Consider the following 57,671-nt stretch of genomic DNA (forward strand, 5'->3'; position numbering starts at 1 on the left):
TATTCCAGACCTGCCTCACTAATTAATTCCTTTATTCTATCCAGACAATATGCCCTTTGTATATGATTTTCCTCATATTTATCATATTTTCCATTTTCATCTTTAATAAATAATGTTAAATCATATTCGTTAATATTTTCATCTTCATAAAATGTATTCTCCCAGATAAAGCTGCCTTCATCTCTATTCTCGGCAATTACCTGTTCACCTATTGTCTCATATTTATGAATAGTATTCAAATCAAATATAAATATACCGCCAATATCTAAATAGTTATTTACTAACTTAAATACATCTCTCAAGTCTTCTTCCGTAGTCATATAATTCATCGAATCGCAAATACTTACAATTGCTCTGACTGTTCCGTATAATTCAAATTCTCTCATATCCTGATTAAGATAGAGAATATTATTTCCGGATTTCTCTTTCTTATCTAAAGCAACATTTAACATCTCTTCAGAATAATCTATGCCAATCATATCATATCCTTTATCTGCAAGTATTTCAGTAATACTTCCTGTTCCACATCCCAAATCGAGAACCAGACCATCTTTAATACCATATTCTTCTAAAAGATTTATAAGATATTTTCCCCATTCTTCATACGGAACATTATCCATAAACATATCATACACTTTTGCAAAACTTGAATATGCTTCCATACTATCTCCATTTCTATTATACAATTAGAATATTATATTCCATAAGAATATACCCTATTTTTTTAATAAAAGCAACCTTGATTATTACACTATATTAACGTATAATCTTATGTAAATATCGTAACATAATTTAAAGAAAGCGAGGGATATTTTTGAAAAAGAATTTCATATATTCACATATTAGAAAAATATGTTTATATAGTTCTGCAATTTCATTATTTGCATTGATAATTATATATATCATATTTGTACGTATTCCATTTTCAGAAGTATTTTCTCCGACTTCCATGTCCTATGCAACCTCTGCATCAACTGTATATAATTCCGGGGTTGAATACGTGGAGGTAACTCTTAACAATGCAAAATATACAGGCTATGACTGTATCAGACTAGGAAAAGTATATGGTTCTTATTACTATTGTCTTGTAAATAACAATTGTACATTTATACTTGTTAAAAACTCATCAAAGAACCCATTGCCCGATATAATCAATGACTACACTATCAAGGCAAGACTTGTACCATCGAATTCTCTATCAAAAAAAATGTTTAAAGATTTCGCTAAAGATCTTAACTGGACAAAGGATGGACTAAAGAAAGTCTCTTCTGAAATTATAATTGACGAATTATCTTATCATATTGATGTTTATTTCTATCTTGCTGTTTATTTAGGAATTATGGCTCTTATCCTTGTAAGTTTTATTATTGTGAATATAATTTATATCGTAATGCCGGCTTTTCATCCTGCCTGCTTGAGTTTTAACCGTATTTCCCACGGAAAGCACTCTATTCATCACGTAAACTATGAATTGTCCTCAAGAGTGATTATGAAATCAGGAAATATAACTTTAACAGAAAGCTATATTGTTGCAACAGGACTGTTTAACATTGAAATCGTACCGATAAGTAAAATCGTATGGGCATACGAACATAGTACATGGCATCATTTTTTGTGGTTTAAAATGAAGCTTACTTACACTCTGCACCTTTTATGCGAGCATCATATTTATATCTACTCACCAAGAAATACTAAAGAGGATATCGATGCTGTTATCCAGTATTTGCAGGATAATTATCCAAATATTATATTTAATTATTCAAAGGAGAATAAGAAACTGGCTCTATCAAGAATCAAACGCAGAGCCAGACGTAAATCACGAAATGTGTAAATCCTGAAAAACTCAAATCAAAACAAATGTAGTATCTATTACCAGCTTATCATCTTCAATATGAGCTTCTATATTTCCATTTAGCTGCTCTGTAAATTCTTTGGCAATAGCAAGTCCTAATCCTGTGCTTCCCTTAGTTCTTGAAATGTCAGTTGTATAAAAATCATCAAAGATTCTGCCGGTATCCAAATCTTTATCAATTATTCTGTTTGTAAAGCTTATCCTTATTACATCTGCATTTTCAGAAATAACCTCAATTGTAAGATTACCTGAACCATATTTTAATGCATTGCTGATAAGGTTTTCAAATATACGGCTTAACATCGTTCTATTAGTGGATATAGATATCTTATTATTAGAAGTTATGAAATCTACCTCTCTGTTTTCCTTTTTATAATCCTCATAGAAATTTCCTATACATTCTTCTAAAATTCCTATCAGATTAACTGTTTCTAACTCGATTTCCTTATTCGTAGTCAGAATTTTAGAAAACTCGAAAAACGAATCTACAAGTTCAGTCAGTCTCTTTAACCTGGCTTCAACTATCTTCATTTCACTAATTTTCTCATCTTCTGTTAAATCTGAATTCAATATCAGATCAGTATATCCCGCTGCTGAAGTCAAAGGAGTTCGTAAATCGTGTGAAATATTTCGCATCATTACCATAAGATTATTGTTCTTATGCTCTATTTCCGTTTTACGCTTCTGAATCTCCGACAGATACATATTGACAGCACTTACGAATTCCTTTAACTCTTTTGAATTAAATTCTGTATGCAATATCCTGTTTGTATCATTAGACATTATAAAATCAAGTTCTTTTTTAAGCCTCTTAATCTCGGCTTTCTCAAGAAAAACATAGCATAAAATAAATGCTATTAAAATCACCAATACCACTATAATTGTTTTCATATGTTCCTATCCTGTTATCCAAATACTAAATTCTCAAACTTCACACAGACATATTGCAGTTTATATTCATCTATTAAAGTAAATTTGACAGATATAAATATCGAAACACCTTGCAAAAATTGTGTAAATTTGTAAGATGTCTTTTTCGGCTCAGATTTTGTGTACATTCAACAGACATACTCCTAAGCCGAGCTGTCCGTCTATGGCATACACTTTCATATTTCCTTAATCTAGTGCGAGTAGATGCCATCCTCAGCAGAGGTTATTACGGTGCAGTAAATCAAACGCACTTCGCTTGAACGGTGATTTACTGCACCGACCTTTTGCTTCAGATGGCATTAACTCGCACACGATACGTCATAAATCAAGTGTATGTCATAGGCGGACACATCGGTTTAGGCGTATGGCATTGAATGAACTCAAATAATCAAAAGAGCCGAAAAAGATATCTACAAATTAGCAATTCTTGCAAAAGTTTCAATATTTATATATGCAAATTTACTTAATACAGATGATTTAATTCTATTATGTCTGTGCAAAGTTTGAGTCCATTATTTTATTTCTGATTTTCTAAATACATTATAGCCTAATATATTGAATACAACAATATATATTATCGCTAATGTAATTGATTTCATAATATACGAAAACGATGTGTCTGTTATCAGATTGGACAACATAAACTGGTACTCGTATTCCATTATATGGTTAGACTTAATGCTAAATAATGATGAAACTCCCATTATGACTATCTGGGCTGCCATAACAAATGGTATGGATACTGCATTGAATGCCGCTGTCTTTCTTAATAAAAATGCCATACATACTAACAGACTTATTATTCCACACATTATAGGCAGCTGTACTAAAGTATATTTTGTAATCTTCTCAATTCCTGACGAAAATTTTGCACCATTTATTAATCTGTTAAATATATACGTCCCATAGTTATTCAACAATACCAGACCTATGCACAGCAGACAACAGGTAAATAATTTGGATAGATAATATTTCTTCTTAGATATTGCAGAGGATAATGTGTTCTTGGCTGTTGAATGTGATAAATCTGTAACAAGCACCCCTACAACTATTATAATAAACATATAATATAGATTAACATTTGTACCGATTATGGCACTGTCAAGCGGATAACCATCAGTTTTCTTAAGTATTTTTCTGGTTTTGCTGATGCTATTAGTGACACTTAGTTCTAATCCTGTCTCATCATCAACCATTGAATCACCGGAAATCGTATCCGATGAGGTAAGCCCGATATATCCCGGCTGCATAACATATATACTTGAGCTTGCCATTATTACCGCTAACAATATAGCAAGATATATTCCTTTACCTCTGAACACTCTGTATAAATCAGCTTTTATCATATTTATCATTATTTAACACCGTCCTTTACAAGATTTTCGAAGTATTCTTCAAGTGAAATTCCAGCCTCATAGATACTTTTAACATCAACATTATTCTCAGCTAATACTTTGTTAACTTTAGCTGAATTATCTAGATAATCGTATATTCTTATTTCTTCATCATCAATTACCTTGTAATTATCAACCTTTAAATCTTTCTCAAGCACAGTGGTAGCTTTCTTAACATCTAATACCTTAATTGCAATACATTTGCTACATTCTGCATCTAATTCCTCTTTTGAAATTTCTTTAATTATTCTGCCTTTATCTATAAAGCAGAAATGATTTGCCACAATATAGAGTTCTGATAAAATATGGCTTGAAATCATTATTGTTATTCCGTTTTCTTCATTTAATCTTGTAAATGTATCTCTTATACTTTTTATTCCCATTGGGTCTAATCCATTTATCGGCTCATCTAATATAATAAAGTCCGGATTATCTAATATTGCAAATGCAATACCTAACCTCTGTTTCATTCCCAATGAAAAGCTCTTGAATTTTTTATTTCTCTGCTCCTCTAAATTAACGGTTTTAAGCGCTTTGTCTATCTGGCTTAAATCTACAATTCCTTTTTGAATTGCATAATATTTTAGATTCTGATAAGCTGTAAGATTCCCAAAAAAAGCAGGATTCTCAATAAGGCATCCAACTCTTCTCTTAGATTCCGTTAATTCAACATCGCTTTTTCCAAACAATTCAAATTTGCCGCTACTTTTCTCAGTAAGCGTGGTTACCGTTTTCATAAGCGTTGTCTTACCTGCACCATTTCTTCCTATAAGTCCATATATGTCACCCTTATAGACCGTAATATTGGCATTGTCCAAGGCTACAAAATTTTTATACTTTTTCGTTAAGTTCTCTGTTTTTAATACTATATCTTTCATAAGTATTTCTTCACCTCCAAGCCATATTATATAAAAGAAGTGTTAATTTACTCTTAAATCAAATCTTAATTAATTCTTAATTCTTCATCTTGTACCCGATTTTCCACACTGTTTCAATATATTCCTCATCAGGATTAGCTTTATTAAGCCGGTTTCTTATTTTACTGATATGGACATTAAGGGTATTATCATCTGCTGAATCTTCGTTATCCCATACACTTTCAATAAGATTATTCTTGGTATGCACATGATTCGGTCTTTCCATAAGTGTCCTAAGAATTTCAAATTCTATCTTAGGTAAAACGATATCTTTACCATTACATTTTATGGTATAATCATCTAAATTAAGTTCTATATCTTTAAATGTCAGGTTTCTGCTCTGCCCTACATTATTCTTCTTTCTTAAATGTACTTTAATTCTGGCAAGTAACTCATTATTATTAAACGGCTTTGTTACATAATCGTCCGCACCTAACTCAAATAAATCTAACTTTTTATCCATATCGTGAATGGCCGTCGTAACAATAATAGGCACTTCACTTTTCGCCTGTAGTTCACCTATTATCTCTTCGCCATTTTTACCAGGAAGCATTAAATCTAAGATAATAAGAGAAATATCCTTATTATGCAATATCACTCCTTCTGTTCCAGAATAAGCACTCATTACTTCATAACCATTTACTTTTAATAATTTCTGAAGCATCTCATTAATGTCTTTATCATCTTCGATAATCAATATTTTCTCCATCATTTCCACCTGCCTTAAACTTTCATGAATATAAATTATATATATACGTAAAATTCTTTGTATGTAATCATATTAATTATATTTTAACATTTTAATCTTATTATAGAATAAAGAATGTCGCTTGCGACATTCTCCGCTCCGCCGCAGTGCAATCCTCGCGGAGCGTTTTTTACTTACCAGTACAATTTCAAAGAAATTTCCTGGTAAGTAAAAAGATGTCAACATAACATTGACATCTTTAATATGTTCTTATTAATATTATAAATTAATAGTATTATCTTCCACAACAGAATTTATATTTCTTTCCGCTTCCGCAAGGACAAGGATCATTTCTTCCGATTTTCTTCTCTTTAACTACTGTATGCGAAGATTTCTGCTCTTTATATAATTCTTTTCTTCTGTCTTCCGGAATAAGGTCATTCCATGCTTCAAGTGTATATAGCCACTCAGCTTTAGCTTCAACCATATTCTTATATAATAATTCTTTATCATATCCAAGATTAACAACTGTATCTTCTGTCATTGTATCAATTGGATTCTCTTCTTTCAAGCTATCATTGATTCCATCAAGGAAACCAACCATAATTAATAATTCTACATCGTATTTCTCAGCTAATTCTTTAACTGTTCCCTTTACTACCTCATCAGGATTGGCAAGAATTTTCTCATAAATTCCTTTCTCTAATACAAAGTAGTTTGCCCAGAATCTATCACTTTCCTGTTTAGTTGTCTGTGATGAATAAGCAATTCCTCTCCAAGTCTCTAATAAAGTAAGCTGTTTTTGATCTTCCATTTTAATCCTCCATGTCGGAGCAGTTTTTTTCAAGAACAACTGTCATATATTCTGACAGTGATAAAAGAATCCGTGGCTCCGTCACGAATTCTTATAATGTAACATTATATCGCATATGCATATATTTTTCAAGTATAGGATAGTTTCTTCACAAAATTTTGACATAATTTCTGATATATAAATATCGGAATATTAATCAACGACATATTCTTTTTAGAATATTTTCAGAGTATCTGTTAATACTATAAATGTATTACTAAAGTATAATATAAAATACTTATCCTCCCCTTTTTTAACAGACAGTCTATACGGCTGTCTGTTTTTTATTCTATAGTAACTGTTGTGTTACATTATAATATGAAAGATGTATTTCCTATAAATTAAAAACCCTATCAGGCAGAATACACATCTCGCTGAGAGGTGTTTATAGCTTCGCTATCTGCTCGCACTCAAAGCAAAAGCTATGCTATTGCCAGACGTCAAGTGCAAAGGTACGTGAAACACACTTTCGTTATTGAAAATATAGGTGTTTTATCTTATAATACCTTATATGATTTAAATCAAGAATAGGAGATAGTGCTAAAATGTGCTGATGCACTTATTTTTCACATAGCTATTTGTTTCTGAGCGAAAGCAAATAGCTTTTATGGCAGATGAGAAATCGCCTGGGCGAATTTCTTATCGCCTCTTCTAGACAAGTTGCTCAGAAATGAGGATTAGTATGGACAAAGTTCTAAAAAAAATAAAACAAATTGCTGCAATTATTGCAATTATAATAATCTTATCGTTATATATTGTTACTCTGGTTTTAGCAATTATGAATAACTCATATACTCACAAATTCTTTTATGCATCGCTATATGCAACATTTTTTGTACCACTAATATTATATGTTTTCATATGGCTTGCAAATGTATTTAGAAGTTATAATCCAAACTTAAACAAAAATGTTTCTGATACCAACAAGCATAATAATATTGATTCTTCAAAAACATCTTCAAATAACAGTAAAAATACTACTAATAAAAACAGTAATTTTACAAACTTTGACAATTCAAAGATTTTAAAGAACATTAATTCGAAATCAGATTCAAAATCAGATAAGTAATTTGCTGGTTCCTAGTCTATCAGCTCCTGCATCTATCATAGCCTCAACGGTCTCTATATCACGTATGCCGCCTGAGGCTTTTACTTTTAATCTGTCTTTAACAACACCCTTCATTAATCTGACATCACTGACTGTTGCACCACCTGTACTAAAACCTGTGGAGGTCTTAACAAAATCCGCATTCGCATTTTCTGCGAGTTCACATGCCTTAACTTTCTCTTCATCGGTTAAGAGACAGGTTTCTATGATTACTTTGAGTGTTTTATCAACGCATTCATTTCTGACAGCTTTAATGTCATTAAGAACGTATTCGTAATCTTTATCCTTTAAAGCTCCCACATTTATTACCATATCGATTTCATCTGCACCATCTTCTATAGCTTTCTTAGTTTCAAATGCTTTAACCTCGCTGCTTACAGCACCAAGTGGAAATCCCACAACTGTACATACTTTTACATCTGTTCCTTTAAGTCTTTCTGCCACCATTTTAGTACGATACTGATTAACACAAACAGAGGCTAATCCTTTTTGGACCGCCTCTGTAATCACTCTGTCAACTTGTGTTATATCAGCATCGGGTTTCAATATGGTGTGGTCAAAATATTTTGCTATATTTTCCATATCTGCCTCCATGCCTAAATATTATCTGTAAATAATCTCGTGTCTTCCAGGACCATTTGATACCATCTTAACAGGTACTTCAAGTTCTTTTTCGATAAATTCAACATATTTTCTACAATTTTCAGGTAAATCTTCGTATTTCTTAATTCCACGAATCTCTGATTTCCAACCTGGTAATGTCTCATATACTGGTTTTGCCTTAGCAAGTTCAACTGTTGTAGGGAAATCTTTTGTTACCTTTCCATCAATTTCATAGCCTACGCATACTTTAATCTCATCTAAGTAACCTAATACGTCAATTACTGTAAGTGCTACCTGAGTCGCACCCTGAATCTTACAACCATATCTTGAAGCAACGCAGTCAAGCCAGCCCATACGTCTAGGTCTTCCTGTTGTAGCACCGAACTCGCCGCCATCTCCACCACGACGTCTTAATTCATCTGCTTCATCGCCAAATATTTCACTGACAAATTCACCTGCTCCAACGGCACTTGAATATGCTTTAACTACTGTTACAATATCTTTAATCTCATATGGTGGTATACCTGCTCCAATTGCACCATATGCTGCTAATGTAGATGATGATGTAACCATTGGGTAAATACCGAAATCAGGATCTTTTAATGAACCTAACTGTCCTTCTAATAAGATATTCTTGCCCTCTTTAATTGCATTATGAAGAAATGTTACTGTATCACATACAAATGGTTCAACCATATCTCTGTATTCTCTTAATGTAGCAAGTAATTCCTTTGGATCAATTGTTGGTTTGTGATACATATGCTCTAAAATAACATTTTTCTGTTCACATACTCTATTTACTTTTTCCTCAAGAACTTCATCATCAAATAATTCTGATACCTGAAAACCAATTTTGGCATATTTATCTGAATAGAATGGTGCAATACCTGATTTTGTTGAACCAAAGGATTTCTTTCCTAATCTTTCTTCTTCATATTCATCAAATAAAATATGATAAGGCATAAGTATCTGTGCTCTATTTGAAACTAAAATCTTAGGTCTTGGCACCCCTTTACTTACAAGTTCATTCACTTCTTTTACAAGATAAGGAATATTAAGTGCTACTCCGTTACCGATAATAGATGTTGTATGATTATAAAAAACACCTGATGGTAAAAGATGTAATGCAAATTTACCATAATCATTTATTATTGTATGGCCTGCGTTGCTTCCACCCTGAAATCTAACAATGATGTCGGAATTCTCAGCAAGCATATCTGTAATCTTACCTTTTCCTTCATCGCCCCAACAAGCTCCAACTATTGCTCTTACCATAGTTTCGTCCTCCTTGATATACGCACATGTTTTTAGTCAATTCAAATGTCTTGAATTATAAAAGTGCTATATTAACATTTTTCGTATATGTTTTGACACATATAACACATACTATGTTAATATAGCACATTTTTTGTCATAAGTAAATTCAATATTATCTATAAGTTTGTTTTATGCCTGTATATATTTATCACTAAATTCTTTAGGTGTCATAATTAATGGTTTGTCAATAATAATATCTTCAAAATCTCTATCTCCTGTAATTAAAATATCAATATCTTCTATTATAGCTGTATATAGTACGGGATAATCCTTTACATCACGAATAGAAAATAAATTTTCTTTCATATCATCGGGTGTATATACATATTCATAACTCATCATTAGTAATAATTTTTCTATAACCGGCTCTTTTTTAGGAAACTTTCTTCTTACTACACTCTTTAATTCTTCCACAACATATGAAGAAAGCACTAATTGATGTCTCAAAAAAATATAATTCATCATATTGTTTATTTTATCTCCCGGAAATAAAATTGCCGATATTAATACATTTGTATCCAACATAATCCTCATTTATCTTATCCCTCTTCTCTTAATTCCTTTATCATTCTCACTACATCATCATCATTCTTTAGTCCTAGTCGCTCTGCTTCTCCTTTAAATGCACTTTGTGCCTCATTTAATGCATCCATTGAAGAATTAAGAATATAAATTTTTCCCGCTTCTTCTACAAAAAGTACTTTATCTCCATTTTTTATTCCCAGTTTCTTCCTTATCTCTATTGGTATTGTTATCTGACCTTTTGATGTTACTTTTGCTAATTCCATATATACACCTCCTTTCACTTTGCGGTATATTCCTTACTTTCCTTACATTTATATTATATAATACTTTCACTTTGCTATCAATAACTTTATTATATTATGCCTGATTCGAATTACTATTAGTTACTTTGTTATTACTATTATTCTGTGTATTTCCCGTATTTCCCACATTTCCTGTATTGTTGGTATTGTCATTAGTTTCTGAATTCTTTCCCGGTCTGCCACCCTGCATACCACCTGGTTTTCCACCACCCATTCCTGATGATACATTTCCAACAGTTGTTGTTATATCAGAAACAGTGAATGTTCCCTCCTGTGTATCTCCTGCATATATGTTGTATGTTTCGCCCGATTTAAGTTTATCTGTTGAAAATACAAATGATTGGAAATTCTTAGCAGGTGTGTAAGTAAGCACTTCATTACCTGATGAATCCTTCACCGTAACTTTTGTTTCTCCATTATATGTCTTAGAAAATGCTGCATTTACAGAATACTGTGTTGAACCTGACGTTGGTGCTGTAGCCATTCCAATACTTCCTGTTGCAACTAATATACCTCCATTAATCTCACAGGTATCAGCATAATCTAAAGCTCCATCTCCGCCTGAAGTAGGACCGTCTACATAGATTTCGCCTCCATTTATAGTAATTGTACCATTAGAATCTATACCATCACCGCCTGCATTTACATGAACTATTCCACCATTTATAACAAGTTCGCTTCCATCACTTTCATTAAAGCCTCCCTGACCGCCACCTGGCATCATTCGACTATTGTTACCTAAGGTATTTTCACTGTTCTCATTTGCTGGCATTTCTGATCTGTTTCCTGCATTGGTATCCACTTCACCATTCTCATTCGCTGGCATTTCCGGTCTGTTTCCTGCATTGGTATCCACTTCACCATTCTCATTCGCTGGCATTTCCGGTCTGTTTCCTGCATTGGTACCCACTTCACCATTCTCATTCGCTGGCATTTCCGGTCTGTTTCCTACTTCCGGTGCATTTCCACTATCTAATGTAGTACTTGAACCACTTGATGCATTAATTCCGTCATCACTAGTTGTTATGTCAATATTTCCGTCATTTATGGTAATATATTTTGCTTCTAATCCCTCATCTGACTCACTTACCTTAATATCTCCATTATTAATAGTAAGTTCCGTATCTGCATGTACTCCGTCATCTTTGGAAGCTATATTCACTGTACCTGCATTTACTGTTATGCTATTATTTGAATGTATACCATCATCTTCACTGTCTATGGTATATTCGCCGTTTTCTATAGTAATATCTACGCCCGCTTTCATACCTTTTCTGCTATAGTCAGTAGAAGTGTCCGAATTACTTTGGCTATTCTCATTAGTTTCACCTGTTTCAATATTATACTTACCATCTTTTACATACAAACAGGTAACTGCCTGAATGCCATCCTTCTTAGCTTTTATAGTTATTTCGGGATTATAAAGATAAATATACCCTTTATTTTCTTCAACTTTAGTGGCTTTTATTCCATCTTCCTGCGATTCAATATTTATAACAGCTTCTTTCACAATAACTCCGTCTTTACCAATTATTGAATCACCGTTGGAAATGATATCAATATTTCCACTTATAATTTTAAGTAAATTTTTACTCTGTATTCCATGGTTATAATTAGCATTTATTGTAAGGCTTCCCAAGCCATTTATAACCAAATCATCTTTACTGAATATTGTTCCGTTTGGCTCATTATTGTTCTCATCATCTAATATGTAATTTTCACCATCAGATAAAGTATTTTCTGTTCCATCTACAAGAGTAACAATCGTTTTTTCAGCATTTTTAATATACAATGGTGTTGTAGTGCTATTGCTTATTTCCACACCATTAAATATAAGTCTTACATTTTCTTTATCATCACTATCAACAATGATGTTTCCAGCTGTTAGTGTTCCGGATAATAAATATGTACCAGCTTTCTGAATTGTAATCGTACTTCCATCAATATTAACATCCGATGATTTACAGCTTATATTATCTCCATTAAGAGTAATTGCAACCACTTCTGCCTCGTCATAATCATAGTCTAATTCATCAGCTGTGTAATCAGGGTCTATCTCAAATTTCGAAATATTACTTGTGTCTGTCTCATCTTCATCTAATGTTGATGTCTGGTTTGATACCTCCGAATTATTCTTTGATGAACTTTTGCTCTGACAACCACTTAATACAACGCTCAAGCTTAAAACACTTATACATATTATAGAAATTAATTTTTTTCTCATAACTATCTTCCTTTCATTTTGATTATGGATTAATAATAATCAATCCGTCTAATGAAATTTTGACAGTAATGTTAAAAGTATGTGAAAATTCTTAATATGTACAATTCAAATATATTATTTATTTTGCTCTTTTTTAGCCTTCAGGATTACCTCATCTGTTATTTTCATAATTGCATAAATAATTTCTACTGAAAAATATATTACCAGAACTGGCTTGTATGTCTTTCCATAATCTGATTTCAGGAAATATTCATCCTCATCTTTAACAGAAACATATATTTCTCTATTCTTATCATCTACACTTTCAACATACTCTCCTGCATTTATCCTGCTTAATCTGCTAAGGTCACTGCTTACCGTAAATACTGCAATCCAAGCCATAACACAAGTCCATTTTATAGTAAATCTGATAAATCTCTTTAAGTTTGAAACATTATTTTTTAAAAATTTACTTTCTTTATTATTCTTTACATTAAAACATTCTTTTGCTTCTCTATATGAACCTTTATCTCCTAATATTTTCAAATATTCACAAAAATTTTCATCTTTCTCAAATACTCGTTTTATATAAATATTTTTACGCTCTGTGCCTTTCTTACTTTGCACTTTCGCTGTTAATCTTACAGATTTCTTATTAATGACAACGTTGCTTATCTCTGAAAGTTTCTCCATTTTACCCATCGCAATAAAATCTTCGTATGTGACATCTTCAGCAACAGCCATTAAAACCACCTTAATGTTATTTACAATATAGAATAATCTCATTAATCTTCCACCTGTACTTCCTGTCGGATTAATAAGATACATTTTATCCTTTATCTTATACCAGAAGGTTGAGGCCCTGAGTCTGTATAATTCGCCCTTTTCGTCAATTATATATACCCGCATCATATTAAATATCCATAGCATCATGTTCACAGCCATAATGATTATTGACACGATTGCTGCCGAAAGCAGAAGAATTCTATATAAATCATATGAAATTTTTTGTATAAAACACGAAAAAAGAGACAAAAACAATGGTATAAACGGAAAAATACCTAAAAAGGTTATAAGGTATCTTCCAGCTCCCATAATGTTGTTTTTGCTCTGCTCAATAGCTGAATAAGTTAAAATTGTACTTGTTTCTTTTTTATTTTCCATTAATTAATTCTAACTAAACCTTTCGTTTTAATCTCCATTACACAGTTTTTTTTTATAAAAATAATATTTTCTTGTTCTATTTTTTCTTGTGCTATTTTTACTCTATTTCTTCAAAAGTGATTTTATTGATGGATAATATCTGAATATTGCTTTTGCAATAATTTCTTTCTTCTTAACTGTTCCCCAGACTCTTGAATCGCTTGATTCATCTCTGTTATCTCCCATCATAAAATATTCACCCTTTGGCACTTCGTATTCGGTTCTGCCTTCACTCTTCTCCCAACCATTTCTTACATAATCTTCTTCAAGTTTCTCACCATTTATGTAAACTGTATTATCTTCGATAACTATTTTATCACCTGGTAAACCGATAATTCTCTTGATATAAATAGTATTTTCCTTATCAGGTGCATTAAACATTACGATATCTCCACGTTTAGGATCACTAAACATATATGATAATCTGAAGCCAAGAACTTTATCATTAATATTTATCGTACTAATCATTGAACCTGATGGCACTTTTGCATTTACTATAACAAAATTACTTAAAATGTATGCTACAATAAATGCACCTGCAAAAATCATTATCCAACTGCAAAGTTCTCTAAACCATGATGTTTCTTCTTCATCATCTTTATTCTTTTTCTTAGATTTCTTCTGTTTATCGTCAATTTCTCTGGATTTTACGACTGTTTTAGTATTCTCTGCTGCTTCATTATTAATATTTTTTTCTGCATTTTCACTATCCGATGCGTTATCCCCATTAGTTTTCATTTCATCTAATATTTCATCATGATTATAATTCATTCTGCTACCCGCGTATTCTACGCTTACCCTTTCCTTGTATTAAGTAAATACTTGTCTGTAACCTTTCTACTTGCTTGCATTTATAATTTTATCAACTGCCATATCTACAAATGTATTGTCAGCCTCATCAAATCTACCCTCGTCTGCCAGTTTAGCAATTGCCGGAACAATTGGAAGCTTTCCTAATAATTCAACACCTATCTCTGATGCTATCTCATCTATTTTACTTTCTCCGAATACTGCTATCTTCTTACCACAATCAGGACATTCTATATAACTGTAATTCTCTACTATTCCCATAACCGGAATATCCATTTTCACAACCATATTATAAGCTTTCTTAACAATAAGTCTTACAAGGTCTTGTGGAGAAGTTACTATAATTGCACCATCTACCGGAATTGACTGAAATACTGTCAATGGTACATCTCCTGTTCCCGGTGGCATATCTATTAACAAATAATCTAATTCTCCCCAGTACACGTCACTCCAGAATTGTTTTACAACACTTGATATGACAGGTCCTCTCCAGATAACTGGCTCTTCCTCATCCTCTAATAGAAGATTAACTGACATCACCTTAATTCCAGAGCTTGTCTCTACAGGATATAAACCATTTCCATCTCCATTAGCTGTTTCATTTAACCCAAACATTTTAGGAATAGATGGTCCCGTAATATCTGCATCAAGAATTCCAACTTTATAGCCTTTCTTCTTAAGTTTAGCAGCTAATGAAGAAGTTACTAATGACTTACCTACGCCACCCTTTCCACTCATAACTGCTATAACTTTATTAATCTGGCTTCTACTGTTCATTGGTTCGTATTTCATTCTATTATTTGATGAACAGCCTGCACAACTTTCACTTGTACATTCTGAATTATTACATTGTCTGTCTGACATAGCTTACTTCCTCACTTTATAAACAAATCTTTCTACATAATACCATATTTTAATACAAATCACAATCTTCTTCAATAATATGAATCTCCAGAAAATCAAAATCTATGCTTTCAACAAAATTATCTGAATTAAATCTTGTCTTTGCTACTTTTTTAAATTCTGAAATATTCGACTCTAACCAGATTGGTTTACTCAAATCAAATTCCAAGCAAACTTCATCTAGTGCTGCAAATATCTTCTTTGTCCTTGTCATATTTATATCAGGATTTTCAACTACCATATCCTTAAGCATACGATTATCTTTATATATTTTAGCCCATAATCTAAACATTGTAATCCTCATTTCTAATCAGTTCTTTTGCGTCATTATAACATAAAACAATATTTATATACAAATTATTTAATTTTTATATTATTTCATCTTGTAGTTTCAAAAACCACATGATATAATATCCACATCTGTTAGGGTTAGTTGATAATTTTTCAGCCATACTTAATTTACATATGAGATTTGTGTCTGTGCGCACTCGACACATTTCATTATAATATACAGAAGTGTGCGCGGAAATGAGGAATATAATGAATTTTCAGATAATCAGCGACGGAGCATGTGATTTACTCCATGAATATACAACAGAACACAATATAACAATCGTTCCATTCTATGTAACCTTTGATGGCGAACATTATACCAAAGAAGGTGAAGGAATTGACCACGATGCTTTCTATCTCAAGATGATTAATGAACATGCCGTCCCTAAGTCATCGCTTCCTTCAGTACAGGATTATTTAGATAAATTCCAGCCATTTGTTGATGAAGGTATGCCAATAATCTGTATAACCATCACAACTAAATTCAGTGGTTCATATAACAGTGCGTGTACAGCTAAAAATTTAATTCTTGAATCTAATCCCGATGCTAAAATTGCAGTTATCGATTCGACACTCAATACAGCAAGTGAAGGGTTATTCGTAAATGAAGCCGTAAAATTAAGAGATAAAGGCATTTCTTTTGAGGATGCAGTTAACGAATTAGAAAATATAAAATCAACAGGAAGAATCTATTTTACGGTCGGTTCTTTAGAATATTTAGTCAAAAACGGACGTATCGGTAAACTTGCAGTTTTAGCCGGAGATAAACTCGGCATACGCCCTATAATTATTATGAAAGATGGCGATATCTCTCTTGGAGGAATATCCAGAAGCCGCAAGAAATCACTTCAAAGTGTATTAAATTCGATTTCATCATATTTCAAAGATCCTGCAATCAATATAGCAGATTATAACTTCTCCGTTGCATGTGGTTATGGAATTGAGGAAGCTAAAGAGTTTCAGGCTGAATTCGAAGAATTATTAGGTGTAAAATGTGACCCTGCAGTCAAGATACGAATTGGTACTACTATTGGTTGTCATACTGGCCCATATGCTCTTGGTGTTGGCCTTATTAAAAAATCATCTTTATAAATAATTCCTCTATAAAAATAGTTACCTTCTAAATAAAATATTTAACTTCCAATAAATAAAATAATTAAAGCTGATGTATTACAATTCATAAAATTGTTATACATCAGCTCTTTATTTTATATATTTTTATATATCAGATATTTTCGCATATTCTACTGCTTATATACCAGTTTGATTATAAATTACTTTTACATATATGCTGTAAGAAATCTATATGCACTCATATCAAATATCACTTCGCCCTGTTCTCTGACATAAGCTATTATCTTCTTGTTGTTGGTTAAATTTGATGAATACTCGATTGCAAGTCTGGTTATCGTCTTAAAATCATTAATGGATAATCTATACTTATCAATTACTAAGCAATACAAATCTTTATTCTTAAGATAATACAACTCGCTTCTGATGGATTTATTAATATTTACTGCTTTACAATAATCTACCAATCCCTGAATCGTTGGCATCGCAACCATAAGCTTAGGATAATCCAGCATATTTTGGTAGTCTCTTCCTACAGTAAAATTCTCTTCAACTAAGTCCTCTTTCTCATCATTAGCTTCTATCTCATCATTAGCTTCTATCTCATCTTCAAAATCTTCTATCATATCATCACCTTGCAGTTCACTATCTACCTCATTCTCGCTGATTATGTCTGCAACTGTTTCCTTGATGTTATTAATCATATCATCGTATCCACCATCTTCTTTCTCCGTGAAAGTAATGGCTATTGAGTTCTGGCTTATCGGCATTATCTGCATTGAAAGAAGTCCCTCTTTAGGTTCATATCCTACTTCCTGCTCTGCCCTTTCCACAACTTCATGTAAAAAATCATGTATTTTACTTTTATTCTTAAAGAAATCTTCTAAAACAATTCCAAATTCCTGCATATCTTCCTTAGATACTATGCATCTTACCGTATCTTCATCAATTCTTCGAAATTTCATAATACCACCTACTTTCTGTGAAATTTCTGATTCATACTCGTCTTTCCTCAATTTTCTACCTTTTGTTTAGAATATAATATCATATATTACTCAATTATGACAGATATTTTTTATCAAAAAAATATAAAATTTTTATTTCATTTTTCGACATAATTATTTCAAAAAGCCATTTACAATTTCTGCTTCTGCCTCTTCTTCAGTAAGACCAAGTGTCATAAGTTTTATAATCTGCTCGCCTGCAATCTTACCAATGGCAGCTTCATGAATCAGTTGTGCCTCTAAATTATTTGCAGTAATTTCAGGTATAGCACTTATCTTAGCATTATCCATTATTATCGCATCACACTCTGAATGTCCGGCACACATATTATTTCCATTAATTTTAGAAACAAATAACTGTTTTGAATCTTCTTTTGCAACAGCTCTTGAGATTACATTTGTACTTGAATTCTTACCATTAAGATTTACTTCAAACTCTGATTTCGCATACTGTTTACCATGAGTCATAAGTTTCTCTTTAATGATAAGTGTTGCATTGTCACCTAATTCAGCTTTAGTTATTCTGTCTGTAGAATCAATTCCCTTTATCTGGACAGTTTCCATCTCCATATATCCACCATTAGCTATATGAACTATAGTTGTTGGATTCATTACATTTTCACCTGAACCGTCACCTGCTCCATAATGTTTCTCAACATATTTAAGTTTAGAATTCTCACCAACATAGAATGTATGAATTCCATCATGCTGTGACTTTTTCTCTCCACCATTATGTATTCCACAACCTGCAATTATCGTTACGTCGCAATTTTCTCCAATATAGAAATCATTGTATACTAAATCAGTAAGTCCTGTCTGGCTTAAAACAACCGGAATATGCACACTTTCATTCTTCGTATTAGGTTTAATTATAATGTCTATTCCTGGTTTATCTGTTTTAGTAACTATATCAATGTTAGCTGTTGTATTCCTTCCTGCAAGCTGTCCGTTTGCTCTTATATTATATGCTCCCTCCGGTACTCCATGAAGATCAGCAATTTCTTCAAGTAATCCCATTTGTATTCTATCTATTTTATTCTTGTTATCCACAATATTCTCCATTTCTGAGCATCTTATCGCGAAGAGGCGATGAGAAATTCGCGCAGGCGATTTCTCATCTGCCATAAATGCTATTTGTTTTCGCTCTTAAACAAATAGCTGTGTAAAAAATAAGTGTATCAGCATTATTTTTCACACTATTCTCCATTTCTGATTGATATATATTTTATTTATAAAATTTACAACTACCTGTTCCGTCTAATAATTCAGGTAAAATATCTTCTTTCTTACCCTGTGCCTGTATCTCACCATTTGCAAGGACTAATATCTCATCAGCAATATTAAGTATTCTTTCCTGATGTGAAATAATTATTATGGAAGCATCTTTCTCGTTGTGCATTTTCTCAAATACATCTATCAGATTTTTAAAACTCCATAAGTCAATTCCTGCTTCCGGCTCATCAAACACACTTAATTTAGTACCTCTGGCAATAATTGTAGCTATCTCAATTCTCTTTAACTCTCCGCCAGAAAGACTTCCATCAACATCTCTGTTAATATAATCTCTGGCACACAGTCCGACTTCTGACAAATAATCACATGCGCTTGACACTGATAATGTATTACCTGATGCTAATTTAATCAAATCCTTAACTTTAATTCCTTTGAATTTAACAGGCTGCTGAAATGCAAAACTTATTCCTGCTTTTGCTCTGTCAGTAATACTCATATCTGTTATATCCTGACCATCGAAAATTATCTGTCCTTCTGTCGGCTTGTAAATACCTGCAATTATTTTTGCCAATGTAGATTTACCACCACCATTAGGTCCTGTAATTGCAACAAATTTCTTATCATCTATCTTAACACTAACATTTTTAAGTATACCTTTTTCTCCATCTCCCTGTGGCACGTCAAATGATATATTCTTTAGTTCTAACATATATAAATTCCTTTCCTGATTATACACTTAACAATTACATGCCATATTGTAACACAATTTAATCAAATTGCACAGTATACACATCATATGATTTTAGTTATATTTTCTCATATTCTTCTCAGACTTTTTCTTTCTTGCCACTATCATTCCACCAATTTTACCTGATTCCTTAGCAGACAATCCTTTCCAGCCCAGTTCTTTAACCTTGTCTAATAATCCTAACTCCTCAGCTATCTCATATTTTAATTTATCATTTTCAGACAGATTATCATAATTACCCATACTATACCTCATTTCTGCAACATTTTATTCTAATTATATTATGTTTAATTACAATACACTTATTCATTAAAATAAAAAACGCAATCTAAATCATTTACACATATTACAATGCAAAATCAATTAGATTACGTTTTATGTTAGAACACGCTATTCTTTAAAATATTATATTCTTATTATCAGCTGCATCATCATTGCTAACTACATTTGTTTCATCTGTAACTTTAACTTCTTTTTTTACATTTGCATCTGTATTAGCTGAATTCTTCTCTGATGAATTAATATCTTTACCCATAAATGTCGGTAATTCCATCCCTGCCTGTTTAAATAATTCATTCATTGGTGGAATTGATTTCATCATTCCTGAAAGAAAATTGGCAGTTGTTGGTGTTCCATCACCATTGCCATTCATAGAATCCCATACTGTAACCTTATCAATTTTAATATTCTTAATAGCATCAACCTGTATCTGCATAAGTTCCTGAAGTTTGTCTGCAACAATAAACTTAACTGCTGCATCTGCATCTCCACCTGCCGCATCAACTAACTGTTTCATACCTGCTGCCTGCTTAGATAACATTTCCTGAACACCTTTTGCCTGTGCTTCCATCTTAGCATAGATGGCATCAGCTTCACCTCGAGCCTTTCTTCTTGCAACTTCTGCTTCAGCTTCTGCTGCAATCTCTGCCTGCTCTTTAGCAATCTGTGCTTTAATAATGATATCTGCCTGCTGTGTTGCTCTCTCAAGTTCTGCACGAGTCTGCTCTGCTTCTTTCTGAGCTACATATGCCTCTTCTTTAGCCTTTGCTGCCTGAACCTGTTCTGCTGCTGTTGCTATCTTTAATGCTTCAGCTTCCTTTTCTCTTCTTGCTGCCTCTGATAAAGCTACCTCTATCTTAGCTTCGTTTTCACCCTTAATAGCTGCTGCATCTGCCGCTGCTACCTGAATACGCTGTTCTCTTCTTGCATTAGCCTGACCGATTTCACCATCTTTATCCTTTTCAGCAACGCTCTTCTTAGCATCATTTATAGCCTTAGCTGCTGCTTCCTTACCTAATGCCTCTATGTAACCTGATTCATCATTAATATCTGTTACGTTAACGTTTATAAGTCTTAAACCTATTTTCTTTAATTCAATTTCCACATTGTTTGAAACTGATATTAAGAATTTATCTCTGTCAGAGTTAATCTCCTCTATCTCCATTGTAGCAATAACTAAACGTAACTGACCAAGAATTATATCCTTAGCTAATTCCTGTATCTCGTTCATCTTAAGGCCTAAAAGTCTCTCTGCTGCATTCTGCATAATTCCCGGTTCAGTTGAAATTCCAACTGTAAATCTTGATGGAACATCTACTCTGATGTTCTGTTTAGATAATGCATTTCTCAAATCAACATTAATGGAAATTGGTGTTAAATCCATATACTGATATGACTGGATAATTGGTACTATAAATGCAGCACCACCATGAATACATTTTGCTGATCTGGCCTGACCATTCTTGTCTGCACCTACTTTACCATAGATAACTAATACCTTATCTGATGGACACTTACGATACCTTGAAAGAATTGCCACTATTAACATAATAATAACAACTGTTGCAACTCCTACGGCAATAATAAATTCGTAACCCATACTTTTTCCTCCTGAAATCTGTATTTGTCTGCACATAACTTTCTTGATTTTTATTTTCAGATTATTAATAGTTTCATTAAACGATGTAGTTGGCAAAAGCCACCGAATTACATTCATTTACTAAACAATCCTTTATCGTATGTGCTATTTAAAATATATGTAAAAAGTTAAGTAGACATTTTATAATAAATGTCAGACTTCCTTTTCTACCAGAACCACATCATTAATTATATCAATGATTCTAACTGTCTCGCCTGTTGATATAATGGTATCACACTCTGTTATGGCATTAAGTTCTACCATTCGCTCTGATACCATAACATTTACTTTGCCCTGACCGCTCTTAGCTGGTGGTATAGGAAGATAAACCGTTGCATTAACTCCTAAGGTGTCTCTTATATCAAAAGTACCATCCTGCGCTAATCTATATGAATATTTTATAATTACTGCCACAACAAACATTAAGATAAAACCAAGTACAAAACCTATCAGAATCGCAGGTCCCGGTTGCATATCGTTCGCTATCCCTGCTATCGATGCCCAGGAAAACATACAGAAGAAGCCAATAATTCCCTGCATGGTAAATAATCTGAATGATTCAAGATTATCGCCTGCATCATGATGTGTACTTGCATCATCTGCTGAGATATGACTATAATCAAGTTCTCCATGATTCAAATCAGTTCCATGAACTCCTGATATGTCATGTCCACAACCTGCTCCATGTATTCCCGATATGTCATGGTCTAATCCTATTCCATGCATTCCTGACATATCATGATCTAATCCTATTCCATGCATTCCTGATACATCGTGGTCTAATCCTATTCCATGCATTCCTGATACATCGTGGTCTAATCCTATTCCATGCATTCCCGATACGTCATGGTCAAAATCAATTCCCGAAGTATCACTCGTATCCATTCCATGTCCATGACTTCCGAATATGATAAATAACGCCTGCATTACAAATATAATCGTAGATGGAACAGCAATACAATATAAAACTTTTTCAATTGTCATAAGTGATTCCCACCAAACTGCCATAACATTTCCTCCTGAACCATATATTGCTTAATAGGTGTTCATAAAACTGGATTAATATATCATAAATAAATATATATTTAATTTATATGCACAATTATGTCACGTAAATAAGATTTACATTGATTATAACATAGCAACTAAATTTGTCAATTATTTTTACGCAAAATGTGTTGAAAAATATCTAAATATCTGTTATTATCTGATTATGTAAATAATATTTACCTTTATCGTGTAGAAGGAGATATATATATGGATTCTATTGAACTTGGTAAACGTATTCGTGAAGCAAGGCTCTCTAAAAAAATGACTCAGAGCGAGGTTGTCGGTACATTTATTACAAGAAATATGCTAAGCCAGATTGAAAGCGGAACTGCCACGCCATCATTTAAAACGCTTGAATATTTGTCGAGTGTTCTAGACATACCAGTTAACCAGCTTATACCCGAACCTGAACAGAATACAGTTACACACTTAACCGATGATGAACAATATTTAAACGGAAAGCAATATTTACTTAAACATAATTATTCTCTTGCAATAACTACATTTGAAAATCTTCTAATAGAGGGTAATCCTTTATATGATGAGATATCTGCCCTGCTTGCCAAGGCGTATTACGAAGAAGCTAAGGCATTATCAGGCTCTAAGGGTAGTAATCCACAGGTACTCATCTCTTATTTAAAGAAAGCGGTACAGCTTTCATCAAAAGGACTATTTTCTAACCGCGAGCTTAAGACTTCTTCTCTTATCCTCCTTGACAGTCTGTTAGAAGAACAATATAATGAAAAATTATAAGAATTTATTTTATATAAGGAATGGAGATTATTATGGCTAGTGGAATTTCAACAGATACTAATTTTGATGTAACTAATATAATAGAAGATACTAAAAAAGTCGTTTTAGAATTATTAGAAGTAGCTAACTTAGAAGGAGGCGACATCCTTGTAGTCGGCTGTTCTTCAAGCGAGGTGGCAAGTCACCAGATAGGTTCATTTTCAAGTAAAGATATCGGTGCTGCCATATTTAATACTATATATGAGATAACGAATGAAAAGGGATTATATCTTGCAACCCAATGTTGCGAGCATCTTAACAGAGCACTTATTGTAGAAAAAGAATGTGCGAAAGCATATAATCTTCCTATAGTAAATGTAGTACCACAATTAAAAGCAGGCGGTTCATTTTCCACTGCTGCATATGCCGGTTTCAAAAATGCAGTTGCAGTAGAAAATATCCAGGCTCATGCCGGAATTGATATCGGTGATACATTAATAGGTATGCATCTCAGACCTGTAGCAGTTCCCGTAAGAACTGAGCAAAAGACAATCGGTAATGCTCATATCGTATGTGCAAGAACAAGATATAAATATATTGGCGGCGAACGTGCTACTTACAATAAACAATAATTAAGCTATATAAATAACGTGTTGATAACAGGAATTAGTTATCAACACGTTTTGTTCTATAAATCAGTATTATATTTAAGTTATTTTTTTAATCTATACTCAATTGTTCCAACATTTCCCTTATCACACTTTACATTGGCAATTGCCCCATTTATCATTGTCATTCTCGGTCCACGATGTCCGAAATCACAGTCAAATATCACCGGAACATCAAGCTTTCCAAGTGCATACATAACAGCCTCTTCATAATCCGTTCCCGTAAAATCTTTATAAAATAATGGTCGTCCAAACATAAAGCCTTTTGTATATTTAAACCAGCCTATTTCCTTTAATTTCCATAAGAACATCATAATATTTTCACCACTTATGTCAAACGACTCTAGATACCATATTATTCCATCTTCTTTGTATTTCTCTATAAATTCCTGTGTTCCATCATACTGTGTTCCCTGAAGAAATAATAATACATCAAGACAACCTCCAATAAATCTACCACTCATTTCTATGCTGTCACTCTTCTTTGCAGTCCTCTTATCTATCTTCCATTCTACTTTCGTGTCACACTCATATCCCTCTAAACCTGTTATCCTGTCCGTCAGTTCGTGCTGATATTTATCATAAGAAGTCTGGATAATATTTTTGCCCTCCAGAATAGCCAAATTATCATTAACACTTTTATGCCAGTCATTCATTCCAAATTCCCCAAAATTACTGCCATAAATCGTTGCAACATCATATTTCGTTGTCAATGTATGGACAAGTCCCGTATTATCTGAATATCCCTGAAACCACTTTGGATTACTTACAAATTTTTCGTAATCCACATATTCAAGCATTTCATTTAAGAAGTTTCCACCCTTTGCAGCAATTATTCCACTTACTCTGTCATTAGATAAAAGTCCATTAAATTCTTCGCCTCTTACACTGCCTAAACTGCTTCTTCCCTGTGAATCGGCCTTAAATACATTATCCGTAAATATAACGTCATAGCCCTTTTCCTGCAATTTCATCTTAGCATTTTCAAATCTCTTTATATCAAGTTCATCATCAACTCCATCTGAAGTCGCTGTTACACCTATAATGTCACCTTTTTTTATAAATTTTGGATAAATCATATCTTTGTTCCTTTCTCACGTCTCAATTTCACCCGACAATTCAACCGAGTACAATATCTTCTCTTTCACTTTCATTCCTGTTATCTGTTCCACCGCCTGTTTATATAACTCAAGCTGCACGTAATAATGGTCTTTTAATTCTTGCAGTTTCTTTACCCTGTCGGTTTTATAATCAGCAATTACGACATTTCCATCTTCTATAAAGTAAACGTCAATAATACCCTGAATTAAAATAGTATCGCCATCTCCAGCTTTACTAATATCTTCCGGTTTTAGAAATATCTTTTCTTCTCTGACTTTTCTGGCAATTTCCTTGAATTCTTCGACTTTTGCCTCCGAGATTCCCATAACAAACTGTGCCTCTCTATATAGTTCACCTCGCAGATATGCTGCTTTCATACGTCTGCCAAGTGAAGAACCTGCGAATTTAATTATATCATCAACGTTTATGGCATTTTTCTCTTCTTCTGATAACCTGCCTGATTTTCTGATATTTTCAAGCATTTTCTCAATATTTTCCCTTGTAGGCTCTATATTAAAATCAAAAAGTTCAAATACAGTATGGTATGCCGTACCTCTTGCTGCACCTGTAAGTTTACTGCCTTTATCTATGAATTCAGGTACAACTGCACTTCTATTCTCACTTATTTCATCAAGTGATTTGAAGAGATTTTCTGCGCTTAAGCTTTCCTCTGTATCGTCTGCTTCTGCCTCGTAGCTTATTTTCTTAATCTCAGAAACGCTCATCTTCGCATTACTTTTAACTTCTTTCTCATATAAATATTTATAATTAATCTTCTTTTCTAATTCATCTCTTATGGTTTCTGAAAATACCTGCTCGGTAGGAAGATTCATCAAAGCCTCTGCGTTAACTTTTTCGTTGGCTTTATCTTTAATAATATTTTCAAAGATATTTCTGACTTCGACATATCTTACACTCACATTACTCTTTATGTTGAATTGTGGATTATTCATTGGAAGAGAATATTGCAGGTAATTTTTATAAATATCCGCAAATGCAATATTTCTCCCAAGTCCATATGATATCATATCCAAAAAGCTATTGAACTTAGCCACTACTCCATATCCCAGATACTCTTCTTTTTTCATCTTCTTAGCTGTCATCTTCTTAAGTTTGCTGTCATCAATCTTGCCGGCAGTAAATATTAATTTTTCTTTTGCTCTTGTACACGCAACATAGAAAAGACGAATTTCTTCTTCTATACAATCCAGCTGTATTCTTGTATTTATAGCTGTACGCATAATATTTTTTGTTTTAATTCGTGTATCTTCATCAATATATTCCATTCCTATTCCCATATCTGAATGTATTACCGATTTCATTCTGCTATCCATTAAATTGAACTTCTTTTGCATATTTGCAATGAATACAATTGGAAATTCCAGACCTTTACTCTTATGAATTGTCATAATTCGAACTGCATTATCGTTCTCTGAAATTATCGATGCTTCACCCATATCTATTTCATACTTATTCATTTTCTCAATATATCTGATAAAATTAAACAATCCTTTATAACTTCCACTTTCATATGTTGCCGCTTTCTCTTTTAACATATCTACATTAGCTTTTCTTCTTTCACCGGCAGGCATTGCCTTTACAAAATTATAATATCCGGTTCTTTCTAACATTTCACATAATAAATCGTATATAGACATATAAGTGATTTTCACTCGGAAATCATTAAGCATATCATTGAAATATTTTAATTTATCATACAATTCCGCCTTATACCATTCAGATTTTTCTAAAATCTTTTCATCTAAATAATTACATATATTTTCATAAAGATGCTTACCATTACCTCCACTAAGTCTTATAACAGCAAGCTCTTCATCATTTATACCTACAATTGGTGACTTTAATATTGCTGCTAACGGAATATCCTGTAATGGATTATCAATTATTTTAAGGTAATTTAATATCGTTTTTATCTCAGTGGTTTTAAAATATCCTGACTTAGATTCTAAATAACATGGAATTCCTGAACTCATAAGTTCATTATTGATAACTTCAGCAATTCCTGATGTACTTCTAAGTAAGATTACTATGTCAGAATATCTCGCAGGTCGGTATTGGGAGGTAACTTTATCGAAAACTATCATTCCTGTATCAGGATTAACAAGTTCTTCTATTCTTGCCGCTATTACTTTAGCTTCTAATTCATTGACCGTAGTAGGTATATCATCATCAGTCATACTTTCGCTATCAGTATCACTATTATATGATGACATATTTTCATACATTTCATCAACATCATCACTTATAAGAAATAATTCTGATTTATCATCTATCCTGTCTACATAATTCTTATCTTCACATTCACTAAATAATGCACCATAATTCAGCCGGTTTTCTTCGTCATAATTAATTCCACCTAACGACTCATTCATTATCTGCCTGAAAAAGAAGTTAGTACTTGTAAGTACACCTTCCCTGCTCCTGAAGTTCCTATCGAGAACTATCTTATAATTATTTGATTCTTTATTTTTACTATCATAGGTATTATATTTTTCAATAAATATATTAGGATTAGCCCCTCTGAAACCATAGATGCTCTGCTTTACATCACCAACCATAAATCTGTTATACACACCAAATCTCTCTTTGGATATACTTGAAAGAATTGTTTCCTGGACTATATTACTATCCTGATATTCATCAACCATAATTTCATCAAAACTCTGTGCAAGTTCGTCCGCTACAGCTGTTGGAATAACATTATCTCCTTCTTTTTTCACAAGTATATCAATTGCATAATGCTCAAAATCATTAAAGTCAATAACGTTTTTGTCACGTTTTTTCTCATTGAATTTACGAATAAATGACTTAGTAAGCCTCACATATATTTCAATTACCTTTTTACACTTTTTCATTTCTTCTAAAGCCTCTGACAGACTCTGGAAATAATATTTTTCTCTAATCTTCTTTAAAGTATCTTTTACTTCTTTTCTACGCTCCTGAACCATTTCTTTAAGTTCTGGTTCACATACATCTGCTCCACATCTTGGAAGTGTTTCAAATGTATAATTTAGTCGCACTCTTCTTACATCAAAATCCTCTTTCTCCATAATATTATGTATATCTTGTTTTTCTAATGACAATGTATGTTCATATATATATGGGCCTCCGTTTTTACATACTTTCAGCATTTCATCATATATTTCATCTATTTCACGTAACAGACCATTTGTATATGTTGTAATTAATTTTATATATTCACTATTTGCTAACTCTTCTACACTATTGCAATTATATCTGGCAATGCAATCATCTAACCACTCATCAGGCCATGGATAGTCTATAGCTTTTTTATAAAGTGATAATATCATCTTTTCTAAATATTCATCACTGTTTTTTGTCTCAAACTGGGCAACAAAATCTCTGAATTCTTCACTGTCTTCTTCATAGAATTCTTCTAATACCTCTTTGGCTACATCCGAACGCATTAATGCCATTTCACCCTCATCTGCAACTTTAACGCTTGGATCTAAATCCACCTCATTAAAATGTTCCTTAACAAGTCCAAGACAAAAACTGTGTATCGTTGTAATGTTAGCATTATTAATAAATGTCTGTTGTCTTTGTAAATGTACATTGTCCGGCTGTTTAGCAAGTTCATTTTCAATTGCTCTTAGAACTCTCTCTCTCATCTCGGCAGCCGCTGCGTTTGTAAATGTAACTACAAGTAACCGCTCTATATCAATCGGATTCTTTGTATCCATTATTCTTTTGATTATTCTTTCAACTAATACAGCTGTCTTACCAGAACCTGCTGCCGCTGAAACTAATATATTTCTATCCCTTGTATCTATTACTTTCTGCTGTTCATTAGTCCATTTCGCCATCTTTTACACCTCCTTCTGTATCTTCGTTTTCTAAATGCACTTCACGTCTTAGCATTTTCCAGACTTCTTCGTCTTTCTTTTTTATTAATTTACGATATTCATATCCACTGATTTTACCGTCAAATCCACATATATCATTATATTCGCAATAAGCACATGGTGTTTTTCCATTAGACATTCCGCTACCCGGACTTATTTTAATATATGGATTAACATCTATACATCCATCAATTATCTGATGTCCTAATTCACCGATTTTATTATGAACAAATGTCATTAACTTTTCCATGTCATATGATGTAAGAACTGACGATTTTGAACTAAATCCACCTTTTTTATTATATCCCACAGGAATATATAATGATTCTCCACCTTTTTCTATATAATTTTCAATATCTCTATCCAATGATTTTAAAATAGTTTTATTATTAATGAAGCCATTCACTTTCTGGCTATCTAATACCATACTCTGGGCACATTTTTGTATTCTTTCTTCCTTCTCTTCACTTTTTGCCTTTATTACATCTGGAATGTTTAATATCTTATCTCTGTCAATTACCGGATTATCTATATTATAATAGAACAAAGCTGCCGGAACTATATTTTTACCCGGATATTTCTTCTTTGCAAATTCTATTGCAGCCTCCATATATAAAACTAATTGTAATTGCAAACCATTGTATATATCATTGATTTCTAATTTCTTATTACCTGATTTATAATCCACAATCTTTATATATACAGAATCGCCATCATTATAATAGTCTACTCGGTCAATTATACCTTTAATGTCCATTGTCGTTCCATCTTCATATTCATATTTCATTGCATCTGCACCATATTTAGATGAAAATCTAAGTTCAAAATCCTCTGGTATAAAATCTCCAGCCATAACCTGCTTTTGTAATATCCATGCAGTTTTTTCAGCCATTTTTCTGATTCTGTTAACTATAAATCTGTTTCTGGCGCTATCCTCAAATACTCCGGTCCCATTTTTCTTAACTGCTTCATCAACACTTTCGTTAATAAGCTCATTTCTTCGGTTATCATCAATATCTTTCCACGACAGTTTCTCATCTCTTATTTTCTTTGAAAATAATTCTATTGTACTATGGTAAATACTTCCTATATCTGCACTATTTACTTCGAATTCACGTCTTGGCTGCAGATTTAGTCCATAATTCATAAAATGCTCATATGCACAGGCTGCAAATTTCTCGAGCCTTGATACAGAATTCGTTAATTTCTCACCATATATACATTTCGCAATTGCCTTATCTAATTTCGTTGGAGAGCTTTCATAAATTGCCGCTCTTACCAGTTCTTCCGGTTTTACATCATATCTTTCGCAAATTGAATATAATTCCCTGAAAAATGCTTCATCTTCATTATCATATTCTTCTCTTAGATACCCACCAATTAATTCCGCAAGATATGATTTAGCTGACTTTATATTTGTGATTTTATCTGCAATATTACTACATTTTATATTATCTTCATCATATATTTTTATGCCTTTAAACATATGCATTATTGTATTAATCAGATATGACGGTCTTTCTGACTTGCCATCTCCATTTGTTTTCTTAAATGATATATAAAGTTTTTCACTCATTTTCGTAAGCATCAGGTATAAATAATATTTCTGTATAAATACATTCTCCCTTGCACCTGGTGATAATTCGATATCATTTTCTTCAAGGAAACTGCGTTCTCCCTGCGTAAGCACTCCACCTTTTACCTCGCTCTTCGGAATTAAGCCGTCATTTACGCCTAGGAAGAACAATGCCTTAACATTATTTAATCTTGTTCTCTCTATATCTCCGACTACGACTCTGTCTAAGGTTGTTGGAATTATTCCGACTTTGATATCCTCAAAGCCTGAATCTAAGATAGCGGCTAATTCTTTGGCGTTAACCATTTCATCACCAATTAAGAATACTGTTTTATCGAAAAGTTTCATTACTTTTTCATATGTCTGGGCATACTCTTTAGCCATCGAAAGATTATTATTTTCTCTAAAATATCTCTCCATGGCTGCTAATTTACCGTCCATATTAAGTCTTACCACAAATTCATAAAGTGCTGTAACCGCTTCTCTTACCGTAATTCTGGTGTTCTTCTTAAATGCCTTATATAAATTATCTGTATCATCTATGAATTTCTGTCTTGCTATGTTAATATCTTCGTCAATCTCTTCATTTGCACTCACAAATTCATTAGAATATCTCTTATACCCTCTTATTCCATAACGAATTACATAATTCTCTAGTTTATCTATCTCTTTTCGCTCTAATGATGACATACCGCATTTAAGAAGTCGGAATACTGACTCATATGAATATCCCTCTGAAATGATTTCTAAAACTGCTCTCAGACTTTCCACCATTGGATTGGCAATCACACTTCTTTTATAATCAATAAAGCAAGGAACATCATGTTTTTGGAACACTTCTGTTATTACTCTGTGGTATGTAGAAATATCCGCAGTAACCACAGCTATATCCTTATATCTATAGCCTTTTGTATTAACTAATTCTTTAATATTATATGCCACATAATCTGCTTCCGTTTCTGCATTTGCACAGACATGAACACTTATACGTTCACTATCCTTAACCTCAAATGGCTTCTTGCCATATAAGAATATATTTTCTTCTAAATATCTGAACTCACTACATTCTTTAAACCTGTAATTCTCTTTAAGTATAATGTCGCTATATATTTCAACATTTTCATCACTGGCAATTCTCTTTAATTTATTGACTGTCTTAACAGTAATTCCAAATGTATCTAATCCGTCACCAGCTTTTGCATAATCGATTTCATCAGCATCTCTTACTGTAAGTGCAACATTTATGTCACCGGCATATTTTAATAACATTCTTATAACTTCGTACTGGACAGGCGAGAAACCTGTATATTCATCAAATGTTATATAGCTGTTTTTAACTATTTCAGATTCAGGAATAAGTTCGCATACTCTTCTAAGTATCTCTTCATTCATTATGAATTTATCTTCAAGATATTTCTTTAATTCTACCATTATAAGTCTTATATCCTCAAGTTTTGCATATAATAATGGCTTCTTAGTGCTTTTAACAAGCATCTCATCTAGTTCTTTCTCGCCTATTCCATATTGGTAAAGTTCTGACACAAGTGATTTCATTTCATCAATGAAACCTGACATCTTCACTTTTGAACCGAATACCGTAAGCCTGTTCTTGTTTTCTTCTATTATCTTCCTGATAATAAGACATTTTCCGGTATCATCTAACACTTCTAGTGTATTCATTCCTGCCTCATCGAATATTCTCTTAGCAAGTCTGTCAAAACTTAAAATATCTATATCCATTGTTCCATGTCCCGGTGACAATTCTACTATGATTTTCTGTGTCTCCATAGTAAACTGTTCCGGCACAACAGCTAAATATTTTCTATCTTTATCTATACTGCTTTTCTGCAGCATATCATTGTAAATTTTCGTAGTTTTACCTGTTCCACTACTTCCTAAAATAAGTTGTAATCCCATAAGTTCTCCTATTTATAATATCTGCCTATCATTACTGCCGCTGTTCCTGTCAGATTTCGCTTCGCTCTCTCTGACTGATGGGCTTTCGCCCTATCACATTCCGTTATGTCATTTTAGCTCGCGAATTCGTGCTTTCGCACTTTTTCACTTGCTTCGCAAGTGATTCGCTCGCTAATGGCGTAAGAAAAACAAATGTCTGCTTCGCAGCCGCTTGTTTTTCTCACTATCTCTACTTTCGCTGTGCCTGTCAGATTTCGCTTCGCTCTCTCTGACTGACGGGCTCTCGCCCTATCACCTCATAAAAATATAAATTATATTCTGCAAGCAGATATATTTTATATTTTTATGAGGTGGCACAGCTCAATGCTAAATCATATTATAACATATTTCTGGTATATTATCATAGGTTTGATAATATATTAGAATATAATTTATTCGGGAGAAATAATATATGAGTAACAATCCTCACATTGTCGTTTTTAAATTAAAAGAACTAATATATACAGGCATTTTTGTTGTACTTGGTATTCTTCTGATTGTTCTATTTATTAATATGTTTAAATCGGATAAGAAGAAGCCATCTGCATCTTCAGGCGAAGTAAATGCTGCTAACAATGATGTTTCTAAAAGAGAAAGTAATTCTTCTGAATTAACGGATAGTGCAAATGCCACCAAAAATCAGGACACTCAAGGTAATACTGATTTAGCTAATTCTACTAACATTTCCGGTTCATCTGAAACGCAAAATACTTCTGATAATTCTAACTCTAAAAATACTGCATCTGATAGTGAAACTACTTATAATCCCGGTGTGTATACATCTTCACTTATGCTTAACAACAGTTCTTTAGAAATTGAAGTATGTGTGGACTCGCACCGAATCAATTCGATATCTGTGAAAAATATGGACGAAGCAATTACTACTATGTATCCGCTTATGAAGAATTCGATTAACGATTTATCTAACCAGATTATTAATTCACAGTCACTTGAAAATATAACCTATACAGACGATTGCAAATATACATATATGATTCTCTTAGATGCTATTAGTACAACACTTGATAAGGCACGTAAATAAGGCTGAAAAGGGCAAAATATTTTATACGCATTTAAAATTTAAAGACCAATCAGAATTTCTCTAATTGGTCTTTAATCTACAAGTTACCTTGTAGTGTGTCCTGATATGTTACGCATCACAATGATAGGCTCATCAGGAACTATACTCTTATTTTATGTATTATTTTCACTATTTATTCCTAATATTTGCTTCCAATCATTAGGAAAACCATAAAAGTCTAATCTTACAAAAGGATATTTCTTTTCTAAATTAATAAGCCTTAACATAAATGTTTCCCAAACATTTTTATCTGCTATCATTTTCTTTATAACAATGATGTATGCAAATAATTGTTTATTTGCTTTATTTGTTGAAATTCCTCTCGTTTCAAATATTTGCTTATCATCTTTCCCTAATCTTAGTGCAAATGGAAGTTTTCTATTAAATAACCTTCCACGATGCGCACATATATTTCTTAAAATTGTACACCCCTGTAACCAATTACCAATATATTTATCATTTATTTTTCCATAATTATTTCTGCAAATCTCTTTTCTTACTTCCAACGTCAAATTTTTAAATAGTCTTGATAATGTACCTAATGTCAATAATTCAACTAATACCCAAATAGGAAATTTTCCATCATACATCTCATAATGATGTTTTACAAAAACCTCTTTATTACCATATTCATTAATAGCTTTTTTATAATCATTTTCAAATGAATGGAATCTATCTATATCTTCAAATGATGATTCATTATAGTATCCCAAAGCTCCATATGCTTTCCCGTGATAATATCCGATATATGTACGCATTGATACCTCTATACTTTCAAGCAAATACATTAATATTGCTCTTAATTCCATATCAAAATTATAAATTTGAATTATATCAGAAAAATGTACATTTGAATTAAAATTATTATTTTTTCGAAGTGTAAGTGAATACGCACTTAATCTGTAGTAATTCAAATTGGATAAAGTATTTTTAGCCCTTTCCTCATCATCAATTATTAATCCTCTATTTCTTAATATTGAAATCTGTTCTTCAATTGTCTTAAACTCTTTTACCTGTTGTATCATTTATTCCTCCATATATACAAAAGTCCCACCGTGTTACGCATATAGTAATACTACATAGGCTTGGTGGGATCTATTAATTATAATATAACTTTTCTTACATATTTTGTCAAGGTATTTACTTACATAATCATCATATTTTCCTACATTCTCTTATTAAATTTCCCCTATTAAATCTCCTCTAATTCCTTAAGCCAGATAGTCGCACACGCATCACTTGGCATTCTCAAATCTCCTCTTGGTGAAACAGCCACTGTACCGACTTTTGGTCCATCAGGCAGGCACGAACGTTTAAACTGCTGTGCAAAGAATCTTCTATAGAATGTCTTTAACCATTTAAGAATTGTTTCATCATCATATATTCCCTCAAATGCATTTCTTGCAAGATAATAAATCTTCTTTGGTGTATAGCCTAATCTCAACATATAGTACATAAAGAAATCATGTAATTCATATGGTCCTACAAGGTCCTCTGTCTTTTGCGCAATTTCTCCGTTGTCCTGTGTTGGTAATAATTCAGGACTTACCGGAGTATCTAATACGTCCATTAACACTTTATTAAGTTCTATGTCATCACAAGTGTCTGCATAATATCTTACAAGATGTCTTACTAAGGTCTTAGGTATTGAAGCATTAACGCCATACATTGACATATGGTCTCCATTATATGTTGCCCATCCTAACGCAAGCTCTGATAAATCACCCGTTCCAACTACAAAACCATTATATTGATTTGCAAGATTCATAAGATACAATGTTCTCTGTCTGGCCTGTACATTTTCATAAGTTACATCATGAATACTGCTGTCGTGTCCTATTGCTTTAAAATGTTCATTTGCTGCATCAGAAATATTGATTTCTATAAATGTTGTTCCTAATTTCTCAATCATTTTAAGTGCATTATCATATGTTCTGTCAGTCGTACCAAAGCCCGGCATCGTAACTGCTACAATTCCTTTTCTGTCTCTTCCTAACATGTCAAATGCCCTGACAGTTACTAATAGCGCCAGCGTAGAATCTAAACCGCCTGAGATACCTATAACAGCCGATTTTGCATTAGTATGCTCTAGTCTCTTCTTAAGTCCCATTGCCTGAATTGTAAGAATTTCCTCACATCTTTCATTACGCTTTGCAATATCTCCGGGAACAAATGGCATATTATTAATCTTAGCGGATAATTCATTATTATCCATATTCATTTCAAATGTAACAACTGTATAATCTTCTTCATCTTTACTGTCGTATGTAGTCATTTTTCTGCGTTCATTCTTAATTCTGTCTAAATCAATATCACCATACACAGTCTGATTAATAAAACGCTTTGCTTCAGCAAGCATTCTTCCATTCTCTGCTATCATATTGTGAGCTGAGTACACCAGGTCTGTAGATGATTCACCCTCTCCTGCATCTGCATATATATAACCACATATGAGTCTGGCTGACTGCCCCGCTACCAAATCTCTTCTATATATAGATTTTCCTGTAACTTCATCACTTGCTGAAAGATTGGCAATTATTGTGGCGCCTGCCATGGTATGTCTGATACTTGGTGGATTTGGAACCCATAAGTCCTCACATATTTCTACACCGATTACCATATCTGGTCTGTTCTCACATTTGAATAAAATATTCATTCCCATTGGAACTTTCTGACCTGCAAAATCTACTGTTACAACCTTTTCAAAACCTTTTGTAAAATGTCTTGCTTCATAGAATTCTGAATAATTTGGCAAATGCTTTTTAGTAACCACACCTAATACCTTACCTTTATGAAGCACAACTCCGACATTATATAACTTGCCATTATGTTCATATGGAATACCAATCATAATTAACATATCATAATCTTTTGAATATCTAGCAATCTCAATGGTCTTTTCTTTTACTTTCTCAAGCATCAATGACTGCCAGAACAGGTCACTACAAGTATATCCCGTAAGACATAATTCTGGAAATACAAGCACTTTTGCACCATTTTTAGCCGCCTCATCAATCTGGTTACAGATAAGTTCTGTATTACAATCTACATCTGCTACTTTTATTTTAGGAGTCGCTGCCGCAACTTTTATAAAACCATAATCCATTTTGCCATCTTCCTTTCAGACTTTATTAGAGAACATTCTAACACAAAAAACCAGGCAAGTCCATATAGACCTACCCTGATTTATTAACCACATATTCATATTGTCTTACCTTTTAACATTCTTATTTATATAAAATATATATCATATTTTTCTCTTTACTTACCACTTTTTTTACAACTTATTTATTAAATTCAATTAAGTTATTGGTTCTAAGCATTTCAAAAAACATCACAGTTCTTTTAGTTACAAGCACCCTTTCCTCCTCAAAAGTTTCAACAATATTATCGATTATATCCTGTATGGTATTTACACCGTCTATCTGCTGCCACACAAAACTGCCGTAACGGTCTAATTCTATTTCTTTTTCAGGCTCTTTATTAAGATATTTTATTGCAAATGCATTAACTATACCTTTATTTCGAACCTTAATTATTACCTTATTTGTCCAATCAAATTCCCATGTATTTTCACTATTTATAATAGGAATTAAGTCAATATAATTTTTCACACTACCTCCAATCCGCAGGCACATTGTGCCGGAGGTATCGCGAGCAAAATTTCAGATTTTGCTCTGTGATAGAAAATAAATGTGGCGCCTGCGACACATTTATCTGTGTGAAAAAATATCGCATCGGCGTATTTTTTCACACTACCTCCAATATAGCCAGAATTATTCCAACAAGCCCCTCTCCTGCAATCATTCCCGAAGAAACTAATATTCCTTTTTCTGACACTTTATCTGCAAATTTATCTATTAAGAATCTCACGACTCCACCAAGCATAATTCCCGCACTCAGATATATCGGAAGATACATTCCTACAGCAAACGGTAGTGCTGGAACTCCCATAATTTCTACAGCTATTGCAACAGCTGCACCAATCATTATAAGATTCCATGGAAGATTTCCCTCCATAACACCCTCAACAACTATTTTCATCAATGTCGCCTGTGGCGCAGGTAATTCACTTGAACCAAAGCCCCATGCATTATTTAACAGATATAAGACACCACTTATGGCTAACGAAGAGGCCACTACACCTATTATCTCGCCTATCTGCTGCTTCATAGGTGTTGCACCTAATATATAGCCTGTTTTCAAATCCTGTGACGTATCGCCCGATATAGCTGCTACTATACAGATTACAGAGCCGACTACTATTGTACCTGTAAGTGCATTATTAGTTTTTATTCCTGATGAACTAAGTATTACACCTGTAATAATAAGTGTTGCAATTGCCATTCCTGATACCGGATTATTACTGCTTCCTACAAGTCCAACCATTCTAGATGATACTGTTGCAAAAAAGAAACCAAATATAACTATCAGAATTGCTCCCGGAAAATTAATTGGAAATATCGGACTCAGCCATAGAAATAATACAATTACCACAATGCCCGTCCAGATAAGTTTATTATCAATATTTTTATTCAAACGTGTTACATTCTCTTCATTTTCTCCCTTTCTTCTTAATGTCTTAGAAAATGATGAAAATATAATAGGCAGCGTCTTAACAAGACTTATTATTCCAGCTGTTGCCACCGCACCTGCACCAATGTATCTTATATAATTACTCCATAATTCACCAGAACTCATAAGATTAATAGCTTTATCTCCTGGAAACATTATAATATTGTCTCCAAACATATTAATAAGAGGCATCAATCCTATCCACGAAATTAGTCCACCCGCAAACATATATCCTGCTATCTTTGGTCCACAGATATATCCAACAGATAAAAGTGCCGGAAGAATATCTATTCCTATTGCCGCACCTTTAAGTCTTTTTATATCATAATGTACTTCACTGCTAAATAGCTTTAAGCCATCTGCCATAAATTTATAAATAGCTGCGATTCCTAAGCCTGCAAATACCAGATTTGCATCTGATTTATTATTTTCACCGGCCATTAACACCTTAGCACACGCGGTTCCCTCTGGATAAGGCAGTTTATAATGTTCTTTTACAATTAATACTTTTCTCAATGGAATCATAAATAATATTCCTAATATACTTGCCGCACCACAAATCAAAGTTATCTCGGCATACTTCGGATAGTCTGCCTTACCCTCGTTAAACCACATAAATAACACCGGAAGTGTAAATATCGCACCTGCTGCCACCGATTCTCCTGCTGAACCAATCGTCTGCACAATATTATTTTCAAGAATGGAATTTCTCTTTAATATTATTCTTATAATTCCCATCGATACAACTGCCGCTGGAATAGATGCCGATACTGTCATTCCTACTCTTAACCCTAAGTAAGCATTTGCGCCTCCAAAAATCACAGCAAGTATTATTCCTAAAATAACTGATGTTATACTGAGCTCAGACATAACCTTATCTGCTGGAATATATGGTTTAAATTCTTTATTATCTTCTATATTTTTCACACTGCCTCTCCTTTTCTGAGCGATTTATTGCGAAGAAGCAGTCAGAAATTCGCAACGGCGATTTCTGACTTGCCATAAAAGCTATTTGCTTTCACTCCAAATCAAATAGCTGTGTGAAAAATCGACATATCAATTCGATTTTTCACACCATCTCCATTTCATTAACCCTGCATTTTAGATTTGAATATAAGTGATGCAATAAAGCCCGCAATTAAAGCGCCTGATATCCCCACAGCACTCGCCTTAAAGCCACCCATAAATACACCTAATAATCCATGCTCATCAACTGCTTCTTTTACACCTTTAAACAATGTATTACCAAAACCGAGCAAAGGTACACTTGCACCTGCTCCTGCAAAATCTATAAATGACTGATATATTCCAATAGCACCCAGAATACTTCCAAGCACAACCAGGCCAACCATTATTCTTCCCGGAGTAAGTTTTGTTTTATCTATAAATATCTGCACAACTGCACAGATTATTCCTCCAATTATAAATGCTTTAATTACATCCACCACCATTGACATTACTCCACCTCCACATTTTGAATAATTACACCATGTGCAATTCCCGGTACTGTCTGTCCCTCATTAAAACTGACTGTCGATAGTAATGCACCTGTTGGTACAAATAGCACTTTTTTCCAAACTCCTGTTTTAATATTATTAAGTATATAACCACACAATACAGAGGCCGAACAGCCACAACCACTTCCACCTGCGTGTGTATCCTGTTTCTCGCTGTCAAATATCTCTATTCCGCAATCCATATGATTTTCACTAATATCAATTCCCTTTTCCTTAAGAAGCGAAATAAGGATTGTCTGACCTATATATCCTAAGTCTCCTGTAATTATTTTATCGTACTCATCAGGTCTGTAATTGAAATCTTTGAGATTATTCTCGATAACGTCGGCTGCTGCTGGAGCCATACATGCTCCCATATTCATTGAATCTCTTACACCATAATCAATAATTTTACCTGTTGTAACACCCTTTATTGCTGCCTTTGCCATTGTACAATCTACTTTTTTCCTATCTACAATTGTAACCGCACCACATCCTGTTACTGTCCAGGTTGCAGAATATGGTCGCTGGTTACCATATTCTAATGGAAATCTAAATGTTTTTTCAGCACTTGCAAAATGACTTGATGCCAACGCAATTATCTTATCAGCATAACCGCCTGCAACTGTCATTGCTCCAAGACTTATCGCTTCACCCATTGTAGAACATGCACCATACAGTCCGAAAAGTGGAATTTCAAAATTCATTAATCCAAATGTTGATGCAATTAGCTGTCCCATTAAATCACCTGCAAAGATATATCTTATATCCTTTTTATCAAGTGATGATTTTGCCATAAGTAATTTAACAGTTTTCTCCTGCAATGCACTTTCAGCCTTTTCCCATGTATCGCAGCCAAACATATCATCACTGACAAATGTATCAAACGTATCTTTCAAAGGACCTTCGCCCTCTTTACTGCCACAGATACACGCACTTTCCATAATATATGGCATCTCTGCAAATTCAATACTCTGCATCCCTTTCATCTGATTAACCCTGCCACTCAATCTATTTACCTCCTTTATCCATTTTATTAAAATAATGTAGTTATCCAGTAGATAATACCTAACAGCCAACTGCTTAAAGTTCCATATAGAATAACCGGACCTGCAATTGTAAATATCTTGCAGCCTAATCCCATTACCATTCCCTCGGCCCTAAACTCTATTGCGGGAGCAGCTACAGAATTAGCAAATCCCGTTATTGGTACAAGTGCTCCTGCTCCACCTAATTTACCAATCTTCGGATAAATATTTAATCCTGTCAGAAATGCTGATAAAAAAATCAATATCAATAAAGTAATACTGTTAGCGTGTTCTTCTCCAACACCATAATTTTTTAATATATCACCTATCATTTGTCCGATTGAACATATTATTCCACCGACAATGAAAGCCCATAACATATCTATCCACATATTATTTTCTTTTGTAACAGATTTAACGAACTCATTATATTTTTTACTCAATTCCTTATCGTCTTTTACCTGCATCTTTACCTCCATTTCTAATCAATTGCAAAATATATTATATTTCCAATAAATTTACCTACTGCAACAGCAAGCAGAACATATTTCGTATGATTTCTTATATTAAATTTTCTAAAAATAATTGTAGACACATCTAATGCCTCTGCTAATGATAATGCAAGGCATCCAACAAAAATCCCAAAAAACATACCTATTATACCTAGGATTATGACATTTAATATCCATAATGACGCTAAGCCAATTCTATAAATATAAATGAAATTTGCAAGTGTAGTTCCTATAAAAACGCAATATTCATATACCCTGACTTTATCCTGTGTCTTTGTTCTCCATGCAAGTCTTGTTATGACACCTAAGGAAGTCAGTAATCCACATACACCGCTTGCAACAATATTTCCCATACATAAACCCCAGAAAGCTAAAAGTAGTGTTCGCATTTTATATCCCTTCTCTAACTTTTTTTCTTACTCTGTAAATAAGTCTGAACATCATCATCATATTGCTGCATTTTAAGTTCTATCGGAGTAGGCTCACTATTTTTCTTCTTTTTATTAAAACAATTAAAAAATACGGTTATTCCAATGGCTATTCCTATTCCATATGTTAATTCCAATATACCAAAACCTGTATGTTCCCTGCCCTCTACCAATTTATATATCTTTTGAAACAAATCACCTACTCCTACGTCCTCATTAAATGACATAATCGCAAAAGCAGAACCAAATAATACAATAATACATATCAGAACCGTTTTTGTGTTCTCTTTAAAACTAGAATTCATATTATTTCACTATCTCCATTCCATTTTTCTTAATTAATATTTTGTATCATTTTCTATAAATTATACTAATAATCCCACAGGAAGTAATTTTTAGAATAAAGAATGTCGCTTGTGACATTCTCCGCCTGTGGCGGATTGCTATAGCAACATTTTCTGCTCCGCCACTGTGCGATCCTCGCGGAGCGTTTTTTACTTACCAGGACAATTTCAACGAATTTTCCTGGTAAGCAAAAAAAGAAGTCTTTGCAAATCAAAACATAATCCACTGTCCCGGATAGTTTTATTGCAAAAACTTCTCTTTATTCTTTTATTAATTTATTATTTTTTATCAGTTGGTAGTTTTAAACATTCAAATCCTAGTCAATTCATCACAATATCCATTAATCTTCTGAATTAACTTCTTCTGAATCTGCCTCTTCAAAGCCTGCTTCTTCCATATTAACTTCTTCTGAATCAATTTCTTCTAAATTCGCCTCTTCTAAAGCGACTGCGTCTGAATCAGCTTCTTCCAGACTTACTTCCTCTGAATTTACATCGTCAGAATTAACTTCCTCTGGCTTAACTTCTTCTGAATTTATTTTCTCTAGAGCAGACTCTTCTTCCTTAGGTTCTTCCTGGTTTAATTCACTTTCAAGATATTCTCCGACCTTGAAAATGCTTACTGATTCATCAAGTTCTGTAGAATTAGTATTTAACTGTTTAACTGCACCATATAATACCTCAACAGCTTTCAACTGTTTATCAGCATTTCGGCTAAGTTCTGTAGATGCTGCTTCTGTTTCATTAGATGTTGCAGATATACTTGATATTGCCTCTAATGTATCATTCTTAGCCATCTCAATACCTTTAACATTTATTGAAATTGTATCCAAATCATGAGCAAGTGTTGTTACATGACCTTTTATATCCTGGAATACATTAACTGTAGTTCCAAGAGCTTCAGCCTGATAAGATACAATATCATCTGCCTTTCTGGCTGTCTCAATGGTTTTGCCCATTCTTTCCTGTATTCTGCTTACGATTTCACCAATCTGTCTACCTGCTTCACTTGACTGCTCAGCAAGTTTTCTTATCTCATCTGATACAACTGCAAATCCTCTGCCTGCTTCACCTGCCCTTGCTGCTTCAATACTTGCATTAAGAGAAAGAAGATTGGTTTCATCTGCAATCTCATTAATTGCTGCAATAATTGTATTAATCGCTTTAGATTCTCTCTCTAATTCATTAATATCATTAATAATATCTTTTGTTATCTTCGTTGTATCCTGAACCCTGTTGCCTAACTCTGATACAATAACCATTCCATCATCTACGGTATCCTGTGTCTGACTGGCTATTCTCTCTATTTCATTAGTATTTTCGTATACAACTGAAATCTTATCTGCCAAATCTGACATCTGATGCAAACAATTCTCTGTATCTTCTGACTGTTGTATTAATCCAGCTTCAATATAACCTATGGATTCAGTAATGTCCTTTGTGGCATTATAAAGTACTTCTGAATTGTCACTAACCTGACCTGCTGATTGCTGAACCTGCTCACTCACTTTTGTCATCTTGATGATAAGATGTTTAATACTCTTAATCATATTACCGATGTTCCCTGACAACAGATGGAATTCATCTTTACGCTTCATAGTGATTGTTCCTGTCAGATCACCCTCGGCTGTCTGTTTCATTACAGCATTAATCTTATTTATTGCTTTAGCTATTCCCATAGCAAGAAGTGAACCAACAATTACAGCTATTATACAGCATGCAATTATTGTAACAATTGTATATATCTTTATATCATTTGCCTTTTCAATAATTACATTCTTAGGAACCATTGCACAAACATAGCCATCACCGGTTGCTACTTTGTCATATAAGAATAAATATGACTCACCTTTATATTTGACATATGTATATCCGCCTTTTTCCTTTTCTTTAATCTTCTTAAAGAAGCTCTTATCGCTGAATGTAAAACTTTCTTTACCACTTATGACTTCATTTCCATCGCTTGTGATAAAACCTTTAATACTCTTATCACCAACTTTAGCATTGTCTAATATATCCTGGATAAATGATTTCTTAACATCAATTATCATATAACCAACTGGTTTATTATTGCTGTCATTAATCTTCTTTACAAGTGCAAGTGCGTAATCATCCTGACTGTAATTCATCAATTCATCAATTTCAGGGTGACTGCTGATCCAACACATATTATTCTCCATATTGGCTTCTACATATTTACCTGTTTCTGAATTAACAAATGCATTGTATAAATCCTTCTTCTTCACAACACCCGTATTAGATATTGAATTCTTCTGATTTTTACTAAATGCAATAATACTCTGGATATATTTATCAGCTACAGCCTCATTTACTACCGCACCTTTTGCTTCAATTTCGTAATTTGAATCATACATTCCACCGAAATGTGAACTAATTGCACTATTTACTGAAATACGTGTAGATGTCAATTCAATACTTTCAAATCCTAATTCGAAATACTCCTTTAACATATCAACACTAGTATATGTTAATGATTCAGCATTATCTTTAAGTCCCTGCTCTGACTTAGAATAAATAATAATGCCGACAATAATGAACAAACAGACAGGTAATAAAAACGCTCCTATCAACTTACTCTGTATTCCTCTTAATCTCGATATTTTCTTTATTTCCTCTAATCCAGCCACTTTATCTGTATTCTTATTACTATTCCTAACATTTTTCTCCCTAGGAACTTTAGGTTCTTTTACCTTCTTCTCATTTAGAATCTTCGGCTCTTTTACTTTTTTCTCCTTTGGGAGTCTTGGTTCTTTCGCCTTCTTCTCCTTTAGAATCTTCGGCTCTTTTACTTTTTTCTCCTTTGGGAGTCTTGGCTCTTTTGCCTTCTTCTCCTTCGGTTCTCTTACTTTCTTTTCCTTTTTAGGCTTTGGTTCTTTTATCTTATTTTTTGATGTTCTCTTATTATCCGCAGGATTAAGCTCATCATCTTCCATTTGCTCCAAAACCTCTATATTATTGGCGCTATTATCTACACCTTCTATATCTGTAGTGCCTTTATTCATTTCTTCCATCTTCCGCACACCTGCCTTTTTATCAGTATGCATCTATTATACAATAATATATACAAAATCTCTAGTCTTTTTGACGTTTTTTATGCTAATTTGTCTAATTTTAACAAAACTCTATGCTAAAATTTTCTTTTTCAGATTAAATAATATCTTTTTCTCCATTCGCGAAACCTGAACCTGGCTTATTCCCAATTTTTTAGCTATTTCTGACTGTGTTTTATCCTGAAAATATCTCATTATAATAATATTACGCTCAATTTCATCAAGCTCATTAAGTACCTGCTCCACAACCATGTTGTTTATAATTCTATCTACACTTTCTCCGCTGCTTTCTAAAGCCTTAATTCTATCGATTAAATATATCTCACTTCCATCATTCTGATATACTGACTTATATATACTTTCCACATCACTTATAGCCTCCATCGCCTGAACAATATCCTCGGTATTAAGACCTGTCTCTTTAGAAATCTCTTCAATCGTGGCTTCTCTTCCTAATCTCTGGGCTAACTCCTGTGATGCTCTCTTAATCTTCCAATTATTCTCCTTAATTGTTCTCGAAATCTTAACCAATCCATCATCTCTTATAAACCTTTTAATTTCACCCATAATCAACGGAACTGCATATGTCGAAAACTGCACTTCAAATGAATTGTCGAATTTATCAACTGCTTTAATCAATCCGATACAGCCAATCTGAAACAAATCTTCTAACTCAAAACCTCTGTTGCCAAATCTTTTGACAATGCTCCACACTAATCCTATGTTTTCCTGAACCAATATATCTCTGGCTCTTTTATCACCTTTATGTGCCATTTCAATCAGTGTTTTATTCTCCATAGGACACCACCTAATCCGGTTTTCTCAGATTTTTCTTCATTAAAACCGTAGTTCCATTGCCAGGTGCTGAATCTACTTCTAAACTATCCATAAATATTTCCATAAATGAAAATCCCATTCCTGAACGCTCTTCTTCAGGTTTACTTGTATATAGTGGCTGCATAGCCTGTTCAACATTAGCTATTCCCACGCCTTTATCTTTAATCTTGATAGTAACTTCTCTTCCTTTTAACACACATTCCATCTCTATAATACCTTCATCTGTACCATAACCATGAATAATCGAATTAGTAACAGCCTCTGATACTGCTGTCTTTATATCCTCTATCTCTTCTAAGGTCGGGTCTAGCCTTGTAACAAATGCCGCTGCAACTATCCTTGCAAATGATTCGTTTTCTGATTTGCTGCTGAATTCAACACACATTCTGTTATAATTAATATTTTTCCCATTTATTTTGTCAATATTTTCCATTATCATTAATCTTCTCCTCCATTCAAATCAGCTATGGCATTTTCCATAGAATCATACTTTTTTATAATTTTATTAAGTCCTGAAAATAACAATATCTTCTCAACATTTCTCCCTACATTTATCACAGCTACCTTTCCCCCAAGACTATGTACCATTTTATAACGCCCCATAATAACACCTATACCAGAGCTATCCATAAATTCTGTTTTATCAAAATCAAATAAAATGTTTCTGATACCATTATCATATATTTTCTTGTCCGCCATTTTCCTTATCGCAACCGCATTATGATGATCTAATTCTCCATTAACGTGGATTATCAGCGTTTTCAAATCAATTTCGTACTCACTTTCATCATATTCCTGATTAATTAATTCTTCTTTATATCTCATTTCTTTCTCCCTCCCGATAAAATATTTTCAATATAGATTAGTTTGTCATAAATTAAGCATTTGTTTTATCTTTCTTTTAATTTCCTAATTCTATATGGTTTCCACAAAATCTCTGATATTTGATTAAAATTTTGTGCATTTTTCTAAATAAAAAGAAGGACAACTCTTCATAAGCTATCCTTCTTGTGTACTTTAAATTCCATTATATTATATGGATTATGATTATTTATCAGTAATGGCTACAATTCTTGCCTGTACATTCTCAGTTGCTTTCGCATCAAGTCCCTCTGTCTTAGCAAAGGTGTCATTAATAAGACTTGATAAATTCTTAAGTGCTCTTTCCTTGTAGCCTGCTGCCGCTGCTACATCCTGACCTAATGCTAACGTATACTGCTTCTCATATGCCTCACCAAGCTTGTCTGCTGCTGAAACATAATCAATAGAAGTAAAATTATATAAGAAGCATTTTGTTAAATCTTCTATTGCCTTATCATAAGCCTCTAATGTATTAGCTGAAGCTAACTCATTTCTGCCATTATTATAATAATTAGCTGCTGCCTGATTATATACTTCTGGCTGAATCGAATTGTATAATGTGGTAAATGTCTCGGAACGCGCATTATTAGTTATCTTCTGTAATGAATCTGCACAATTAATATAGTCTTTGGTATTAAAATAATTAATTGCAGTTATAAGGTTATCATAATCTGCAAGAATCTGTGTGTTTTCATTTCCTTTAGAATCAAGCTGTCCTGATAAATCTGTCTTTTCACCCTCTAATGATGCTATCTTACTCTCTAACTCTTTCTTACCATTATTAAGTGTTTCTATCTGAGAATTTAACTTTAATACTTCTTTATTATGACTATCTTTAAGAGTTTTCTCCTTAGTAGGAACTAATAAGAAAAATGTCATTGCAACACCGATAATCAGACCTATTACAACGTTAATAACTGTAATCATTCCTGAATTAGATTCCCTGTATACACTACGTCTTTTAGGTATAATCACATCATATCCATTTCGTAATTCCTTTTCGGTCTGTTCCTTATCATAATCACGTATTTTATCTTTCTTGATTTCTTTACCGATATCAATTCTCTTGGTATCTGTTTCAATATTTATCTCTTTCAGATATTTTTTAGCTAACGGATTATTTGTATCAATCTTTAAGGCTTTCATAATAGGCTTTCTGGCTCTATCATAATCGCCTTTCTTCATATACAATAATGCAAGTAATAAATGCCCCTTAATCAGGTTAGGATTAGTATTTAATACTTTCTTAAGCTGGATTACAGCTAAATCATCGCTTCCCTGCTTAGCATAATTTAAAGCATAATTGTATTTCTTAATTGTCTGGTTGATTGTATCTAATCTCACAGGATTAGACTGTAATCTCTTTATGTAATCATCTGCAATATTCTTATCCGGCTGGAAATTCTTACTTATAATCCATTCCGAAAAAGCCTGTACTGCCTCTCCCATTTCGAAATATACCAGTCCTAATAAATTTCTTGCATTTGTATTCTTCTTATCAAGTCTTACACTTCTTCTAAGTAACTCACATGCACCTGTCAAGTCTCTAATCTGGGCTTTTGCAAGTCCCATATTATAATATGCATTTGACAATCTTACAATCTTCTTATATACAGCCACATCTGCTCCACAACTGTTACAGAAATCGTTACTTGAAAGTACGCTGTTACATCTATAGCATCTCATCTTAATTTTAATCTCCATTCTGCAGATATTTTAGTCATTATTCTTCATTTCTTTTAACATTTCAAGCACAACATCTGTTATATCTTTGATATTACTATTGTATATTGCATCTTCTGTCTCATCTACTTCAAGACTTGGACTGAATTTCTTTATTTCTTCATCATAATTAATCATAGGATTACCCTTTCTTTCTAAATAAATATTATCTGTATATCTTAAATCTATCTGCAAATACTATTAATTCTGCAAATTATTTTTATCATGTTAATTTTTTGGTATGCATATGTCTTAATCCGGCGAATTAACTTTAATTCTGCAGGCTTTTTTTAATCTCGCCAACTAAATATAGTGAGCCTACGCAGAAAAGCACATCTTCTTCTTTTTTCGCATCTACAGCCTGCCGGAATGCCTGACTTACATCTTCATTTACTGAAATGTTCGCCTCACAACCGTATTTTCTGAAATCTTCATAGATTTTATCTGTCTCTAAGCCTCTGTCCGAATCTATTCGTGTTATATATACATTCTTTACTTCAGTTTCTGATAGCTTAGAAACCATATATTCATAATCTTTATCCTTAACTACTGAAAACAAAATGTTCTTATCACCGGTACATTCATATTCATTAAATGTTTTTATGAACTCATCTATCCCCGGGCCATTATGCGCACCATCTAATATGATACCCGGCATAATCATTTCCATTCTGCCCTCCCAGTGTACATTTGCAATTCCTGACTTAACTAAATCTTTCATATTCCTTATCTCCGGCATACACTCAATTGTCTTAATAGCGACAGCCGCATTCTGTACCTGATACTCAGATATAAAAGGAACTGAGAATATATCATTTAAATAATACTCACTAACTATTGAAAAATCAACACTTTTATTCGTTTTTTTGATTATTTTATAATTATCTACAAGAACTTTTACTGTTTTCGCCTGCATTTTTTCTGCAACATCACTAATCACATCTGATACTCTCTCATCTGCTCCCCAATATATTACGGGAACATATTTTTTAATAATTCCCGCTTTCTCCACAGCAATCTTCTCTATCGTGTCACCCAAATATTCCATATGGTCCATTCCGATTGAAGTAATAACTGTAAGATATGGTGACAGCATAGAATTAGTTGCATCAAGTCGTCCGCCAAGTCCCGTCTCTAAGACTATGTATTCCACAGCTTCTTTATTAAAATTCCACATTGCCATAAGAAATAAGAATTCAAAATATGATGGATGTGGATAATCCTCTTGTTTCATCTTATCCACGACATTTTTTACCTCATTGAATGCCTGTACAAACTCTTCATCACTTATTTCTTTGTTATTTATTCGTATTCTTTCATTAATATGTACAAGGTGTGGCGAAATAAAAAGTCCTGTTTTCTTCCCACAATTGACAAGTACATTAGATAATATTGCACATACTGTACCTTTTCCGTTAGTACCTGCAACATGTATAATCTTCATCTTGTTACTCTCGTCTTGTTTTATTCCTAACTCCTCTAGGAATCTTCTTGTATGTTCAAGAGAATTCTTACTTGTGAACTTCGGAATATTATCTATGTATTCTACAACATCTTCGTATTTCATACTAATCCTCATTTCTGAGTGGTTTATCTCCATTCAATTGTTTAACAACGATTATAGGAATTATTTTATGATTTTGCAAGCAAATGTTATCACGTAATTTCGACAATTAGCTAATTAGCCTAATCTGTTTTTAGATTTTTCTCACCAAATGCATCAAACTCATTAAAAAAAATCTATTACCATACCCGCTCAAATAAATAGCTGTATGAAAAATCACATACAAAATTTGATTTTCCATACAGCTAAAAACAAATTATCCTTATTTCATAAGATGAGCAAGTTGTGTCTTAACCTGTTCCATCATCTGCATATATTTAGCCTGCTTTGCTTTCTCTTCTTCAATCTTAGCAGCAGGTGCTTTGCTTACGAATTTCTCATTAGAAAGCATTCCATTAGAACGTGCAAGTTCTTTAGAAAGCTTCTCTTCTTCTTTCTTAAGTCTTTCTATTTCTTTTTCAATATCTACTAATTCAGCGAATGGCATATAGATTGTAGCTTCAGGTATAACTGTTGATACCGCATCTTCACCGATTCCATTCTTATCTGTCTGTATAATAACCTCGCTTGCATATGCTAAAGTCTGGAAGAACACTCTGCCCTCTTCAAATATACCTGCAACCTTATTGCTTTCTGTTACAACATATACCTGTGCTTTCTTAGATGGTGGAACATTCATTCCTGCTCTTACATTTCTGATATTGTAAACAGCCTGTTTGATTAATTCAACATCCTCTTCTTCTTTCTCGAAATTAAATTCGTCCTTATATTCAGGCCATTTTGTTACCATAAGTGATTCCGCATCTTCATTTAATGTACAATAAATCTCTTCTGTAACGAATGGCATATATGGATGAAGTAGCTTAAGTGATGTTTCAAGAACTGACTTAAGGGTGTAAAGTGCCGCATCTTTTGTTGTGTTGTCTTCACTGTATAATCTTGGTTTAACCATTTCAATATACCAGTCACAGAACTCTTCCCAGATAAAGTTATAAAGCTTATCTGCAGCAACTCCTAATTCGTATTTATCGATATTTTCTGTCACATCTTTAATAAGTTTATTTGCCTTTGATAATATCCATTTATCAGCATCTGTAAGTGTGCTTACAGGAACTTCCTTAATACCACCTTCAGGCATATTCATCATTATGAATCTTGATGCATTCCATACTTTATTAGCAAAGTTTCTGCTTGCTTCAACTCTTTCATAATAGAAACGCATATCGTTACCAGGTGCATTTCCCGTAATAAGTGTAAATCTCAATGCATCAGCACCGTATTTATCTATAACTTCAAGTGGGTCAATACCATTTCCAAGAGATTTACTCATCTTACGACCCTGTGAATCTCTTACAAGTCCATGGATTAAAACAGTGTTAAATGGTACCTTTCCTGTATGTTCAAGTCCTGAAAACATCATTCTGATTACCCAGAAGAAAATGATATCATATCCTGTTACAAGTACACTTGTTGGATAGAAATAATCTAACTCTTCTGTCTTATCTGGCCAGCCAAGTGTTGAGAATGGCCATAATGCTGAACTGAACCATGTATCAAGTGTATCAGGGTCCTGGCGCATCTTCTTACCACATTTTGGACAACATACTTCATTTTCTTTACTTACCACCATTTCGCCACAGTCGTCACAGTAAAATGCTGGAATTCTGTGTCCCCACCATAACTGTCTTGAAATACACCAGTCACGAATTCCCTCTAACCAATGATAATATGTCTTATCAAAATGAGGAGGAACGAACTTGGTATCACCATTTTTAACGGCTTCAATTGCAGGTTTAGCAAGCTCTTTCATACTTACAAACCACTGTTTTGAAACTCTTGGTTCAACTGTAGTATGGCAGCGGTAACATGTACCAACGTTATGCTCATGGTCTTCTACTTTAACTAAATATCCACCTGCCTCTAGGTCTGCTACGATAGCCTTTCTTGCCTCGTATCTATCCATTCCTGCATATTTAGGATATTCGTCAACAATCTTTGCATCTTCAGTCATTACATTTAATACTGGAAGATTATGTCTTAAACCAACCTCGAAATCGTTAGGGTCATGTGCCGGAGTAATCTTAACTACACCCGTACCAAAATCTATACCAACATAATCATCTGCTACAACCGGAATCTCTCTTCCTACTAATGGAAGAATTAAGGTTTTGCCAACTGCGTCTTTATATCTTTCATCATCAGGGTTAACTGCTACTGCTGTATCACCTAATAATGTCTCAGGTCTGGTTGTTGCGAGTTCAAGATATCCTGAACCATCTTTAAATGGATATCTTAAATGCCAGAAATGTCCTGCCTGATCCTCATATTCAACCTCTGCATCTGAAATAGATGTAAGACAATGAGGACACCAGTTGATAATTCTTTCTCCTCTATAAATAAGTCCTTTATTATAGAGATTTACAAATACTTCTTTTACAGCCTTGTTACAACCATCATCCATTGTAAATCTTTCTCTGTCCCAGTCACATGAAGAACCTATCTTCTTTAACTGTGCAACAATTCTTCCGCCATACTGTTTCTTCCATTCCCAGGCTCTTTCTAAGAACTTATCTCTTCCGATTTCTTCCTTAGTTATGCCCTCTTCACGCATTTTTTCAACAATTTTAGCTTCTGTTGCAATTGAGGCGTGGTCAGTTCCTGGTACCCATAATGCTTCATATCCCTGCATTCTCTTTGTTCTGATTAAGATATCCTGAATTGTATTATCTAATGCATGTCCCATATGGAGCTGTCCTGTAATATTTGGAGGTGGCATAACGATAGTAAATGGTTTCTTACTTCTGTCTACCTCTGCATGAAAATATTTCTTATTTGTCCATTTGTCATAAAGTCTCTGCTCAATATCAGCAGGATTATAATTCTTCTCTAATTCTTTTGCCATTATTGACTTCCTTTCTAATGTTATTTTAATAATATTTCCTAATAAGTAAAAACGCCCTCTTTGAAACATATCAGCTACATTCCAAAAAGGGCGTATATCACGCGGTACCACCTTTATTTACGACTATCATCGTGTCTCATCTTATCCTATAACGTGGACGGTTCCGTTATGACCTACTGATTATATAAAATATGCTGATGCTCTTTGCTATTACAAATCAAACATCTGCTTATTCTAATCTTCTATAAAATGTTCAGCCATACTGCTTAAAAGCTACCTTCAAAGGTCACTGCCTTAGTAATCTTTCAGCCTGCGAATTACTTTCTCTTTAAGGGTTAACCTTTTACTCCTCTTTATCACTGCATTTATAATATTAACTTTTTTAATGATAAAGGTTTTAAAAATATTTGTCAAGATAAAACCTCTAATAAACGCTAATTTTTATAAACCGATATTGCACATACAGATTGGAGAAAATCATCTTTGTACAGGCATTTGCATATATAAATATTGAAACGTTTGTATGAATTGCTAATTTGGCGGTATCATTTTCCGGCTCTTTTGATTATTTATGTTCATTCAACATCCAGAACATTTAAACCAAAAAGTCCGTCTATGCCACACACTTGATTTATGACGTATCGTGTGTGTGAGTTATATGCCGTCAGAAGCAAAAGGTCGGTGCAGTTAATCACCGTTCAAGCGAAGCGCGTTTGATTGGCTGCACCGTAATAAACTTTGCTGATGACGGCATTTACTCACACCAGATAAAGGAATTATGAAAGTGTGTGTCATAGACGGACACCTTGGCTTAATTGTCTGTCTGGTGAATGTACACAAAATCCGAGCCGAAAAATGATACCTGACAAATTTACGCAATTCCCACAAGTTGTTCCAATATTTATATATCAAATCGCCTGTACATATGATTATTAAATATATCTGTATGTGCAACAGGTTTATAAAAAAATCAGCGTTTATTAGAGTTTTTCTTCGTAGGCATCAAGTATTCCCATTAATTCAGTGCTGTTCTCTTTATCATTCATAATTATATTTTTAACCTCTTCTCTTGCATTGCCTATAACTTCTGTATTATAATCCAGCGATTTTTTGAGACTGTTTCTTCTATTCATCAAATGATTCTTTATTTCATTCATATCACTTGGATTAATAATTGCATATGCCTGACTTATCCATACATTCTGGTCTTTGACATTCATATTTTTTAATAACTGCACTAATTCATCTTCCGCATCAGCCAGTCTGCTCGATGCCTTATTATAGACTTCGTGTTCTTTTTTTAGTGTCAAATATGCACCCCATATTTTATTTAATTGATAGGCACTTTTTACACCATGTTTTTCGTATGAATATGTAAGTCGTCCCGCAATATTTACATATTTTAACTTGATTTTATTAAGCAATCCGATTGCCCTGTTATATTTTATCTCACTTAATCTAAGTTCATTTATTGTCTGATTATGGAGGTAAAATATTCCGGCTGCAAATATGGCTGTGATTCCAATCAGCAAATATATTAACAGGCTGGTATCTTTATTAAATGCATAATTGACTATAAGAAATAATAAGAACAACACTGCAAATGCTATTATTCCTATCTTTGAGGCACCATTTATAAGATAAAGTCTGTTCTTGTATTCCTGTATCTCCATCTTTAATCCGGCTTTTTCACCCTCTAAATATTTCATATCCGTCTTGACTGTCTGGCAATAACTTTCATCTTCTGACATCTGCTTTAAAATGTCTTTTATATCATCTTCACATTCTTTCATATGACTGAACTGCTTTTCAGATAATTTTGCCATAGAACGTCCAAAGTCTCTTCTATCCTTATCTAATACCACAATTTTTTTCGCAATGTTTTTCAATCTTTCTTCCTGTGTATCAGGTAACTCTTCTATTATCTGTATATCAGTAAGATAAGAATTTACTGTCTGATACTCAACCTTTAACTCTGCAATTCTTGAATTAGCACCCATTATTCTGTCACAACAATTCTCTATTGTCTGCTTCTTCTGTTCTAATGTCTCCGCCTGCATAGGCTCGGGTTTAATATAAACTGCCTCGTTATCTTCACTTGTTATCTCTAATTCGTCAAGATAATCCGTTTCTTCCGTTTTATTTCTTCTGAACAATCTCATCTCTATAGTGTCTCCTAACCTATATTACTTCTATAATCATTCTTCCACTCATCAAGAACTTCCTGAACATTCACATAATAATCATCAAGGTTATGTCTGCCATCATATATAAATGTCTGAGATAAATTCTCATATTCAGTTCCATTGTTAATCTGTTCCCAGATATCCTTAACCTCTTCACTGCATTTAAGAACCAGTTCAGAATTAATCTCATTCTCTTTAGTAAAATCAATGTCCTCCTTAATGCCTGAATATTTCATCGCAAATTTGACATTAATAATCTCCTTTAAGGCTTCATCAGATGATTTTAATTCGTACGAATGTTTGAATTTTTCTAATGCTTCTTTTAAATAAAACATTCTGCCCTCTATTTTACCAATTCCTAAGTATACCCCTGCATAGAATTCATTGCTTTCTCTTTTATATATATTGTTATTCAGAATATTTTCATATGTCTTTAACGCACTTCCAAGCTTGCCATTTTCAAAAAGCATATCAGCTCTTGTTTTCATTCGCTCTAACATTCCTTTTGAACTGATAGTCTTTAATTCCTTTTCAAATGCTTTGATTTCTGTTTCGCTGTAATAACGGGAAGATTTTATAATTATCATAACAAGCTCTGCGAAATTCATTCTCTGTCCCATTGCATACATAAGCTTTTGTGCAACCTTTGGCAGATTAAGATTGTTTTCAATATAATCGCAAAGTCCCTCATTAAAGAAACCATCATCTACAAAATATGCGTTATTGTACAGATAGTATGCAAATTCTTCAATAGAATATATATTTAAGTCTGCATCGGCTATCCTGTATGGAACATCTGCTTTTCTACTGCATAAAATCAATCCACTCATACACTTCTCCATTTCTTACAGATAATCTTCTATATCAATTACCCTTTTCACCATTTCTTCGCTTGACTTAAAGAAATCACCAAAGCCTAAATCTTTCACCACCACTATGCATTGTCTGTCATTCCTATAAGCTAACACAATCTCAATTCGTGTTGTCTTATTAGGGCGTGGTGGAAAGCCTCGTAAATCTATCACTATTTCTTTCTCACTCTTGCTAAGTGAAGATACTATTTTAAGTCTTAATTCTTTAGAATCATCTAATATTCCCTCTGCTCTTGCGCCTGCTTCGTACCAGTTGGTTCCTGCTTTTGACAATATGACTGGTATATTCTTGTCATCTTTTTCGACTTCTACTTCGATATTAACTAATGTTCTTCCCGAACATACAAACTGATAACTGTCAGCATTACCTATACCAATCTGACTAAGATTAGCGTAGCCTGCACCCTTAACAAACAGGTTATATCCCTGGAATACTCTTCGTTTACTGCATAAGAACCTTATCGAATCTTCCATCCATTTCTCATAGAAGCCGACACCTGTCAGGAATACTGCTGACACAATATGTTTACTACATAACTTCTTAAGAAGCTCTAAGAATTTCGTATCCATTTCTAGTCTGCCCTGTTCAGTCTGTAAATCACTCACTTTGAACTTCTGTGTCATATCCATCTCTTCGACTACAATCGGCTGTGGTACTCTTGCTCTTACAGTTGTGAGTAATCTTACCAGAAACTGATGCTTTGTAAAATCAAATATCAGCACATCATTTACCCATATTTCCTTTTTCTGTGAAATCATATAATATATAATGCTTTCTGAATGACCGATAATTTTTACGTGTTCCCTGTCATAGCCCATATCATTTAAAACATTTCTAATAAGGTTAACAAGAATACGGTCCGGATATTCAACTGTTACAGATATATAATCAGGCTGCACAATGTGATAATTGCTTTTAAGTATTTTAAACAATCCCTCGAAGAAATGCTTTAATATCTCATATCCCGTATAAGTATTGTTACTTACAACTATACTTTTCTCAGATAAAATTGTCTTAAGGATATCATCAGCTAATATAGCCTCGCCATTCTTTTCCCTAAGCAATGCATCATCACCTATGCACCATTCATCACTATTATTTAATTTTCCTATTTCCGTTGGAATAAGATATTTCTGTTCGCCTGCAATTGTACTTACTGAATCCGGCTCTGCCATATTTCCCATACAATACGCAATCTGCGTGTAATCTCTACACAAATCTATCGAAACGGATATTAAGTTGTTCGCTGTCTTTGTACTCAACTTAGTTCCTCCATATTTTAACATCAAAAGACATCTGTGCTACC

The 57,671-nt window shown here is 33.3% G+C and carries 51 protein-coding genes and 1 other annotated feature (2 of these 52 cut by a window edge); of the genes, 6 read left to right on the top strand and 45 right to left on the bottom strand.

Annotation, left to right across the window (positions count from 1 at the left end):
• Positions 1–662, bottom strand: the 5' portion of a protein-coding gene (locus tag OCV48_RS04790) for a class I SAM-dependent DNA methyltransferase (protein WP_147591278.1). 97 nt of this gene lie to the left of the window's left edge; the window shows 662 of its 759 coding nt (coding positions 1–662); the start codon lies at positions 660–662; the stop codon falls past the left edge of the window.
• 152 nt (positions 663–814) lie between these two features.
• On the opposite strand from OCV48_RS04790, the gene OCV48_RS04795 reads away from it, so the two are divergent.
• Positions 815–1,831 carry a DUF6709 family protein gene (locus OCV48_RS04795; protein WP_147591279.1) on the top strand — a complete coding sequence of 339 codons (1,017 nt, stop codon included), beginning with the start codon at positions 815–817 and terminating at the stop codon, positions 1,829–1,831.
• A gap of 12 nt (positions 1,832–1,843) precedes the next feature.
• On the opposite strand, the gene OCV48_RS04800 is transcribed toward OCV48_RS04795, so the two are convergent.
• From OCV48_RS04800 to OCV48_RS04820, 5 genes are all read right to left on the bottom strand, one after another.
• Positions 1,844–2,743: a sensor histidine kinase gene (locus OCV48_RS04800; RefSeq protein WP_021983833.1), complete on the bottom strand. Its 900-nt coding sequence runs from the start codon at positions 2,741–2,743 to the stop codon at positions 1,844–1,846.
• Positions 2,744–3,294: 551 nt separating this feature from the next.
• Complete coding sequence (locus OCV48_RS04805) at positions 3,295–4,137, bottom strand: hypothetical protein (RefSeq protein ID WP_147591280.1); 843 nt, start codon at positions 4,135–4,137, stop codon at positions 3,295–3,297.
• Entirely contained in the window at positions 4,137–5,054 is a 918-nt protein-coding gene (locus OCV48_RS04810; RefSeq protein ID WP_147591281.1) for an ATP-binding cassette domain-containing protein, read from the bottom strand. The genes OCV48_RS04805 and OCV48_RS04810 overlap by 1 nt, the downstream gene beginning before the upstream one ends.
• A gap of 76 nt (positions 5,055–5,130) precedes the next feature.
• Positions 5,131–5,802, bottom strand: coding sequence for a response regulator transcription factor (locus OCV48_RS04815; RefSeq protein WP_021983830.1), 672 nt, complete (start codon positions 5,800–5,802; stop codon positions 5,131–5,133).
• Between the two features lie 274 nt (positions 5,803–6,076).
• Positions 6,077–6,595, bottom strand: a complete 519-nt coding sequence (locus tag OCV48_RS04820; protein WP_021983829.1) for an SEC-C metal-binding domain-containing protein — start codon at positions 6,593–6,595, stop codon at positions 6,077–6,079.
• Positions 6,596–7,316: 721 nt separating this feature from the next.
• On the opposite strand from OCV48_RS04820, the gene OCV48_RS04825 reads away from it, so the two are divergent.
• Entirely contained in the window at positions 7,317–7,703 is a 387-nt protein-coding gene (locus OCV48_RS04825; RefSeq protein ID WP_147591282.1) for a hypothetical protein, read from the top strand.
• On the opposite strand, the gene deoC is transcribed toward OCV48_RS04825, so the two are convergent.
• From deoC to OCV48_RS04870, 9 genes are all read right to left on the bottom strand, one after another.
• The gene (gene deoC, locus OCV48_RS04830; protein WP_262559077.1) at positions 7,692–8,336 is read right to left on the bottom strand and encodes a deoxyribose-phosphate aldolase; all 645 of its coding nucleotides are present in this window, start codon (positions 8,334–8,336) and stop codon (positions 7,692–7,694) included. The genes OCV48_RS04825 and deoC overlap by 12 nt on opposite strands.
• A gap of 9 nt (positions 8,337–8,345) precedes the next feature.
• Positions 8,346–9,620: an adenylosuccinate synthase gene (locus tag OCV48_RS04835; protein ID WP_147591283.1), complete on the bottom strand. Its 1,275-nt coding sequence runs from the start codon at positions 9,618–9,620 to the stop codon at positions 8,346–8,348.
• A 171-nt stretch (positions 9,621–9,791) separates the two neighbouring features.
• On the bottom strand, positions 9,792–10,196 hold the full coding sequence (locus OCV48_RS04840) for a putative toxin-antitoxin system toxin component, PIN family (protein ID WP_021983825.1): 405 nt from the start codon (positions 10,194–10,196) through the stop codon (positions 9,792–9,794).
• 5 nt (positions 10,197–10,201) lie between these two features.
• On the bottom strand, positions 10,202–10,450 hold the full coding sequence (locus OCV48_RS04845; protein WP_021983824.1) for an AbrB/MazE/SpoVT family DNA-binding domain-containing protein: 249 nt from the start codon (positions 10,448–10,450) through the stop codon (positions 10,202–10,204).
• Positions 10,451–10,544: 94 nt separating this feature from the next.
• On the bottom strand, positions 10,545–12,713 hold the full coding sequence (locus OCV48_RS04850; RefSeq protein WP_147591284.1) for a carbohydrate-binding domain-containing protein: 2,169 nt from the start codon (positions 12,711–12,713) through the stop codon (positions 10,545–10,547).
• Between the two features lie 114 nt (positions 12,714–12,827).
• Complete coding sequence (locus tag OCV48_RS04855; protein WP_147591285.1) at positions 12,828–13,604, bottom strand: hypothetical protein; 777 nt, start codon at positions 13,602–13,604, stop codon at positions 12,828–12,830.
• Between the two features lie 354 nt (positions 13,605–13,958).
• Positions 13,959–14,666, bottom strand: a complete 708-nt coding sequence (gene lepB / locus OCV48_RS04860; RefSeq protein WP_262559081.1) for a signal peptidase I — start codon at positions 14,664–14,666, stop codon at positions 13,959–13,961.
• A gap of 66 nt (positions 14,667–14,732) precedes the next feature.
• A complete protein-coding gene (locus tag OCV48_RS04865; protein ID WP_147591286.1) occupies positions 14,733–15,569 on the bottom strand; it encodes an Mrp/NBP35 family ATP-binding protein in 837 nt (278 codons plus the stop codon).
• 49 nt (positions 15,570–15,618) lie between these two features.
• Positions 15,619–15,900 (bottom strand): hypothetical protein, encoded by a 282-nt coding sequence (locus OCV48_RS04870; RefSeq protein WP_021982172.1) that lies wholly within the window; start codon positions 15,898–15,900, stop codon positions 15,619–15,621.
• A 248-nt stretch (positions 15,901–16,148) separates the two neighbouring features.
• Between OCV48_RS04870 and OCV48_RS04875 the strand changes: the two genes are divergently transcribed.
• Positions 16,149–17,033 carry a DegV family protein gene (locus tag OCV48_RS04875; protein ID WP_147591287.1) on the top strand — a complete coding sequence of 295 codons (885 nt, stop codon included), beginning with the start codon at positions 16,149–16,151 and terminating at the stop codon, positions 17,031–17,033.
• 188 nt (positions 17,034–17,221) lie between these two features.
• On the opposite strand, the gene OCV48_RS04880 is transcribed toward OCV48_RS04875, so the two are convergent.
• The 6 genes from OCV48_RS04880 to OCV48_RS04905 all read right to left on the bottom strand — a co-directional run bounded on the left by OCV48_RS04880 (position 17,222) and on the right by OCV48_RS04905 (position 22,923).
• Positions 17,222–17,977, bottom strand: a complete 756-nt coding sequence (locus OCV48_RS04880; RefSeq protein WP_147591288.1) for an adaptor protein MecA — start codon at positions 17,975–17,977, stop codon at positions 17,222–17,224.
• Between the two features lie 153 nt (positions 17,978–18,130).
• Entirely contained in the window at positions 18,131–19,033 is a 903-nt protein-coding gene (locus tag OCV48_RS04885) for a SufB/SufD family protein (RefSeq protein ID WP_262559185.1), read from the bottom strand.
• Positions 19,034–19,241: 208 nt separating this feature from the next.
• Entirely contained in the window at positions 19,242–19,958 is a 717-nt protein-coding gene (locus OCV48_RS04890) for an ABC transporter ATP-binding protein (protein WP_147591289.1), read from the bottom strand.
• Between the two features lie 93 nt (positions 19,959–20,051).
• Entirely contained in the window at positions 20,052–20,240 is a 189-nt protein-coding gene (locus OCV48_RS04895) for a small, acid-soluble spore protein, alpha/beta type (RefSeq protein ID WP_021982167.1), read from the bottom strand.
• A 154-nt stretch (positions 20,241–20,394) separates the two neighbouring features.
• Complete coding sequence (locus tag OCV48_RS04900) at positions 20,395–21,876, bottom strand: flotillin family protein (RefSeq protein ID WP_147591291.1); 1,482 nt, start codon at positions 21,874–21,876, stop codon at positions 20,395–20,397.
• 192 nt (positions 21,877–22,068) lie between these two features.
• The gene (locus OCV48_RS04905) at positions 22,069–22,923 is read right to left on the bottom strand and encodes an NfeD family protein (RefSeq protein WP_147591292.1); all 855 of its coding nucleotides are present in this window, start codon (positions 22,921–22,923) and stop codon (positions 22,069–22,071) included.
• A 249-nt stretch (positions 22,924–23,172) separates the two neighbouring features.
• Here OCV48_RS04905 and OCV48_RS04910 point away from each other — a divergent pair, with 249 nt between their 5' ends.
• Both OCV48_RS04910 and OCV48_RS04915 read left to right on the top strand, forming a co-directional pair.
• Positions 23,173–23,718: a helix-turn-helix domain-containing protein gene (locus tag OCV48_RS04910; protein ID WP_147591293.1), complete on the top strand. Its 546-nt coding sequence runs from the start codon at positions 23,173–23,175 to the stop codon at positions 23,716–23,718.
• 32 nt (positions 23,719–23,750) lie between these two features.
• Positions 23,751–24,329 (top strand): TIGR01440 family protein, encoded by a 579-nt coding sequence (locus OCV48_RS04915; protein WP_262559086.1) that lies wholly within the window; start codon positions 23,751–23,753, stop codon positions 24,327–24,329.
• An 80-nt stretch (positions 24,330–24,409) separates the two neighbouring features.
• On the opposite strand, the gene OCV48_RS04920 is transcribed toward OCV48_RS04915, so the two are convergent.
• The 3 genes from OCV48_RS04920 to OCV48_RS04930 are packed head-to-tail and all read right to left on the bottom strand — an operon-like array spanning position 24,410 to position 32,846.
• Positions 24,410–25,444 carry a S66 family peptidase gene (locus OCV48_RS04920; protein ID WP_147591295.1) on the bottom strand — a complete coding sequence of 345 codons (1,035 nt, stop codon included), beginning with the start codon at positions 25,442–25,444 and terminating at the stop codon, positions 24,410–24,412.
• Positions 25,445–25,459: 15 nt separating this feature from the next.
• Entirely contained in the window at positions 25,460–29,314 is a 3,855-nt protein-coding gene (gene addA / locus OCV48_RS04925; RefSeq protein ID WP_147591296.1) for a helicase-exonuclease AddAB subunit AddA, read from the bottom strand.
• Entirely contained in the window at positions 29,298–32,846 is a 3,549-nt protein-coding gene (locus tag OCV48_RS04930) for a PD-(D/E)XK nuclease family protein (RefSeq protein ID WP_147591297.1), read from the bottom strand. The genes addA and OCV48_RS04930 overlap by 17 nt, the downstream gene beginning before the upstream one ends.
• Positions 32,847–33,297: 451 nt before the next feature.
• On the opposite strand from OCV48_RS04930, the gene OCV48_RS04935 reads away from it, so the two are divergent.
• A complete protein-coding gene (locus tag OCV48_RS04935) occupies positions 33,298–33,927 on the top strand; it encodes a hypothetical protein (protein ID WP_147591298.1) in 630 nt (209 codons plus the stop codon).
• A 152-nt stretch (positions 33,928–34,079) separates the two neighbouring features.
• On the opposite strand, the gene OCV48_RS04940 is transcribed toward OCV48_RS04935, so the two are convergent.
• From OCV48_RS04940 to OCV48_RS05040, 21 genes are all read right to left on the bottom strand, one after another.
• Positions 34,080–34,991 carry an Abi family protein gene (locus OCV48_RS04940; RefSeq protein WP_147591299.1) on the bottom strand — a complete coding sequence of 304 codons (912 nt, stop codon included), beginning with the start codon at positions 34,989–34,991 and terminating at the stop codon, positions 34,080–34,082.
• A gap of 167 nt (positions 34,992–35,158) precedes the next feature.
• Complete coding sequence (locus OCV48_RS04945; protein WP_147591300.1) at positions 35,159–37,072, bottom strand: NAD(+) synthase; 1,914 nt, start codon at positions 37,070–37,072, stop codon at positions 35,159–35,161.
• 178 nt (positions 37,073–37,250) lie between these two features.
• Positions 37,251–37,580, bottom strand: a complete 330-nt coding sequence (locus OCV48_RS04950; RefSeq protein WP_021982157.1) for a PqqD family protein — start codon at positions 37,578–37,580, stop codon at positions 37,251–37,253.
• Between the two features lie 136 nt (positions 37,581–37,716).
• Positions 37,717–39,459 carry an OPT family oligopeptide transporter gene (locus OCV48_RS04955; RefSeq protein ID WP_147591380.1) on the bottom strand — a complete coding sequence of 581 codons (1,743 nt, stop codon included), beginning with the start codon at positions 39,457–39,459 and terminating at the stop codon, positions 37,717–37,719.
• A gap of 170 nt (positions 39,460–39,629) precedes the next feature.
• Entirely contained in the window at positions 39,630–39,992 is a 363-nt protein-coding gene (gene spoVAE / locus OCV48_RS04960) for a stage V sporulation protein AE (protein WP_449495039.1), read from the bottom strand.
• A gap of 5 nt (positions 39,993–39,997) precedes the next feature.
• Positions 39,998–41,026, bottom strand: coding sequence for a stage V sporulation protein AD (locus OCV48_RS04965; protein WP_147591382.1), 1,029 nt, complete (start codon positions 41,024–41,026; stop codon positions 39,998–40,000).
• A 47-nt stretch (positions 41,027–41,073) separates the two neighbouring features.
• Positions 41,074–41,532, bottom strand: a complete 459-nt coding sequence (locus tag OCV48_RS04970) for a SpoVA/SpoVAEb family sporulation membrane protein (RefSeq protein ID WP_021982152.1) — start codon at positions 41,530–41,532, stop codon at positions 41,074–41,076.
• Between the two features lie 14 nt (positions 41,533–41,546).
• Complete coding sequence (locus OCV48_RS04975; protein WP_021982151.1) at positions 41,547–41,966, bottom strand: stage V sporulation protein AB; 420 nt, start codon at positions 41,964–41,966, stop codon at positions 41,547–41,549.
• Between the two features lie 14 nt (positions 41,967–41,980).
• Entirely contained in the window at positions 41,981–42,310 is a 330-nt protein-coding gene (locus OCV48_RS04980; RefSeq protein WP_021982150.1) for a hypothetical protein, read from the bottom strand.
• A 380-nt stretch (positions 42,311–42,690) separates the two neighbouring features.
• On the bottom strand, positions 42,691–45,381 hold the full coding sequence (locus tag OCV48_RS04985) for a methyl-accepting chemotaxis protein (protein WP_262559092.1): 2,691 nt from the start codon (positions 45,379–45,381) through the stop codon (positions 42,691–42,693).
• Positions 45,382–45,492: 111 nt separating this feature from the next.
• A complete protein-coding gene (locus OCV48_RS04990) occupies positions 45,493–46,218 on the bottom strand; it encodes a SigF/SigG family RNA polymerase sporulation sigma factor (protein ID WP_021982148.1) in 726 nt (241 codons plus the stop codon).
• Between the two features lie 10 nt (positions 46,219–46,228).
• Positions 46,229–46,690 (bottom strand): anti-sigma F factor, encoded by a 462-nt coding sequence (gene spoIIAB, locus OCV48_RS04995; RefSeq protein ID WP_394803240.1) that lies wholly within the window; start codon positions 46,688–46,690, stop codon positions 46,229–46,231.
• A gap of 5 nt (positions 46,691–46,695) precedes the next feature.
• Complete coding sequence (spoIIAA, locus tag OCV48_RS05000; protein ID WP_021982146.1) at positions 46,696–47,082, bottom strand: anti-sigma F factor antagonist; 387 nt, start codon at positions 47,080–47,082, stop codon at positions 46,696–46,698.
• Positions 47,083–47,304: 222 nt separating this feature from the next.
• Entirely contained in the window at positions 47,305–48,804 is a 1,500-nt protein-coding gene (locus OCV48_RS05005) for a tetratricopeptide repeat protein (protein ID WP_021982145.1), read from the bottom strand.
• A 30-nt stretch (positions 48,805–48,834) separates the two neighbouring features.
• Complete coding sequence (locus OCV48_RS05010; RefSeq protein ID WP_147591305.1) at positions 48,835–49,035, bottom strand: hypothetical protein; 201 nt, start codon at positions 49,033–49,035, stop codon at positions 48,835–48,837.
• A gap of 76 nt (positions 49,036–49,111) precedes the next feature.
• Entirely contained in the window at positions 49,112–50,407 is a 1,296-nt protein-coding gene (locus OCV48_RS05015; protein ID WP_147591306.1) for a bifunctional folylpolyglutamate synthase/dihydrofolate synthase, read from the bottom strand.
• A gap of 259 nt (positions 50,408–50,666) precedes the next feature.
• Positions 50,667–53,306, bottom strand: coding sequence for a valine--tRNA ligase (locus tag OCV48_RS05020; RefSeq protein WP_147591307.1), 2,640 nt, complete (start codon positions 53,304–53,306; stop codon positions 50,667–50,669).
• 83 nt (positions 53,307–53,389) lie between these two features.
• Positions 53,390–53,675, bottom strand: a binding site (T-box leader).
• Between the two features lie 611 nt (positions 53,676–54,286).
• Positions 54,287–55,468: an AAA family ATPase gene (locus OCV48_RS05025; RefSeq protein WP_147591308.1), complete on the bottom strand. Its 1,182-nt coding sequence runs from the start codon at positions 55,466–55,468 to the stop codon at positions 54,287–54,289.
• Between the two features lie 14 nt (positions 55,469–55,482).
• The gene (locus OCV48_RS05030; protein ID WP_147591309.1) at positions 55,483–56,322 is read right to left on the bottom strand and encodes a hypothetical protein; all 840 of its coding nucleotides are present in this window, start codon (positions 56,320–56,322) and stop codon (positions 55,483–55,485) included.
• Positions 56,323–56,337: 15 nt separating this feature from the next.
• Positions 56,338–57,627, bottom strand: a complete 1,290-nt coding sequence (locus OCV48_RS05035; protein ID WP_147591310.1) for a DUF5716 family protein — start codon at positions 57,625–57,627, stop codon at positions 56,338–56,340.
• A 39-nt stretch (positions 57,628–57,666) separates the two neighbouring features.
• On the bottom strand, positions 57,667–57,671 hold the 3' end of the coding sequence (locus tag OCV48_RS05040) for a DUF5717 family protein (protein WP_021982138.1). It continues 3,544 nt past the right edge of the window; only the last 5 of its 3,549 coding nucleotides appear in the window; its start codon lies off the right edge, out of view; it ends in the stop codon at positions 57,667–57,669.

Origin of the sequence: Bovifimicola ammoniilytica, assembly GCF_025567085.1 — a bacterium.
GTDB classification, from domain to species: Bacteria; Bacillota; Clostridia; order Lachnospirales; family Lachnospiraceae; genus Bovifimicola; species Bovifimicola ammoniilytica.

Coding starts and splice junctions, on each gene's coding strand:
- OCV48_RS04990 (WP_021982148.1), bottom strand. CDS start 46,218: ATGGAGAATAAAACACTGATTGAAATGGCACATAAAGGTGATAAAAGA.
- OCV48_RS04920 (WP_147591295.1), bottom strand. CDS start 25,444: ATGATTTATCCAAAATTTATAAAAAAAGGTGACATTATAGGTGTAACA.
- OCV48_RS04820 (WP_021983829.1), bottom strand. CDS start 6,595: ATGGAAGATCAAAAACAGCTTACTTTATTAGAGACTTGGAGAGGAATT.
- addA (WP_147591296.1), bottom strand. CDS start 29,314: ATGGCGAAATGGACTAATGAACAGCAGAAAGTAATAGATACAAGGGAT.
- OCV48_RS04970 (WP_021982152.1), bottom strand. CDS start 41,532: ATGCAGGTAAAAGACGATAAGGAATTGAGTAAAAAATATAATGAGTTC.
- OCV48_RS04895 (WP_021982167.1), bottom strand. CDS start 20,240: ATGGGTAATTATGATAATCTGTCTGAAAATGATAAATTAAAATATGAG.
- OCV48_RS04980 (WP_021982150.1), bottom strand. CDS start 42,310: ATGAATTCTAGTTTTAAAGAGAACACAAAAACGGTTCTGATATGTATT.
- OCV48_RS04805 (WP_147591280.1), bottom strand. CDS start 4,137: ATGATAAATATGATAAAAGCTGATTTATACAGAGTGTTCAGAGGTAAA.
- OCV48_RS04965 (WP_147591382.1), bottom strand. CDS start 41,026: ATGAAAGGGATGCAGAGTATTGAATTTGCAGAGATGCCATATATTATG.
- OCV48_RS04900 (WP_147591291.1), bottom strand. CDS start 21,876: ATGGGTTACGAATTTATTATTGCCGTAGGAGTTGCAACAGTTGTTATT.
- OCV48_RS04800 (WP_021983833.1), bottom strand. CDS start 2,743: ATGAAAACAATTATAGTGGTATTGGTGATTTTAATAGCATTTATTTTA.
- OCV48_RS05015 (WP_147591306.1), bottom strand. CDS start 50,407: ATGAAATACGAAGATGTTGTAGAATACATAGATAATATTCCGAAGTTC.
- OCV48_RS05020 (WP_147591307.1), bottom strand. CDS start 53,306: ATGGCAAAAGAATTAGAGAAGAATTATAATCCTGCTGATATTGAGCAG.
- OCV48_RS04985 (WP_262559092.1), bottom strand. CDS start 45,381: ATGGAAGAAATGAATAAAGGCACTACAGATATAGAAGGTGTAGATAAT.
- lepB (WP_262559081.1), bottom strand. CDS start 14,666: ATGAATTATAATCATGATGAAATATTAGATGAAATGAAAACTAATGGG.
- OCV48_RS05030 (WP_147591309.1), bottom strand. CDS start 56,322: ATGAGTGGATTGATTTTATGCAGTAGAAAAGCAGATGTTCCATACAGG.
- spoVAE (WP_449495039.1), bottom strand. CDS start 39,992: ATGGTGGTGGATGTAATTAAAGCATTTATAATTGGAGGAATAATCTGT.
- OCV48_RS04810 (WP_147591281.1), bottom strand. CDS start 5,054: ATGAAAGATATAGTATTAAAAACAGAGAACTTAACGAAAAAGTATAAA.
- OCV48_RS04905 (WP_147591292.1), bottom strand. CDS start 22,923: ATGGCAGTTTGGTGGGAATCACTTATGACAATTGAAAAAGTTTTATAT.
- OCV48_RS04865 (WP_147591286.1), bottom strand. CDS start 15,569: ATGTCAGACAGACAATGTAATAATTCAGAATGTACAAGTGAAAGTTGT.
- OCV48_RS05005 (WP_021982145.1), bottom strand. CDS start 48,804: ATGAGATGCTATAGATGTAACAGCGTACTTTCAAGTAACGATTTCTGT.
- OCV48_RS04855 (WP_147591285.1), bottom strand. CDS start 13,604: ATGATGCGGGTATATATAATTGACGAAAAGGGCGAATTATACAGACTC.
- OCV48_RS04880 (WP_147591288.1), bottom strand. CDS start 17,977: ATGAAATTTCGAAGAATTGATGAAGATACGGTAAGATGCATAGTATCT.
- deoC (WP_262559077.1), bottom strand. CDS start 8,336: ATGGAGGCAGATATGGAAAATATAGCAAAATATTTTGACCACACCATA.
- OCV48_RS04930 (WP_147591297.1), bottom strand. CDS start 32,846: ATGGGATTACAACTTATTTTAGGAAGTAGTGGAACAGGTAAAACTACG.
- OCV48_RS04850 (WP_147591284.1), bottom strand. CDS start 12,713: ATGAGAAAAAAATTAATTTCTATAATATGTATAAGTGTTTTAAGCTTG.
- spoIIAB (WP_394803240.1), bottom strand. CDS start 46,690: ATGGAAAATATTGACAAAATAAATGGGAAAAATATTAATTATAACAGA.
- OCV48_RS04915 (WP_262559086.1), top strand. CDS start 23,751: ATGGCTAGTGGAATTTCAACAGATACTAATTTTGATGTAACTAATATA.
- OCV48_RS04840 (WP_021983825.1), bottom strand. CDS start 10,196: ATGAGGATTATGTTGGATACAAATGTATTAATATCGGCAATTTTATTT.
- OCV48_RS04975 (WP_021982151.1), bottom strand. CDS start 41,966: ATGCGAACACTACTTTTAGCTTTCTGGGGTTTATGTATGGGAAATATT.
- OCV48_RS04835 (WP_147591283.1), bottom strand. CDS start 9,620: ATGGTAAGAGCAATAGTTGGAGCTTGTTGGGGCGATGAAGGAAAAGGT.
- OCV48_RS04935 (WP_147591298.1), top strand. CDS start 33,298: ATGAGTAACAATCCTCACATTGTCGTTTTTAAATTAAAAGAACTAATA.
- OCV48_RS04870 (WP_021982172.1), bottom strand. CDS start 15,900: ATGTTTAGATTATGGGCTAAAATATATAAAGATAATCGTATGCTTAAG.
- OCV48_RS04890 (WP_147591289.1), bottom strand. CDS start 19,958: ATGTTAGAACTAAAGAATATATCATTTGACGTGCCACAGGGAGATGGA.
- OCV48_RS04940 (WP_147591299.1), bottom strand. CDS start 34,991: ATGATACAACAGGTAAAAGAGTTTAAGACAATTGAAGAACAGATTTCA.
- OCV48_RS04910 (WP_147591293.1), top strand. CDS start 23,173: ATGGATTCTATTGAACTTGGTAAACGTATTCGTGAAGCAAGGCTCTCT.
- OCV48_RS04945 (WP_147591300.1), bottom strand. CDS start 37,072: ATGGATTATGGTTTTATAAAAGTTGCGGCAGCGACTCCTAAAATAAAA.
- spoIIAA (WP_021982146.1), bottom strand. CDS start 47,082: ATGAGATATAAAGAAGAATTAATTAATCAGGAATATGATGAAAGTGAG.
- OCV48_RS05025 (WP_147591308.1), bottom strand. CDS start 55,468: ATGAGATTGTTCAGAAGAAATAAAACGGAAGAAACGGATTATCTTGAC.
- OCV48_RS04845 (WP_021983824.1), bottom strand. CDS start 10,450: ATGGAATTAGCAAAAGTAACATCAAAAGGTCAGATAACAATACCAATA.
- OCV48_RS04815 (WP_021983830.1), bottom strand. CDS start 5,802: ATGGAGAAAATATTGATTATCGAAGATGATAAAGACATTAATGAGATG.
- OCV48_RS04825 (WP_147591282.1), top strand. CDS start 7,317: ATGGACAAAGTTCTAAAAAAAATAAAACAAATTGCTGCAATTATTGCA.
- OCV48_RS04875 (WP_147591287.1), top strand. CDS start 16,149: ATGAATTTTCAGATAATCAGCGACGGAGCATGTGATTTACTCCATGAA.
- OCV48_RS04885 (WP_262559185.1), bottom strand. CDS start 19,033: ATGGGATTACTTGAAGAAATTGCTGATCTTCATGGAGTACCGGAGGGA.